The sequence below is a fragment of the Azotobacter bryophylli genome, from assembly GCF_042643485.1.
GTDB classification, from domain to species: domain Bacteria; phylum Pseudomonadota; class Gammaproteobacteria; order Pseudomonadales; family Pseudomonadaceae; genus Azotobacter; species Azotobacter bryophylli.
In genome coordinates, this window is record NZ_JBHRSJ010000009.1 from 1 (window position 1) to 42420 (window position 42420).

Here is a 42420-nt window from a genome sequence, read left to right on the forward strand (position 1 = left end):
GCGCCGAGGCCGGCCTGCGGCGCAGCTCGCCCGCCGGCCGGCGGGCCGCGCTGGTGCTGGCCGGCGGGCTCGCCCTGGTGCTGGCCTTGCTGTGCATCACCGAGCCCTTCGGCTACCTGGCGCAGGTGGTCTTCGTCCTGCTGCTGTGGAGCCTGGCCATGCTGGTGCGGCGCCTGCCGGGGCGCTTCCCCGTGCTGCTGCTGGTGATGCTGTCGGTGATCGTCTCCTGCCGCTACCTGTGGTGGCGCTACACCGCGACCCTGAACTGGAGCCACAGCCTCGACCTGATCTGCGGCCTGGTCCTGCTGGCGGCGGAGACCTACTCCTGGCTGATCCTGATGCTCGGCTACGCGCAGACCTGCTGGCCGCTCCACCGCCAGCCGGCACAGCTGCCGGCGGACCCGAGCCTGTGGCCGCGGGTCGATTTGCTGATCCCCACCTACAACGAGGATCTGGCGGTGGTGCGCAACACCGTGTACGCCGCCCTCGCCCTCGACTGGCCGGCGGACAAGCTGCGCATCTACCTCCTCGACGACGGTAAGCGCGAGAGCTTCCGCCGCTTCGCCGAGGAGGTCGGGGTCGGCTACCTGATCCGGCCGGACAACCGCCACGCCAAGGCCGGCAACCTCAACCACGCCCTCCGCCACATCGACAGCGAGCTGGTGGCGATCTTCGACTGCGACCACGTGCCGGTGCGCTCCTTCCTCCAGCTCACCGTCGGCTGGTTCCTGCTCGATCCCAAGCTGGCGCTGGTGCAGACCCCGCACCGCTTCTTCTCCCCGGACCCCTTCGAGCGCAACCTCGGCGTGTTCCGCCGCCGGCCCAACGAGGGCGAGTTGTTCTACGGCCTGGTGCAGGACGGCAACGACCTGTGGAACGCCGCCTTCTTCTGCGGTTCCTGCGCCGTGCTGCGCCGCGCCGCGCTGGATGCGATCGGCGGCTTCGCCGTGGAGACCGTCACCGAGGACGCCCACACCGCCCTGCGCCTGCACCGCCACGGCTGGAGCTCGGCCTACCTGCGCATCCCCCAGGCCGCCGGGCTGGCCACCGAGAGCCTGTCGGCGCACATCGCCCAGCGGGTGCGCTGGGCGCGCGGCATGGCGCAGATCTTCCGCATCGACAACCCGCTGTTCGGCCGCGGCCTGAACCTGTTCCAGCGGCTGTGCTACGCCAACGCCATGCTGCACTTCCTGGCCGGCCTGCCGCGCCTGGTGTTCCTCACCGCGCCGCTGGCCTTCCTGCTGCTGCACGCCTACATCATCTACGCGCCGGCGGCGATGATCGTGCTCCAGGTGCTGCCGCACATGGTCCACGCCAGCCTGGCCAACTCGCGGATGCAGGGCGCCTACCGGCACAGCTTCTGGGGCGAGGTGTACGAGACGGTGCTGGCCTGGTACATCGCCTGGCCGACCACCCTGGCGCTGATCGATCCGAGCAAGGGCAAGTTCAACGTCACCGTCAAGGGTGGGATGATGGCCAAGGACCAGTTCGACTGGCGCACCGCCTGGCCCTACCTGGCCCTCGCCGCGATCAACTTCCTCGGCCTCGGCTTCGCCGCCTGGCGCCTGGGTTACGGCCCCGCGAACGAGCGGGCCACGGTGCTGGTCAGCGCCCTGTGGGTGACCTACAACCTGCTGATCATCGGCGCCGCCGTGGCGGTGGCCGCCGAGGTGCGGCAGATCCGCCAGAACCACCGAGTGCCGGCGCGCCTGCCGGCGGCGCTGCGCCTGGCCGATGGCCGGCTGTTCAGCGGCGTGCTGCTCGACTATTCCAGCGGCGGCGCCGGCATCGAGCTGCCGCTGGAGCTCCAGCTCAAGGCGGAGACCCCGGTCTGGCTGCTGCTGCACCGCGGCACGCGCGAGTTCGCCTTCGCCGGCCGGCTGACCCACTGCCTCGGCCAGCACCTGGGCATCCGCTTCGACGAGCTGTCCCGGCAGCAGCAGATCGACCTGGTGCAGTGCACCTTCGCCCGCGCCGACGCCTGGCTCGACTGGTACCGGGAGCAGGACGAGGAGCGCCTGCTGGGCAACTTCCTCGACGTCCTGTCCCTGGGACTGCACGGCTACGTGCGCCTGGTCGAGCACGCCCCGCAGCCGATCCGCCCGCTGCTGGAGCGGCTGCTGCGGTCGCTGCGCTGGTGCGCCAGCTTCCTGCCCCGTGCGCCTCGCACCTCCAACCAACAATTCTCTTCGCGAGCCCTGCCCGTATGACCCTGTCGCTCAAGCCTTGGATGGCCGCCCTCGTTCTGTCCGCCGCGACCCAGGCCGCGCCGGCCGCCACCGTGAGGGCTCCGGCCGTTCCGGCGCCCTCGGCGCCCGTCGCCGTTCCCGCCGCGCCGGCCGCCGATCTGCCGCCGGTCTGGCAGCGCAGCCGGCGCCTGAGCGACCTGGGCTACGCCAGCGACGTGATGCTGCTGGGCATCCGCAACAGCCAGCAGATCGAGTTCGGCCTGCGCCGCGACCGGCTGGTCAGTGCCGCGCGCCTGAGCCTGGAGTTCACCCCGTCGCCATCGCTGATCCCGGGGCTGTCGCACCTGCGGGTCTACCTCAACGACCGCCTGATGGGCGTGCTCGGCGTCGACCACGACCGGCCCGGCCAGGCCCAGCGCGGCGAGCTGGCCCTCGACCCGCGCCTGCTCGGCGACTTCAACCGCCTGCGCCTGGAGTTCGTCGGGCACTACGCGGAAGCCTGCGAGGACCCGGCCAACAGCGCCCTGTGGCTGAGTGTCAGCCGCGACAGCGCGATCCTGCTCGACGAGCAGGCGCTCAGCCTGCCCGGCGACCTGGCGCACTTCCCGGCGCCGTTCTTCGACGGCCAGGACAACGCCGCCCTGGAGCTGCCGGTGGTGTTCGCCGGCGCGCCGGGGCTCGGCGAGCAGCGCGCCGCGGCAGTGCTCGCGTCCTACTTCGGCAGCCTGGCGGGCTGGCGCGGCGCGCGCTTCCCGGCGCTGTTCGACCGCCTGCCGGAGGCCGGCGACAAGCCGCCGCGGGCCGCCGTGGCGTTCGCCACCAATGACCGGCGCCCGACCTTCCTCGCCGACGCCGCGCGCTTCCCGGCGGTCGACGGGCCGGTGCTGGAGCTGATCGACCATCCGGACAACCCCTATACCAAGCTGCTCTTGGTGCGCGGCCGCGACGACGCCGACCTGCTGCGCGCGGTCGAGGCCCTGGCCCTCGGCGGCCCGCTGCTGCGCGGCAGCCGCGTGGCCGTCGGCGAGCTGCCGCCGCCGGCGCCGCGCCAGCCCTACGACGCGCCGAACTGGACGCCCACCGACCGCCCGGTGCGTTTCGCCGAGCTGCTCGACTACCCGCAGCAGCTGCAGGTCAGCGGCCTGCAGCCGCCGCCTGTCGGACTCGATATCAATCTGCCGCCGGACCTGTTCGTCTGGCGCAACCAGGGCATTCCCCTGCGTACCCAGTACCGCTACAGCGTGCCCGGCAACCCCGAGGATTCGCGGCTGAACATCCGCCTCAACGACCAGTTCCTGACCAGCCTGGAGCTGCGCGGCCGCGAGCAGCGCAGCGAGCTGGAGGAACTGCGTCTGGCGGTGCGCGGCGGCGACTCCGGCAGCGAGAGCAGCGACCTGCTGGTGCCTTCGCTGAAGGTCGGCGACCGCAACCGCCTGAGCTTTTCCTTCGATTTCGCCAGCGTCTCGGCCAGTGCCCAGCGCGACCGCTGCCTGACCAACCTGCCGGTGGCGATGCACGGCGCCATCGACGATAACTCGACCATCGACCTGTCCGGCTACCACCACTACATGGCCCTGCCCGACCTGCGCGCCTTCGCCCGCAGCGGCTTCCCCTTCAGCCGCATGGCCGACCTCTCCGAGACCCTGGTGCTGGTGCCGCGCGAGGCGCACGAGGAGCAGGTGGCGACCCTGCTCGAAACCCTCGGCGGGATCGGCGCGCAGATCGGCTATCCGGCCTTCGGCGTGCGCCTGACCGACGACTGGCAGGTGGCCGCGCAGACCGACGCCGATCTGCTGCTGCTCGGCGACTGGCCGCAGGCGCTGCGCGAGCGCGCCGACCTCGAGGTGAAGCTGGCGGCGCCCTACGACCGGTTGCTCGCCGGCCGGGCGGTGCGGGCGCAGCCCACCGGCCGGCAGCTCGAGGGCGGGGTCGCGCCGCAGGCGGCGGTGGAGATCGCCGCCGAGGCGCCGATCGCCGCGGTGGTGGGCATGCAGTCGCCGCAGCACGTCGGGCGCAGCATCGTCGCCCTGCTCGCCGCGCAGCCGGCCGACTACGCCCTGCTGCGCGGCGCCCTGGCCGACAGCGGCTCGCGCGAGGCGCTGGCCGGTTCGCTGGCGCTGATCCGCAGCAGCGGGGTGAGCAGCCAGTTCGTCGGCGAGCCGTATTACGTCGGCCAGCTGCCGTGGTGGCTGCTGCTCTGGTTCCACCTGACCGGCCATCCGGTGCTGATGGCCGCGGTGGCGGCGCTGACCATCGTGCTCGGCGCCGTGCTGGTCTGGGTCCTGCTGCGCGCCGTGGCGCGCCGCCGCCTGGAGAAGGCTTGAACATGGGACGCTGGCTCTGTGCCGTGCTGCTCGCCCTGACGATCCTGCCGGCGGGCGCCGCCGACTGCGCCTGGCCGGCCTGGCAGCGCTTCCGCGAGGCGCTGGTGAGCGCCGACGGACGGGTGATCGACCGCTCCTCGCCGCGCCAGGTCACCACCTCGGAAGGGCAGGCCTACGCGCTGTTCTTCGCTCTGGTGGCCGACGACCGCGACGGCTTCGCCCGCCTGCTGCGCTGGACCGAGAGCAACCTGGCCGGCGGCGACCTGCGCCGCCACCTGCCGGCCTGGCAGTGGGGCAGGGCCGACGACGGCCGCTGGCGGGTGCTGGACGACAACAACGCCAGCGACGCCGACCTGTGGCTGGCCTACAGCCTGCTCGAGGCCGGCCGTCTGTGGCGGCGGCCGGACTACGCCCGGCTCGGCCAGGACCTGCTCTGGCGCAGCGCGGCGCAGACCCTGCAGCCGTTGCCGGGGCTTGGCCTGATGCTGCTGCCGGGCGACCGCGGCTTCGTCTCCGAGGCCGGCTGGCGGCTCAACCCCAGCTACCTGCCGCCGCAGCTCCTGCAGCGCTTCGCCGACCTGGCGCCGGTCTGGGCCGAGCTGGCCGACAATACCGCCCGACTGCTGCGCGAGGGCGCGCCCAAGGGCCTGGCCCCCGACTGGCTGCTGTGGCGGCGCGGGCAGGGCTGGGCCGCCGATCCCGAGCACGGCAGCGAGGGCGACTACGACGCCATCCGCGTCTACCTGTGGCTGGGCATGCTGGCCGACGAGGCGCCCGGCCGCGCCGCGCTGCAGAAGCACTTCGCGCCCATGGTCGAGCTGGTCGCCGCCCGCGGCACGCCGCCGGAGCGCATCGACGCCGCCGACGGCCGCGCCGAAGGGCAGGGCCCGGTGGGCTTCTCCGCCGCCCTGCTGCCGCTGCTGGCGCGCCTGGAACCGGCCGCCCACGCCCTCCAGCGCGAGCGTCTGGTTCATCAGCCGGCGGCCGCGGACGCCTACTACGACCAGGTGCTGACCCTGTTCGGCGGCGGCTGGGACGACGGCCGCTTCCGCTTCGCCGGCGACGGTCGCCTGCTGCCGGCCTGGGAGTCGACATGCGCACGCTAGCCCCGCTGCTGCTCTGCGCGGCGCTGCTGCCGCCTGCCGCGGCGCAGCCGCGCGCCCTCTCGGCCGACGAGCAGCGCGCCTGGCTGCTCGGCCAGGTCCGTCTGGGCGAGGCGCTGGAGCGCGACGATCTGGTCGACGGCGCCCTCGAGCGCCTGCAGGAGCTGCAGAGCGACGATCCCGAGGCCGAGCTCGCCGCGGCGCGCCTGGCGATCCGCCGCGGCGACCTGGAAGCGGCGCGCCGCGACCTCGACGGACTGCTGCACCAGGCGCCCGAATCGCCCGCCGGACGGCAGGCGCGGGTGCTGCTCAGGCTGGCCGAACCGGAGGGCCGCCAGGCCCTGCAGGAGGCCCGCCTGCTGGCCGCCAGCGGGCGCCTGGCCGAGGCCCGCGCGGCTTACGACCGTCTCCTCGAAGGCCAGCCGCCGAGTCTCGAACTGGCGCTGGAGTACTGGCGCCTGCGCAGCCGCCAGGACGGCGAGCGTGCCCTGGCGGTGGAACGGCTCGGCGAGCTGGAGCGGCTCTACCCGGAGCACGCCGGCCTGCACCAGACCCTGGCCGATCTGCTGTTCGACGAAGGCCGCCCCGACGAGGCCCGGCGCCTGCTCCACGAACTGGCCGCGGACCCGCAGGCGAGCAAGGCCGCCTCGCAGCGCGAATACCAGTATCTCGCCGAGCAGCCGGCGAGCGCCGCCAGCGTCGCCGCCTGGCAGGAGTTCGTCCGGCGCTACCCGGATTCGCCGCTGCTGGCCGAGGCGCGGGCGACCCTCGACGCCCAGCGCCGGCTGATCGCCGACCCGGCCTGGCAGGCCGGCCAGCGCGGCCTGGCGCTGCTGGAGCAGGGCGATGCGCCGGGTGCCGAAGCCGAGCTGCGCCGCGCCCTGCGCGGCCGGCCGGAGGATGCCGGGCTGCACGGGGCGCTGGGTCTGGCGCTGGTGCGCCAGGGCCGTCACGGCGAAGCCCTGGGCGCTTTCGCCGAGGCGCACCGGCTGGAGCAGAACACCCGGCTGATCGACAAGTGGCGCGATCTCTACGATTCCACCCGCTACTGGGCGCTGCTGGAGCAGGCCGAATCGGCGCCGCCGGAGCAGGCCGCCTCGCTCTACCGTCTGGCCCGCCAGCTGCGCCCGCAGGGCCCCGAGGCGCTGGTCGGCCTGGCCGCTCTGGCGCAGGCCCGCGGGCAGGCGGCCGAGGCCGAGAGCCTGCTGCTGCAGGCCTATCGCCTGGAGCCGGGCAACCGCGCGACCCTGTGGGGCCTGTTCAAGCTGTACCGCAGCCAGTCGGCGGAGCGCGCGCTGGCCTTCCTGGACAGCCTGCCGCCCGACCAGCAGGCGCCCTTCGCCGACGCCCAGCGCGGGCTGCGCGGCGAGCGCCTGCAGGCCGAGGCCGAAGCCGCCGCCGCGCGCGGCGACCTGCGGCGCGTCGGCGAACTGCTGACGGCGGCGCGGCGCCTGACGCCGGACGATCCCTGGCTGGCCTACCGGCTGGCCGGCAACCTGCGCGAGCAGGGCCGGCCGGCCACGGCCGACGCGGTGTTCGCCGATCTGCTGGAGCGGCGGGGCGGCGACCCGCAGGCGCGCTATGCCCATGCCCTGTACCTTTCCTCCGGCGAGCGCGACGACGAGGCCCTGGCCAGCCTGGCGGCGTTGCCGCGCAGCGCCTGGGACGAAGGCATCGGGCAACTGGCCGCGCGCCTGCGCCACCGCCAGCTGCTGGCCCGCGCCGAGGCCCTGCGCGCCGCCGGGCAGGAGCCGGCCGCCATCGCCCTGCTCGAAGGGCAGGCCGAGATCGCCGACGACGATCTGCTGCGCCTGGCCGACTGGGCCCGGCAGCGCGACCAGCCGGGCGCGGCGCTGGAGTATTTCCAGCGGGTGCTGCAGCGCGATCCGCAGCAGCCGGAGGCGCGCCTCGGTCGCATCGAGAGCTGGATCGACCTCGGCTGGCTGGGGCCGGCCCGCCGCGAGCTGCTCCGCTCGCCGCCGGCGTTCGCCGCCGACCAGCGCAACGCCCGCCGCCGGCTGGCCAACGCCTGGGCCGCGGTGGGCGAGCCGGCGCGTGGCCGGGAGCTGTTCGAGCAGCTGCTGGCCGAGCCGGTCGCCGACGATCCGCTGCTGCTGCGCGACGCGGCGCGGCTGCAGGAGGGCCCGGCGCCGCAGCGCGCCCTCGACCTCTACGCCCGCGCCCTGCAGGCCACCGGCGCGCTGACCCCGGAGCAGGCGGCGCCGCGCGACGACCGCGCGCTGACCCGCGCCAGCCGGCCGCAGGAGGGCGACGACTGGCTCGCGCGCAGCCTGCGCGGCTCGGTCGATACCCTCTACCAGGCGCAGAACCCGACCCTGCGCGTGCAGCACGACTTCGGCTGGCGGAATGGTAAGGTAACCCCCGGGATATCCGACCTGAAGTTCGATACCACCATACTCCAGCTCGACCTGCCGCTGGCCAGCGGACGGGCCTTCCTGCGCGCAGAGGAAGTGCAGATGGACGCTGGCCGCTTCAAGACCGAGGATGATGGAACGCATACAGAGCGTTTCGGTACTTGTGATATCCGCAATACAGGCTTGAAGGACTGTCAGGGCACCCATCCGAGGGACAGTGGTACCACCGTGGCGGTCGGCTGGCAGAACGAGCGCTGGTCCGTCGATCTCGGCCACTCGCCTCTGGGTTTCACGGTCGGCAACTGGCTGGGCGGGGCCAGCTATTCCTGGGACTACGCCGGCCTGGGCTGGACGTTGACCGCCTCGCGCCGGCCACTGACCAACTCGCTCTTGTCCTACGCCGGCGCCGTCGACCCGCGCACCGGCACCCACTGGGGCGGGGTCACCGCCAGCGGCGCCAGCCTCGGCCTGAGCTACGACCACGGCGGCCGCCACGGCGTCTGGGCCGACTTCGGCCAGCACTGGCTGCGCGGGCTGAACGTCGCCGACAACCGGCGCACCCGGGTGATGAGCGGCTACTACTACAAGCTGGTCGACCGGGTCGACCAGCGCCTGCGCATCGGCACCAACGCCATGTTCTGGCACTTCGACAAGGACCTCGGCGACTACAGCCTCGGCCAGGGCGGCTACTACAGCCCGCAGCGCTGGTTCTCGGTGGGCCTGCCGGTTACCTATGCCTGGCGTAACGCCGACTGGTCGCTGCTGCTGGAAGGGGCGGTGAGCCGCTCGTGGTCGCACAGCAGCTCCAGCGAGTACTACCCGCTGAGCGGGCTGGTGACCGACCTGGCGGCACAGAGCGGGCTCGACCCGCAGGCCCTGGCCGCGGCCAACGTCCGCCAGGGGGGCAACGGCGGCACCCTCGGCTACCGCTTCGGCGGCAAGCTGGAGCGCCGCCTGAGCGATCACTGGGTGCTCGGCGGCGGCTTCGAGTGGCAGCACAGCCCGGACTACGCCCCCAGCCAGGCGCAGGTCTACCTGCGCTACACCTTCGAGCCCTGGCAGGGCGCCCTGCCGTCCGGCACCGACTCGCTGCAGGCCTACGGCGACTTCAAGTGAGGGAAGGGGCGTAAAATCTGCTAACAATGCCCGGGCGCGCCTCGAAGGCGCCTGGGTCATAATCGGCCGGATGGTTTCCGAGGAGTTTCGATGAGTCCTACCAGCAGCGCCCAGTCCGAAGGCGAAAAGATTCTCGTCGTCGACGACGATCCCCGTCTGCGCCGCCTGCTCGAGCGTTTCCTCGCCGAGCAGGGCTACCGCGTGCGCGCGGTGGAGAACGTCGAGCAGATGGACCGCATGCTCGGCCGCGAGCTGTTCAACCTGGTGGTGCTCGACCTGATGCTGCCCGGCGAGGACGGCCTGTCCGCCTGCCGTCGCCTGCGCGAAGGCGGCAACCAGGTGCCGATCATCATGCTCACCGCCAAGGGCGACGAGTCCAGCCGCATCCACGGCCTGGAGATGGGCGCCGACGACTACCTGGCCAAGCCGTTCAACCCGCGCGAGCTGCTGGCGCGGATCAAGGCGGTGCTGCGCCGCCAGGCGCCGCTGGTGCCCGGCGCGCCGGCCAGCGAGGACGAGGTGGTGACCTTCGGCGACTACCAGCTGTCCCTGGCCACCCGCGAGCTGAAGAAGGGCGACCAGGTGCACATGCTGACCACCGGCGAGTTCGCCGTGCTCAAGGCGCTGGTGCAGCACGCCCGCGAGCCGCTGACCCGCGACAAGCTGATGAACCTGGCCCGCGGCCGCGAGTGGGACGCCCTGGAGCGCTCCATCGACGTGCAGATCTCCCGCCTGCGCCGGATGATCGAGCCGGACCCGTCCAAGCCGCGCTACATCCAGACGGTCTGGGGCGTCGGCTACGTCTTCGTGCCGGACGGCGTCAAGGCGTAGGCTGGCGCGTTCCTCTCCATCCTCCGACAGGGCGACGCTCCCGGCTGGGCGCCGCCGATCCCGTGACTGCCTGGTTCCATCGATGAAAACCCCGGTCTGGTTCCCGCAAAGCTTCTTCGCCCGCACCCTGTGGATGGTGCTGATCGTGGTGCTGTTCTCCAAGGTGCTGACCGTGGTCTACCTGATGATGAACGAGGACCTCCTGGTCGACCGCCAGTACAGCCACGGCGCGGCGCTGACCCTGCGCGCCTACTGGGCGGCGTCCCCCGAGGACCGCCCGCGCATCGCCACGGCGGCTGAGCTGCAGACGGTGACCCAGGAAGGCGTGCCGCCGACCGAGTACCACTGGCCCTACAGCGAGATCTTCCAGCGCCAGATGCAGGAGGAGCTGGGGCCGGACACCCAGGTACGGGTGCGTGGGCAGCCCACCCCGGCGCTCTGGGTGATGGCACCGAGCCTCGGGGCGGACTGGATCCGCGTGCCCATGTACCCGCACCCGCTGCGCGGCCAGCGGATCTGGAACGTGCTCGGCTGGTTCCTCGGCATCGGCCTCCTGTCCACCGCGGCTTCCTGGATCTTCGTCCGCCTCCTGAGCGCTCCGCTCAAGCAGCTGGTGTCCGCCGCCCGGCAGATCGGCCAGGGCCGCAGCGTGCGCCTGCCGGTCAGCGACAGCCCGAGCGAGATGACCGAGCTGTACCGCGCCTTCAACCAGATGTCCGAGGACGTCGAGCAGGCCGGCCGCGAGCGCGAGCTGATGCTCGCCGGCGTGTCCCACGACCTGCGCACGCCACTGACCCGGCTGCGCCTTTCCCTGGAACTGCTCGGCGGCGACTCCGAACTGACCGAGGACATGGTCCGCGACATCGAGGACATGGACGCCATCCTCGACCAGTTCCTCGCCTTCATCCGCGACGGCCGCGACGAGCCGCTGGAGACCCTCGACCTCGGCGAGCTGGTGCGCGAGGTGGCGGCGCCGTTCAACCAGGGCGGGCAGAGCGTGCGCCTGTGCCTGAAGCCGATCCCGCCGTTCCCCCTGCGCCGGGTATCGATCAAGCGCCTCTTGGCCAACCTGATCCAGAACGCCCTGCGCCACGGCGGCGAGCAGGTCGAGGTGGCCGCCTACGTGGCCGGCGACCACAGCGCGCCCTACGTGGTCCTCAGCGTGCTGGACCGCGGCCCCGGCATCGACGCGGCGGAAATGGGCGAGATCTTCAATCCCTTCATCCGTGGCGACCGCGCCCGCGGCGGCAAGGGCACCGGCCTGGGTCTGGCCATCGTCAAGCGCATCGCCGCCCAGCACGGCGGCAGCGTCGAGCTGCGCAACCGCCCCGGCGGCGGCCTGGAGGCGCGGGTGCGCCTGCCCCTCGGACTGATGCTGCCGCGCGACGCGGACTGATCGGCGCTCGGCGGTAGGGCAAAGTCCCAAGAGATGTGGCGTTTTGCCGCATACCAAGGTGCTATGGCTACTTGCCACTGTTAGCCCCTTCAGTAGACTGCGCGCGTCATCTCCCGCAGGGAACGCGCATGTTCAGATCGATCCTCACAGCTTCCGCCGCCTGCTGTCTTCTCGCCAGCGGAGCCGCCCGCGCCGAGGCGCCGGCCGAGGCCGTGGCGTTGGCCGATCCCCTGCTGTCATCGCCTCCCGCGGAGGCTTCGAACGCTTCGGCGGACGAGGCGCGCGGCGTGCTGCGCGCCCGTGACCAGGCCATGCTGTCCGGCGAGCTGGCCGGGCGCATCCTGGAGATGCCCTTCGCCGAGGGGCAGTCCTTCGACAAGGGCGACGTGCTGGTGCGTTTCGACTGCAGCGCCTACCAGGCCCAGCTGCGCGCCGCCGAGGCGGGAACGCGCGCCGCCGGCGAGGAGCTGGCGCACAACCGCCAGCTGGCCTCCTACAACTCGGTGGGCCGTTTCGAGGTGGCGCTGGCCGAGGCGCGGCACGCCGAGGCCCAGGCCCAGGCCCAGGTCCATCAGGTGCAGGTCAAGCGCTGCACGCTGAACGCGCCCTTCGCCGGGCGGGTGGTGGCGCGCAAGGTCCAGCCCCATGAGAGCGTCGCGGCCGGCACGCCGCTGCTGGAGGTGGTGGACAACCGCAGCCTGGAGATCCACCTGCTGATCCCCTCGCGCTGGCTGAGCCGTTTCCGGCCCGGCGACGCCTTCACCTTCACCCCCGACGAGACCGGTCAGCCGCTGCGTGCCGAGGTCAAGCGGCTCGGTGCGCGGATCGACGAGGGCAGCCAGATGCTGCTGCTGATCGGCAGCCTGCCGGCCGATGCCCAGGGCCTGCTGGCCGGCATGAGCGGCACGGCGTGCTTCTCGGCCAAGCCATGAACGCCCCTGCCGCCCAGGCCGAGCAGATCTTCGCCCAGTTCCTCCTGCTCGAGCGTCAGGCCCGGGCGGCAGCGGACAGCGGGCAACTGGCCTACGCCCTGGTCAACGACGGCCAGGCGCTGTTCGGCTTCCGTCATGCCGCGCTGCTGATCGCCGGTCGGGTGCGCGCGCTCAGCGGCGTCAGCCAGGTGGAGCCCAACGCGCCCTTCGTGGCCTTCGTCGAGCGTGCCGCGGCGCAATTGCTGGCCCAGGGACGGCAGGCGGATGCCGGGGTGGTGGTCCCCTCCTGGCTGGACGCCCAGACCCAGGCCGACTGGCGCGAGCTGTCCGCCGCCGAAGCCTTCTGGCTGCCCTTCAAGGACCGCCGCGACGAGGTCTTCGGCGGTCTCTGGCTGGCTCGCGAGCGGGCCTGGAGTCCGGCCGAGCAGGCGCTGCTGGCCCAGCTCGGCGACACCTACGCCCACGCCTGGCTGGCCTTGCAGCCGCGCCAACCGTGGCGTCTGCGCTGGCCGCGCCGCCGCCTGCTGGCGCTGGGGGCGGCGCTGTCGCTCGGCCTGCTGCTGCCGGTGCGCCAATCGGTGCTGGCGCCGGCCGAGGTCGTGCCGCTCGGCGGCCGGGTGGTGGCCGCGCCGCTGGACGGGGTGGTCGGCGAATTCCTGGTCAAGCCCAACCAGCCGGTGCGCGCCGGCGACCTGCTGCTGCGTTTCGACGACACCACCCTCAGGGCGCAGGCCGACGTCGCCGAGCGGGCGCTGGGCGTGGCCGAGGCGGAACTCAAGGCCAATGCCCAGCGCGCTTTCGCCGACGCCGAGTCGAGCGCACGCCTGGATCTGCTGGCCGCGCGGGTCGAGCAGAAGCGCGCCGAGCGGGATTACGCCCGCGATCTGCTGGCGCGCAGCGAGTTGCGCGCCGAGCGCGACGGTATCGCGGTGTTCGCCGACGCCGAGCGCTGGACCGGCAAGCCGGTGCAGACCGGCGAGCGCCTGCTGGAGCTCGCCGATCCGGCTCAGGCCGAGCTGCGCATTGAGCTGCCGGTGGGCGACGCCATCGATCTGGCGCCGGGCGCCGAAGTCGCCCTGTTCCTCGACAGCGACCCGCTGCACCGCCACGAGGCCCGTCTGGAGCGCCAGGCCTACGAGGCCGAGACCTCGGCCGCCGGCCAACTGGCCTACCGGCTGGATGCCTCTTTCGCCGCGGCGGCGCCGCGCATCGGCCTGCGCGGCACCGCCAAGCTGTACGGCGAGCGGGTGCCGCTGGGGCTGTTCCTGCTGCGCCGGCCGCTGGCCGCCCTGCGTCAGAGCGTGGGCCTGTAGATGATGCTGCCGCCCCTGCGCCCCGACCTGCAGCTCTCGTCCGCCGCCCCGGCAGCGGACGGCGCACCGCAGTGGACCCTGGCCGACCCCCTGCGCGGCCGCTATTTCAAACTGGGCGCCGATGCCATCCGCCTGCTGCGCCACTGGGCGCTGGGCGAGACGGCGCAGGTGCTGACGGCGGCCAACGCCGAGCCGGGCGCGCCGCTGGACGAGGCCATGCTGGAAGAACTGCTGCGCTTCCTGCGCGGCCACGACCTGATCGTCGGCCTGGACGCCGAGCAGCGCGCCGGCTATGCCCGCAAGGTCGCCGCCCAGCGCCAGGGGCCGCTGCAGCGCCTGCTGCACCATTACCTGTTCTTCCGCATTCCCCTGTGGCGGCCCGACCCTTTCCTCGAGCGCACCTGGCCCTGGCTGGAGCGCCACGGTCCGCGCCTGCTGCGCTACGGCCTGCCGGCGGTGGGCGGGCTCGGGCTGCTGCTGGCGGCCCGCGACTGGGAGCGCTTCGTCGCCACCTTCCCGCACCTGTTCAGCCTGGGCGGGCTGCTGGCCTTCGGCGCCGCGCTGCTGTTCGCCAAGCTCTGCCACGAGTTCGGCCACGCCTACATGGCCAAGCGCGCCGGCTGCCGTGTGCAGAGCATGGGGCTGGCCTTCATGGTCCTGCTGCCGCTGTTCTACACCGACGTCAGCGACGCCTGGCGGGTGAACGATCGCCGTTCGCGGCTCCTGATCGGCGCCGGCGGCGTGCTCGCCGAGCTGCTGCTGGCCTGCCTTGCGCTGCTGGCCTGGTCGCTGCTGCCCGACGGCCCGGCGCGCAGCGCGGCCTTCTTGCTGGCCAGCGCCACCTGGATCACCACCCTGCTGATCAACCTCAACCCCTTCATGCGTTTCGACGGCTACTTCCTGCTCAGCGACCTGTGGGGGGTGGACAATCTCCAGGCGCGGGCCTTCGCCCTCTGTCGCTGGCGTCTGCGCGAGGCGCTGTTCGGCTTCGCCGAACCGATGCCCGAGCCCTGGCCGGCCGGCCTGCGCCGGCGCCTGCTGCTGTGGGGCTACGGTGCCTGGCTGTGGCGCGCCGTGCTGTTCTTCGGCATCGCCCTGACCGTCTACCACCTGTTCTTCAAGCTGCTGGGCCTCTTCCTGATGCTGGTCGAGCTGACCTGGTTCATCGGCCTGCCGGTGTTCCACGAAGGGCGCGAATGGTGGCGCCGCCGCCAGGAGGCGCAGCGCGGCCGTAGCCTGGTCAGCGGCGCCTTGCTGTGCGCCGGACTGGCGCTGCTGGCGCTGCCCTGGCGCGGCGGCGTGGAGCTGCCGGCGGTGCTCGAGGCGTCCCGCGCCACGGCCCTGCACGCGCCGCTGCCGGCGCGCCTCAAGCGCCTGCACGTGACGGACGGCCAGACGGTGGAGCTGGGCGCCCTGCTGATCGAGCTGGAGTCGCCCGATCTGGACGCGAAACAGACCATCGCCCGCCGCGAGATCGAGCTGCTGCAGCTGCAATTGCGCCGCCAGGCCGGACGCAGCGAGACGGTGGCCGACGTCGGCGTGCTCGAACAGCGCCTGGCCGAGGCGCTGGCCGAATACCGCGGCCTGGCCGCCCAGCGCCAGCGCCTGCAACTGCGCGCCGCGCAGGCCGGCACGGTGCGCGATCTGGCGCGGGATCTGACCCCCGGCCGCTGGCTGGCGCCGCAGACGGTGCTGCTGCGGGTGGTCGAGCCCGGCCTGCGCCTGCGCGGCTATCTGGAGGAGGCGGCGCTGTGGCGGGTCGAGGCCGGAGCCGAGGGGCGCTTCGTTGCCGACGACCCGACCCGGGCGGCACTGCCGGTGCGGCTTGCCGAGGTGGATGCCACCGGCGCCGCCCACCTGGAGCTGGAGGCCCTCGCCTCGGACCGGGGCGGCCCCATCGCCGTGCGCCGCGATGAGCAGCAGCGGGCCGTGCCCGTGCAGGGGCAGTACGGCGTCAGGCTGGAATTGCGGGATGCCTTCCCCGCACCGGTCCGTCCCCTGCGTGGGGTGGTGGTGCTGGAAGGCGAGGGAGAGTCGTTGCTGGGGCTCGTCGGGAGACGGCTGGCGGCGCTGGGAATCCGCGAGAGCGGCTTCTGAGCCGCAGTGCCTGCCGCGACGAGGCGGCAGGCGGTGGTGAGGCGCTCAGGGGCGAGACGGAAAGATGCCCTCGGTGGCGATGCACAGGGTCATGCCGAGCTGCGGTGGCAGGGTCGACACGGGCTGATTGCCGCCGGCCAGGGTGGCGGTGAGCCCGCCCAGGGCGACCTGGGTGCCGCCGGTGCCGGCCGGAGCGTAGGTCGGCACCTGGGTCGTGCTCGAGCGATCTCCGGTGTTGGTGACCGCCAGGAGACTGCCGGCGGAGGGGATCTTCTGGGTGCCGTTGGCCTGCAGAGCGTTGAGGGTCACGTTGAGGTTGCTGGCAGGCAGGTTGTTGGCGCCCAGGGCGACCGACTCGGAGCCGCGCTGCTGGCCCAGGGTCACGGGCGAGAGGCCTGCAGCCTGGCCGACGTTCACCACCGAGCGCCCCTGGAGGTTGGGCAGGGCGAAGGTCGTTTGGCCATCCCCGCCGTAGGTGGTGCCCAGCAGCGCGAAAAGCGCCGAGTTCTGGGAGATCGACAGCAGTGCGCCGTTCGCCGGAGCGTAGCCCCGCGGGCAGAAGTTGGAGGCGAAGGTGCAGACCTCGCCGATATAGGGTTCGGAGCCGCAGGCGTGGGCGCTACCCGAGGCCGCCAGGGCCAGCAGGGCCGCGGCTGTTTTGAGCTTGGTGTCGATGATCATGTGTCCGTTACTCGTTTTCGTTTTTGCAGTCCGCGCCTCACCGGTGCCCGGCAGTGGGCGCCGGGGGAGACGCGGGAGCTCCATGGATGAGCCGGCGCCCGAGGCGTCGGCGCGCGCATTCAAGAGGAGGGCCCGGGTGAAGGCAAGGAATGCGATGCAGGTAGTGCGAAAAATGCCAAGCACATCGAGTACTTGAATAGTGGCGATTTAACATTAAAGAACGTATGGTTATTGGTGGCTCCGTGGGCCTGCAGCAGGCACCCACCGTTAACCGAACCGCTTTCGCGCATTGACAAGGAGAACAAGAATGGAGTGGCTGAAGCGCATCATCGGCACTTCCCGGCGTACCCCCACCAGCATCCGCGTGCCGCAGACATCCGGCGCCCTGATCCGTGCGCTCGAACCGCGCATGATGTTCGACGGAGCCGCCGTCGCTACCACCGTGGATGCGGCCCAGACCGCCGACGCGACCCAGACCGATGCGAGCGCTTCGGACCCGACCACCGACCAGGCCTCCGCTCCTTCCGCAACGCAACCGGATGGCTCGGGCGTGGTGGCCACAGGGCCGCAGGTGGTGTTCATCGACAGCCGGCTGGACGGCTACCAAGAGCTGCTCGGCGCCATCCAGGGCGATGTGGAAGTGGTGGTGCTGGACGGTAGCGGCAATGCCCTGGAGCAGATGGCGCAATGGGCGGAAAGCCACCAGGGCTATTCGGCGATTCACCTCGTCGGCCACGGCAGCAGCGGCTCGCTGCAACTGGGCGACCTGTGGCTGCAGGAAGGCACGATCGCCGAACAGCAGCCCCTGCTCGCCCAGCTGGGCGCCGCGCTGAGCACGGACGGCGACATCCTGCTCTACGGCTGCGACGTGGCGGCCGGCAGCCAGGGTGCCAGTTTCGTCGATGCCCTGGCCGCAGCCACCGGCGCCGACGTCGCCGCCTCGACCGATGCCACCGGCAGCGCCTCGCGCGGTGGCGACTGGGAGCTGGAATACCGGAGCGGCAATGTCGAGGCACCGCTGGTCCTGGATACGCAGCAACTGGTCGGCGCGGACATCCTCCTGACGCTGCCGAGCAACGGGATCAAGGACCTGACCGAGTTGACCTCGACCGACAGCTTCTTTCCCGGCTTCACGCTGGTCACGAGCGATCCCCTGCTGGGTGATCCCGGTGATAACACCCTCGCCGTCAATGGCGTCTACCTGGACTCCATGCCGGGCGATTTGTCTGGCTATTTCTCCGTGAGTGCCGATGGCTCGAACCTCGGCAGCTTCGACCTGACCGGCATCCACTTTGCCAAGTACACCAATGACGGCAATTTCACCTTCACGGTGACCGGCTACAAGCCGGGTGGCGGCGAAGTGACGACCACTTTCACGACTTTCAGTGGCTCCAACTCCTTCTCTGCGGGAACTTACACCAATTTCACCGGTATCACCGGCTTCAGAATCCAGATCGACGGCGATTTTCTCAATCCCAGCAACGTTACCTTCGACAGCTTCACTGTTGCCAACGTCGCGGCTCCGGACGTAGCCCCCAGTCTCGTCGCTACCAGTAGCAACCCCACCTTCACCGAGAAGGGCAGCGCGGTCGATCTGTTCAGCGGCGTTTCGGCCCTCACCAACGACAGCGGTCAGACCTTTACCGGCATGACCCTGACGGTGGCCAACCTCGGCAACGGGACGAGCGAGAAGCTCAATATCGCCGGCACCGATATCCCCCTCGTAGTAAGCAACGGCTCCATTGCCGGCATCGGCTCCTACGACATCTCCCAGACCGGGAACACCGTCAACATCACCCTGTCCGGCTTGAGTCTCAGCGAGACCCAGATGAGCGCGCTGATCGACGGCATGACCTACCGCAATGCCAGCAACGATCCGACGGGCGCCAGCCGTGTGGTGACCATCACGAGCCTCACCGATAGCGGCTACAACAACAGCCACACGGTCACGACCGCCAGCTCCACCGTGTCCATCGCCCCGGTCAACGACGCGCCGAGCCTGAGCGTGCCGTCGAGCATCCATGTGACCGAGGACGTCGCCAGTCCGCTCACCGGCCTCTCCTTCGGCGATGCGGATGCCGGCGGCGGCAGCGTCACCGTCGTCCTGTCGGAGGCCAGCGGTCTCGGCACCCTGGCCGCGGTCAGCGGCGGCGGTGTCACGGTGAGCGGCTCCGGCAGCGCCTCCCTGTCCCTGAGCGGAAGCATCGCGGCCCTCAACGCCTTCGTCGCCGCCGGCAATGTCACCTACACCACCGCCAGCAATGCCACCGCCGATGCGACCCTGCTGGTCAGCATCGACGACGGCGGCAATACGGGTTCCGGCGGGGCCAAGTCTGCCAACACCCAGATTGCCCTGCAGGTCGATGCCGTCAACGACGCCCCCAGCGTGACCGTGTCGGGCTCCCAGACGGTCGTCGAGGATATTCCCACGCCCCTGGGCGGCATCGTCTTCAGCGACGTGGACGCCGGCAGTGGCAACGTCACCGTCATCCTGTCGGAAGTCGACGATCTCGGCTCCCTGGCTGCGGTCAGCGGCGGCAATGTCACGGTGAGCGGCTCCGGCAGCACCCAGCTGACCCTGAGCGGGAGCATCGCCGACCTCAACGCCTTCATCGCCGCCGGCAATGTGAGCTACACCACCGCCAGCAATGCCACCCTCGATGTGAGGCTGCTGGTCAGCATCGACGACGGCGGCAATACGGGCTCCGGCGGGGCCAAGGTCACCAACAGGATGGTTTACCTGCAGGTCGTTGCCGTCAACGACCCGCCCGCCTTGATCGCAACCGGCGGCACGCCCACCTACACCGAGAACGGCAGTGCGGTGGACCTGTTCAGCGGCGTCGGTGTAGGCGCCGGCGACTCCGGCCAAGCCATCACCGGACTGACCCTGACGGTCGCCAACCTGGCAGACGGCTCCCAGGAAATCCTCACCATCGAGGGCACGGACATCCCGCTGATCGACGGCTTCTCCACCACGACCGCCGTTACCGGGATGACCGCGAGCGTCAGCCTCGTCGGCGGCACGGCGACCGTGACGCTGAGCAAGGCGAGTGGCCTCTCGGCGTCGAGCACGTACGACCTGGTGAACGGCATCACGTACCGCAACGAAAGCGACGCTCCCAGTACGGCGACCCCCCGCGTAGTGACCCTGACCAGCATCACCGACAACGGCGGCACCGCCAATGGTGGCATCGATACTGCCGCCCTCTCGATAGCGGCCACGGTGACCGTGGCGGCGACGAACGATGCGCCGACCCTGTCGGCCGGCGCCTTCTCCCTGAGCGGCACCGACGAGGACCATGCCTCGAATGGCACCGCCGTTTCTGCGCTGCTGAGCGGTCTTGGCTACGGCGATGGGGACGGGCCCGGACAAAGCGGTATCGCCATCAGCGGGGCGACGGGCAACGGCATCTGGCAGTATTCCACCGACGGCAGCACCTGGACCGACCTCGGCACGGTGTCCGCCAGCAGCGCGCTGCTGCTGTCCGCCAGCAGCCAGCTGCGCTACGTGCCGGACGGCAGGAACGGCGAAACCGCGACCCTGAGCCTCCGTGCCTGGGACCAGACCAGCGGGACGGCTTCGGCCACCGGCGTCCGCAGCTTTGCCGATACTGCCAGCAACGGCGGCAGCACCGCCTTCTCGTCCTCGACCGCCACCGCGAGCCTGCTGGTGAGCTCGGTCAACGATGCGCCGTCGATCATTACCGCCTCGGTCTGGATGAGCCCGACGAACGAGGATACTCCGACCGCCTCGCTCAGCATCTCCGCCCTGTTGGGAGCCTTGAATAGGACCGACGTGGACAACGGTGCGCTGTCGGGGGTCGCGATCACCTCCGCCACCTCCAATGGCAACTGGCAGTACAGCAACGACGGTGGTGCGAGCTGGGCCGATTTCGGCAGCGTCAGCGACAGCGCGGCGCTCCTGCTCGACAGCTCGGCCCTCATCCGCTATCAGCCCGATGGCATCCATGGCGAGACCGCCAGCTTCGCCCTCAAGGCCTGGGACCAGAGCAGCGGCACGGCTTCCACCAACGCCGTTCGTTCGACCGGCGACACGACCTCGGGCAGTGCCTATTCGAGCGCCTATTCGAGCGCGACGATACCCTTCACCCTCGTGGTCACCGAGGTCGCGGACGCAACGGTGGTGACTACCAGCGGCGGTTCGGCGACCTTCATCGAGGCCGACGGCGCTGGGTCGATCCCCGTGGCCATCGACCCGGGCCTCACCCTGAGCGATCCGGACAGCGCCACCCTGGCCAGCGCCACGGTGACCATCAGCGGAAACTTCTACTCCGGGCAGGACCTGCTGTCCTTCGTTAACGATGGCAGCACCATGGGCAACATCGTGGCGAGCTACGATGCCGGCACCGGCACGCTGACCCTGACTTCGGCCGGCGCCAGCGCCAGCCTCGGCCAATGGCAGGCCGCCCTGCGCGCCGTCAGCTACGGCAACAGCTCGGAGACGCCGAATACCGCCACGCGCGTCATCGCCTTCTCGGTCAACGACGGTGGTGGCGTCTCCAGCAACTCGGCGACCCGGCTGGTCGGCGTGGTCGACACCAACGACACGCCGAGCCTGAGCATGCCGTCGAGCATCCGCGTGACCGAGGACGTTGCCAGTCCGCTCACCGGCCTCTCCTTCGGCGATACGGACGCCGGCGGCGGCAGCGTCACCGTCGTCCTGTCGGAGGCCAGCGGTCTTGGCACCCTGGCCGCGGTCAGCGGCGGCAATGTCACGGTGAGCGGCTCCGGCAGCGCCTCCCTGACCCTGAGCGGAAGCATCGCGGACCTCAACGCCTTCGTTGCCGCCGGCAATGTCACCTACACCACCGCCAGCAATGCCTCCGCCGATGCGAGCCTGCTGGTCAGCATCGACGACGGTGGCAATACGGGTTCCGGTGGGGCCAAGCTCGCCAGCACCCAGATTGTCCTGCAGGTCGATGCCGTCAACGACGCCCCCGGCGTGACCGTGCCGGTCTCCCAGACGGTCGTCGAGGATGTGCCCTCGCCCCTGAGCGGCATCGTCTTCGACGACGTGGACGCCGGCAGTGGCAGCGTCACCGCGACCCTCTCGGTCTCCAGCGGCACGTTGGCCGCCAGTGGCGGCGGCACCGTCACGGTAGCCGGCAGCGGCACCGCGCTTCTGACCCTGAACGGCACGCTGGCCGACCTCAATGCGTTCATCGCCGGCAACGGCGTGAGCTTCACCACGGCGAGCGACTCCACCGCCAGCGTCACGCTGAGCGTGACCCTGGACGACGGCGGCAACAGCGGGGCGGGCGGCAACCGGAGCGCAGTGGCGACAACCACCCTGATGGTCAGCGCGGTCAACGATGCGCCGGTCAACGGCATGCCGGGCGCCCAGGCGGTCGATCAGGATTCCGCTCTGGTGTTCGGCACCGCCTACGGCAACGCCATCACGGTCAGCGACGTGGACGCCGCCGGCGGCAGCCTCCGGGTCACGCTGACCGCCGGCAGCGGCCTGCTCACGCTCGCGGGAACCTCCGGGCTCAGCTTCCTCTACGGCGATGGCTCGAACGACGCCAGCATGACCTTCGAGGGCAGCCTGACCGACATCAACCAGGCCCTCGACGGCCTGCGCTTCACGCCCACTCCCGGTTACAACGGCCCGGCCAGTCTGCAGATCGTCAGCGACGACCAGGGGCTGAGCGGCAGCGGCGGGGCCCAGAGCGACACCGACAGCATCGCCATCACCGTCAACAGCGTGAGCCCGCTGGTCACCGGCGTGAGCGCGAGCAGCCCCGATGGCGGCTACAAGGTCGGCGACCTGCTGCTGCTCACCGTCACCTTCGATCAGTCGGTGATCGTGGACACCAGCGGCGGCACGCCGAGCCTGCTGCTGGAAACCGGCGCCACGGACCGCAGCGCCAGCTATCTCTCCGGCTCGGGAAGCAACACCCTGACCTTCGCCTACACCGTGCAGGCGGGGGACGTCAGCGCCGATCTGGACTACGCCTCGACCGGGGCCTTCGCCCTGAACGGCGCGACCATCCGCAACGTCAGCAGCGACGACGCCATCCTGGCCCTGCCGGCGCCGGGCGGGCTCGACTCCATCGCCGGCCAGCGCGCTCTTGTGATCGACGGCAACGCCCCGACGGTCACCGGCGTCGCCGTCCCGTCCGACGCCACCTACGTGGCGGGGCAGAATCTCGACTTCGTCGTCGATCTGTCCGAGGCGGTGGTCGTCGATACCGCGGGCGGCACCCCGCGGCTGGCCGTGGACATCGGCGGGACGACGCGCTACGCCGAGTACGTCTCGGGTTCGGGGAGCAGCGCCCTGGTGTTCCGCTACCAGGTGCAGACCGGCGACCACGACGGCGACGGCATCGCTGTGGGCAGTGTCATCGAGCCGAACGGCGGCAGCCTCCGCGACGGCATCGGCAATGCCTTGCAGCCGGCGCTGAACGGGGTGGCCGACAGCGCCGGGGTGCAGGTGGATGCCGTCGCGCCGACCGTCAGCGCCATCGTGCGCGAGAGCGCCAACCCGACCAGCGCCGGCAGCCTGAGCTACCGGGTGACCTTCGACGAAGCCGTCAGCGGCGTCGATGCCGGCGACTTCGTGCTGGCCACGACCGGCAGCGCCCACGCCACCGTGAGCTCGGTGGTCCAGCTCGATCCGCGCACCTACCGGGTGGTCCTGGATGGGGTGAGCGGGGAGGGGAGCCTGACCCTGCAACTGGCCGGCGCCGGCAGCGGGATCGTCGACCAGGTCGGCAACGCCCTGCTGGCGGGGGCCAGCGGCGAGTCCTATACGCGGATGGCACTGACCGGCGACCCGCAGTTCCGGATCACCACGCTGGGCAGTTCGGTCGCGCTGGGGGAAAGCCGGCCGTCGCTCGGCCCGGTATCGCCGAATCCGGATCATGGCGTCTCGCCGTTGTCGATTCCGCCATTGTTGCAGCCCGAGCGTCTGGGCGGCTTGCCACCTCTGGCCAGTCTGTTCGGTGAGGGCGGCATGCCGCCCGGCTTCATCGCCGGGCTGTTCGGCCGCGGTATGGACGGTTCGGGCACGGGGCAGGGCTTCGATACCAGCGGCCTGGCGGCGCTGTTCGCGGACTACCGGATGACGGACGGCCCGGAGACGCTCCTCGACGACGTCCCGGGGGATGCCGCGGGCTCCGGCGCTCCCAGCCTGGGCCAGCAATTGCATGAGCTGCAGGAGAACCAGCGGCGCCGGCTCGGCGAACTGGCCCGTGCGCTGCGGCAGATGAGGGGGGCTTAGCCACCGATTCGACTGCCAGCACCTTTTATATCCACATCCTTAAATAACGAAAAAAGTGCCGTAACAAGGGGGCGGCGCAGGATGCAATTACGTCAGAAAGTGTTAGGCATCTCCGTACTGGCCTTGGCCATCAGTGGATGCGCGGTCAACACCCAGCCGATCGACCGTCTGGCCAGCGAGCAGCGGGCGAAGAGCGACCTGCAGATCATGTTCAAGGACCAGGAGCCGCTCAGCGGCCCGCTGACGCTGCACACGGCCATGGCCCGCGCGGTGAAGTACAACCTCGAGGCGCGCCTGAAGGTGATGGAGGAGGCCATGGCCTACCGCCAGATGGACCTGGCCCGCCTCGACATGCTGCCGCGCATGGCCCTCCAGGCCGGCTATGCCGGTCGCAGCAACGTCAGCGCCTCCAGCAGCCGCAGCATCCTGACCGGCAACCAGTCGCTGGAGCCCTCGACCTCCCAGGACCGCAATCGCGAGATCGGCGACCTGACCATGGTCTGGAACGTGCTGGACTTCGGCGTCAGCTACGTCAGCGCCAAGCAGCAGGCCGACCAGCGGCTGATCATCAAGGAACGCCGGCGCAAGGTCGTCCACACCATCATTCAGGACGTGCGCTCGGCCTACTGGCGCGCGCTGACCGCCGAGCGTCTGCTCAAGCGGATCGACACCCTGATGGCGCGGGTCCAGTCCGCCCAGGACAACAGCCGGCAGATGGGCCAGGAGCGGGTCGGCGACGTGGTGCAGACGCTGGGCTACCAGCGTGCGCTGATCGAGGCCACCCGCCAGCTGAAGGAGCAGCGGCGAGCGCTGTCTCTGGCCAAGACCGAGCTGGCGACCCTGATCAATCTGCCCCTGGGCAGCGATTTCAGCCTGACCGACGACAGCTCGTACCGGGTGCCGGAGCTCAAGGTGGATCTGGGCCGGCTGGAGCAGGAGGCCCTGACCAGCCGCCCCGAGCTGCGCGAGCAGGATTACCAGGCGCGCATCAGCGCGGCGGAAACCCGCAAGGCCATGCTACGCATGCTGCCGGGCCTGGAGCTGAACGCCGGCGCGCACTACGACAGCAACTCCTTCCTGAGCAACCAGAGCTGGGCGGACTACGGGGCCAAGATCACCTGGAACCTGTTCGAAGTGCTCAAGGCGCCGGCGGCGATCAATCTGGCCAAGACCGGCGAGCAGGTGGCGGCGGCGCGCCGGCAGGCGATGTCGATCGCCGTGCTGGCCCAGTTGCACGTGGCCAACGCCAACTACCACGAGGCGCGCCAGCGCTTCCAGACCAGCCAGGAACTGGCCGGGATCGACGAGCAGATCGTCGAGCAGCTGCGCAACCGCTATCAGGCCGACGGGCTCGGCGAGCTGGCGCTGATCCAGGGGGAGCTGAACGTGCTGCACGCCGAGCTGGAGCGCGATCTGGCCTATGCCGACCTGCGTAACGCCTATGGTCAGATCTTCGCCAGCGCGGGGCTCGATCCGCTGCCGTCGGAGCTGCCGTCGGGGCGGTTGAACGACATCGCTAGCGCCCTGGCGGGCAGCGAGGCGCGCTGGCAGGAAGGCGACATCGGTCGGCAGAGCCTCTGACCGCGCCTTCGCTCCGGGCCGCAGCCGCCTCCGCCGGGGCTGCGGCCGTCCCGATCAGGTTGCGGTCGGGCCGGCCAGGCGCTTTCTCGCTGCCGCGGCCACGGCCAGCAGCTTCCGGTCGTCCGGGCGATGCGCCAGCAGACTCTCGGCGGCCCGCAGGATCAGCGGCGGGCTGTCCTGGCCGAGGGCGGTGGCCAGGGCCCGCTCCAGCCAGACAACGCCGACCCCGGCCGCATCCCCCCGGCGCGACAGGCATTCGCCCTTGAGTCGCTGCAACTCCGCCACCGCATAGTGGCCGGCGTACCGTTCGGACACTTCCAATCCGCGCTCGATCACCTCCAGTCCGCCGTCGAGCCGGTCGGCGCGCCACAGGGCGTCGGCGCTCACCGCCTGGAAGAAGATCGCCGAGCCGCCCATCACCGGGCTGACCGCTGCGCAGATCTCGAGGAGCGGGGCGATGGCCCGCGCGTCGCCGCGGGCCGCCTGCGACCAGCCGAGCAGGGCGGAGCAGGCCAGCTCCCATAGGGCGATGCCGTGTCGCCGGGCGATCTCCAGCCCCTCCCGGGCGCAGCCTTCGACATAGGCCGCATCGCCGCTGGCCTGACCGAGCAGGGCGGCGAGGGACAGGGACTGGCTCAGCACGTAGGCCGAATCCAGGCTGCGCGCCCGCCTCAAGGCCTGTCCGCTGACCTCGAAGGCCTCCGCAAACCGGCCGCAGAACCACAGCGACAAGGCCAGGAAGGAAAGGCCGTTGGCCCGGGCGTCCTCGCCGAAGCGCAGCGGCTTCATGGCCGCCAGGGGCAGCTGGCCGGCCTGGCGCAGGGCGGCTGCCGCTTCGTGGAAGCGGCCCATGGAGTGGAGGCTGTTGCCCAGCGCGTAGTAGCCGTGGGCGAGCAGGTCGGGATCGTCCGCCTGCTGCGCCAGGTGGATCAGCTTGCGCGCGATCCGCTCGCTCTTCGGGAAGCCGTGCCAGGAGCTGGAGCCCAGCCAGAGTCCCCAATGGGCCGGGAACAGCTGGGGATCGTCGCCCAGGGGTTCGGCCAGTTGCATGGCCCTGTCGAAGTTGCCGCGGCAGGTCTGGGCGCCGTTGCCATCGAGGATCGCCAGCGGCGCGGCCATGGCCATGCGCAACTGCAGCTCTTCGCTCGCCTCGGCCGCCTCGTCGAGCAGCGCCAAGCCGTGCCGGTAGTGCTCGAGCGCCTCGCGATAGGCCGAGCGCAGGGCAGCTTGTCGCCCGGCCGCCAGCAGGTGGCCGCGGGCCGCTTGGGGCTGTCCGGCGCGCTCGCAGTGCCAGGCGAGGCGGGCCGGGTCCTCGACCGCCACTTCCGGGTGCAGGCGCAACAGGCTCGCCAGGATGCGTCCGTGCGCCCATCGCTGACGGCTGCGCGGCATCGACTGGTAAGCCGCCTCGCGCAGCAGCGCATGGCGGAACTGCAATTCCTGTCCGTCGGCCGCGACGATCAGGCGCTGCTGGCGCAGGGGCAGCAATAGCGCCGCCAGGGTGGCGGGCTCCAGCTCGGCGGCTGCGGCCAGCAGTTCGGCGCTGAAGCTGCCGTCGAAGGCCGCGGCCAGCTGCGCCACCGGCTTGGCCTGCCCCAGGCCGTCGATATGGGCCGTCATCAGCTCGCGCAGGCTGAAGGGCAGCGCCGGCGAGGCGTTCCCGCCGTCGCGCGAGGCGAGCACGGCGCGGGTCATCTCTTCGATGAACAGCGGCACCCCGGCGCAGATGCCGGTGATCTGCTTCACCCTCGGCGCATCCGGCAGGTCCTGCCCGAGCAGGCGGCCGGCCAGGGCGGCGCTGGCCTCGTCCGACAGGGCCTGCAGGTGCAGGTGCGCGACCCCGGCGGTGGCGTCCCAGGTCGGGTTCAGGGCATCGCGGGTGCCGATCAGCAGCAGGCGGGCGGGGAGGGGGTGTTGGATCAGGCGGCCCAGCAGTTCGCGCGTCATGGGGTCTGCCCAGTGGACGTCGTCCACGCAGATGACCCCGCCCGGCGGAACCTGGCTCTGCAGCAAATCCAGCAGCTGCTCGCGGATGTCGTGGGCCGAGGCCGGGGCGCTGCGGGAGGCGTCGAGCAACTGGTGCAGACGCTCGAACGCCGCCTTCCCCGCTTCGTCCTTCGGCGTCGGCAGGCGTTGCAGCCAATGGAGGAATGGATGCAGCGGAGTCATCGCCGATTCCTGCCGGCAGGTCAGACTCACCCCGGGCAGGGCGAGGCTCTGGCGGAAGAAGCGCAGCAGTCTCGACTTGCCGATCCCTGCCTCGCCGCTGACCAGCACGCCGAGGCCTTCCCCCGAGCAGGCCTTCCGCCAGAGCTCAGTCAGGCTCCGCAGCTCGTCGGTCCGGCCCAGGGGCGGTTCGGAGTCGGCCGGTGGCGGTCCGTAATGGCCGGCCACCAGCCAGACCGGGGAGGGCTCGCTGCCGCCCGAGAGGCGGATGGGGCCCAGCGGGCGCATGTCGAAGTGCTCGACCGGGAGCCGTTCGGCGGTTGCCTGGGTGACGAGGATCTGCCCCGGCAGGCCGAGATCCGCCAGCCCCAGTGCCGGGCGGGTCAGGCGCCCGCCGATGTCCGGCACGTCGTCCTCGGGCAGGCTCAGCGTCTCGCCGCTATGCAGGGCGCAGACGATGCCGGCCGGTGCGCCGGCGATCCGCTGACAGTCGAGCGCGGCCAGCAGTGCCCGGCGCGCCGCGCCCTCCATGGCCTGCGGGTAGCCGAAGTAGGCCAGCAGATCGTCGGTGGCCGTCCGGCGGACCAGGGCGCCGGCTTCGCCCAGCAGCCGAAGGCAGCGGCTGGTGGGTTCCTGCAATGCCAGCCAGTCGTCGGGGTCGGTGCTGTCGGGGCCGCACAGCCGGCAGCAGAGCACCGTCATCCAGCGCCGTTCGGGCGCCGGCGGCAGCTCCGGCGTCTGCAGCAGGGCCAGGGTCGCGCTGCCGGGCTCGGCATCCAGCTCCTCGGCGAGCGCGGCGCGGCATCGGGCCAGCGCGTTCTGCGCTTCCTGGCGATGGCCATAGCCGATCAGCAGGCCGATCAGTCGCTGCCAGGCACTCTCGTTCCAAGGTTCCTCGCGGGTCAGGCGGCGGCTGTAGGCCAGTGCGCGGGTCTGATCGCCGTGACGGGAAAAGCCTTCGGCAAGTCGTTCGTACAGGCGACAGGCCTTCTGTCGATAGTGTTCGCGGCAGTCCTGCACCCATCGGTCGCAGGCGTTCCCGGAATCGCTCTGCACTCCCTCGATGAAGCCGCTGCCATACAGCCCGACCGTGCTTTCCAGCCATTCCAGCAGTTCGAGGCCGTCGCTTGATGGCTGCCCGGCAGCGTCCAGCATGGCCAGGTGCTCGCCGAATATCCGCGCATCCACCCGGAGCTCGCCGCCGACGTGCAGGCAGATGTGATCGCGTCCGCTTTCCAGGGCCTGGGCGAAGATCTCCCGCAGCTCGAACAGGCAGCGTTTGAGCCGTCGCCGGCCGACCGTCGCCGCTTCCTCCGGCCACAACCATTCGGCCAGCCAGTCCCGGCTATGTCGCTGCCCGGCGTTGAGTGCCAGCCAGGCCAGCAGGATGCGCGATTTCTGGTATTTCAGGGCGCGGACGACTCCAGCGCGCTCGATCCGCAAGCTGCCCAGCAGGTGGATGCGGATCGGCGGGCGGGATGCACAGGCGTCTTCAGGCATGGGGGCTGCTTTCCATGAGCGGGGCTTGTCCTTGGGGATGGCGCATCTCCACGTTCGGCGGAGTCGATGCATTGCCGAGCGTAATAGGACCATCGTCAACAGGGGAACGTTCGGGGAACGCGAGCCTGATATCAAGTTGCCGTTTGGCCATGTATCAGACCCGCTCACCTCCAAGGGGAGGACGAACGTCGCCCCACGACGGTTTTGGCCCGTGGGCGTGGGCAGGCGTCTGACGGATAGGGAATGCTGAGGGTTGTCGGAAGTGGGAAAGATTCTCGTGGCAGTAAGGAGGCCGGGAGTCGGTGACAGGCGAATCCGTTGCCCGCTCGGGAACGGATGCCAAGTCAACGGGGCTGCCTCATCGAGCGAGCTTTTTCGGGTGTCCAGCCGGCGGGAGCCGGCTGCCGGAATCGGCCGGGGCGGCGCGCCCGGCGGGGGAGGGGCGGGGCATGGCTGAGGTCGGATTGCTGTGGGGAATGCTCTGCCTGCTGCTGTTGATCCTCACCCTGTCGGTCCTGGGACTGGTCGTGCAGAGCCTGCGAATCCACAGTCTCAAGGAGCGGATCGCTGGCAACATGGCGTGTCTGTGCCGACAGCGGGACAGGATCCTCGACCTGGCGCACAGCAACCGCGAGCTGCACGCGGTGCTGCGCGGGAAGACGCTGCGCATCGAGCAGCTGGAGCGGCAACTGATCCTGCAGAAGTGCCCGGCGGACTGAGCCGCCGCCGGCAGCCGATCGTCCTGGCGTTCAGCCCTTGCCCTTGGTCCGGGTCAGGCCGTGCTCGGCGTTCTTTTCCAGGTACTGGATGATGATGCTGGCGACGTCCTTGCCGGTGGTGGTCTCGATGCCTTCCAGGCCCGGGGAGGAGTTCACCTCCATCACCAGGGGCCCGCGGTTGGAGCGCAGGATATCGACCCCGGCGACGTTCAGGCCCATCACCTTGGCCGCGCGGATCGCCGTCATGCGCTCTTCCGGGGATATCTTGATCAGGCTGGCGGTACCGCCGCGATGCAGGTTGGAGCGGAATTCGCCGGGTTTGGCCTGACGCTTCATCGCCGCGATGACCTTCTCGCCGACCACGAAGCAGCGGATGTCGGCGCCGCCGGCTTCCTGGATGTATTCCTGGACCATGATGTTCTGCTCCAGTCCCATGAAGGCCTCGATCACCGATTCGGCGGCCTTGTGCGTCTCGCAGAGCACCACCCCTATGCCCTGGGTGCCTTCCAGCAGCTTGATCACCAGGGGCGCGCCGCCGACCATCTCGATCAGGTCGGGGATATCGTCCGGCGAGTGGGCGAAGCCGGTCACCGGCAGGCCCAGGCCGCGCCGCGAAAGCAGTTGCAGCGAGCGCAGCTTGTCCCGCGAGCGGCTGATCGCCACCGACTCGTTGAGCGGGAACACTCCCATCATCTCGAACTGGCGCAGCACGGCGCAGCCGTAGAAGGTCACCGAAGCGCCGATGCGCGGGATCACCGCATCGAACTCCTCCAGCGGGCGACCTCGGTAGTGGATCTGCGGCTTGTGGCTGGCGATGTTCATGTAGGCGCGCAGGGTGTCGATTACGGACACCTGATGCCCCCGCTGCTCGCCGGCTTCCACCAGTCGGCGGGTCGAGTACAGGCGAGGGTTGCGTGACAGCACAGCGATTTTCATTGGACACCGGAGAGGGAGGGAAGCAGGGGTTTGTCTTGCACGTAGGTGAGCGCCGGATTCACGACCAGCTGGGCCTGGATCAGGGCCTTCGAACCCAGCAGCACGCGATAGCGCATGGCCTTGCGGCAGGTTAAGGTGAACTCTACCGGCCAGGCGCGATCGCCGAGCACTAGCCGGGTCAGGATCACGTAGCGGGTCTGGGCCTGGCCGTTGGAGCTCTTGATGGTCTTGACCGCCACCAGCGGGGCCTCGCAGCGGCGATGGCGGAGTTGCACCAGGGTGCCGAGATGGGCGGTGAAACGCACCCAGGGCCGGCCGTCGCGCTCGAACTGCACGATTTCCGTGGCGTGCAGGGTCGAGGTGCTGGCGCCGGTATCGATTTTCGCCCGCAGGCCGGCAACGCCGAGATCCGGCAGGTCGATCCATTCGCGCAGGCCGATCACTGACTGATGGTCGAAGGTTTTCAAGGCAACTCCAAGCGTTGGCGGGCATTCTAATCGGCATGGTCGACGGCCGCATCTGCGGACGCAGACCGTGATTATGTATTCAAGGGGCTTGAATGGGAGGCCGCACCGAAGATCCATGAGTGATAAAGAAGACGATAAAGTCCGTCTGGACAAGTGGCTGTGGGCGGCCCGCTTCTACAAGACCCGGGCCCTGGCCAAGGCGGCGATCGAGGGCGGCAAGGTGCATTGCCGAGGGGAACGCTGCAAGCCGTCGAAGGAGCCTAAGATCGGCGAGGAGCTGACGGTCCGCTGCGGCTTCGACGAGCGCACGGTGGTCGTCCGCGCCCTGTCCGCCGTGCGCCGGGGTGCGCCCGAAGCGCAGGGGCTGTACGAGGAAACCGCCGAGAGCATCGAGCGCCGCGAGCAGGCGGCGGCGATGCGCAAGGCCGGGGCGCTGGGGCTGGATACCGATGGCCGGCCGAGCAAGAAGCAGCGTCGTCAGCTGCATGATTTCCGGGAAAGGCACGACTGGTGAGGGGCATGGCGACGATTGGCAGCCTCTATTTGGCCCCGTGAGCCGGTTCCGGCTTGGTTGAGGCCGGCCTGGTGCATAAAATGACCAACTTTCGCCTTCTCCCTGACGAGTCCGCATGCACGATTTCACCCAGCGTTTTCTGTTCGACGATACCGATGTCCGCGGCGAGCTGGCCGACCTGCAAGGCAGCTATGCCGAGGTGCTGGCCAAGCATCCCTACCCGGAGCCGGTCGCCCAGCTGCTCGGCGAGATGCTCACGGCCGCTTCGCTGCTGATCGGCACCCTCAAGTTCGATGGTCTGCTGATCCTGCAGGCGCGCTCCTCCGGGGCCGTACCGCTGCTGATGGTGGAGTGCTCCAGCGAGCGCGAGGTGCGCGGCATCGCCCGCTACCACGCCGAGCAGATTCCGGCCGGCGCCGGCTTGCGCGAGCTGATGCCGGAGGGCGTGCTGGCCATGACCGTCGACCCGGCCCAGGGCCGGCGCTACCAGGGGATCGTGGCGCTGGACGGCGCCACCCTGGCGCAATGCCTGTCCAATTATTTCGCCAGTTCTGAACAGCTGCCCACGCGCTTCTGGTTGAACGCCGATGGTCGCCGCGCCCGCGGCCTGCTGCTGCAGCAGCTACCGGCCGATCGCCTGAAGGATCCCGAGGCCCGGGCGGCCAGCTGGGAGCACCTGATCACCCTGGCCGACACCCTGACTGCCGAGGAGCTGCTCGGGCTGGACAACGAAACCCTGCTGCACCGTCTCTACCATCAGGAGGCCGTGCGCCTGTTCGAGCCGTATCCGCTGCATTTTCGCTGCAGCTGCTCGCGCGAGCGTTCGGCCAATGCCCTGACTAGCCTGGGGCAGGAAGATGCCCAGCGGCTGCTCGAAGAGCAGGGCGGAACCGTGGTCGTCGACTGCCAGTTCTGCAACCAGCGCTATGTCTTCGATGCCTCCGATATCGCCCAGCTGTTCGCTGGCGGAGGCATCGAGGGACCCTCCGCGACGCGCCATTAACAACAAACGAAGCGCCGCGGTGAACCTTGTCAATCGCAAAGGTTCCTACTGTAGTCGTAAACTTTCTGGCATAATCGCCGCACTTTTTTATCTTCTCTCTGTAGCTAACAGGATGTCTGGCTACAAAACGTATGGAGGTTCGGCCTCTGGCCGAGGTGGACGCACATGACGCAAGCCAAACAAGCCGTGTATACCGATATCAGCACCGCTCAACTCGTTGAAGAAGCCATCCGCCGGGGAGAGGGTGAGTTGGCCGCCAACGGTTCGCTGGTGGTTCGGACTGGCCATCGCACCGGCCGTTCGCCGGCTGACCGTTTCATCGTCGAAGAGCCGGGCACCCAGCATCACATCGCTTGGGGCTCGATCAACCGTCCGTTCCCCATCGATAAGTTCGATGCCCTCTGGGCCCGCGTCGAAGCCTACGTGGCCGAGCGCGAGAGCTTCGTTTCCCATGTCCATGTAGGTGCCGATCCGGACCACTACCTGGCGGTCAAGATGACCACCGAAACCGCCTGGCACAACCTGTTCGGCCGTTGCCTGTTCATCAATCCCGAGAAGTTCAACCCGGCCGGCAAGAGCGAGTGGCGCATCATCAACGCGCCCTTCTTCCAGTGCGTGCCGGAGCGTGACGGCACCAACTCCGACGGCTGCGTCATCATCAACTTCGCCGACAAGAAGGTGCTGCTGGCTGGCATGCAGTATGCCGGCGAGATGAAGAAGGCCATGTTCTCCGTGCAGAACTACCTGCTGCCGGAACAGGACGTGCTGCCGATGCACTGTGCCGCCAACATGGGCGAAGACGGCGACGTGACCCTGTTCTTCGGTCTGTCCGGCACCGGCAAGACCACTCTGTCCGCCGATCCGAGCCGCTACCTGATCGGCGACGACGAGCACGGCTGGGGCGTGGGCACCGTGTTCAACATCGAGGGCGGTTGCTACGCCAAATGCATCGACCTGTCCGAGAAGAACGAGCCGGTGATCTGGAAGGCCATTCAGTTCGGCGCCGTTCTGGAGAACGTCGTGCTCCACGAGCATAGCCGCGAGCCCGACTACGCCGACAGCAGCCTGACCCAGAACACCCGTGCCGCCTATCCGCGCGAACTCATCGAGAAGCGCGTCGACGCCAACCGTGCCGGCGAGCCGAACGCGGTGATCTTCCTGACCTGCGATCTGACCGGCGTGCTGCCGCCCGTGTCGATCCTCAACAACGAGCAGGCCGCCTACCACTTCCTGTCCGGCTACACCGCGCTGGTCGGTTCCACCGAGATGGGCAGCGGCAGCGGCATCAAGTCGACCTTCTCCACCTGCTTCGGTGCGCCGTTCTTCCCGCGCCCGGCCGGCGAATACGCCGAGCTGCTGATCAAGCGCATCAACGGCTTCGGCTCCAAGGTCTATCTGGTCAACACCGGCTGGACCGGCGGCGGCTACGGCGTCGGCAAGCGCTTCAACATCCCGACCACCCGTGCGGTGATCGCCGCAATCCAGAGCGGCGCGCTGGTCGGTGTCGAGACCGAGCACCTGCCGATCATCAACCTGGACGTGCCGAAGGCCGTCGCCGGCGTCGAGACCGAGCTGCTCAACCCGCGCAACACCTGGACCGACAAGAACGCCTACGACGATGCGGCCAGGACTCTGGCGCAGAAGTTCATCGACAATTTCAAGAAATTCGACGTCTCCGACGCCATCCGCAACGCCGGCCCGCAGCTCTAAGGCCGATCGCGAGAAAAAGCCGCCTGCGGGCGGCTTTTTCATGGGCGCCCGTTTCTCCTTGGTCGGCGGCCGAGCCTGTTATTCTCTGCGCCGTGTCGATGTAAGAGTGTGAAGGCATGGAGCAGGACGCTTTACACCTCTGGGGTTATCTGCTGGGACTGATCCAGTTGCTGGGAGCGGTCGCGGCGCTGCATGCCGTGCTGACCGTGCGCACTGCCCAGGGCGCCATCGCCTGGGCGATCTCGCTGCTGTTCATGCCTTACCTCACCCTGTTGCCCTATCTGGTGTTCGGCCGCAGCCGTTTCGATGCCTATATCCAGGCGCGGCGCCAGGCCGACCAGCAGATGCATCGGGCGATGGCCAAGCTGGACTGGCGGCCCTGGGTCGAGGAGGCCCAGGCGGCCCGCGAGAGCGACGTCGGGCGGAGCCTGCGGTTGCTAGCCAGGCTGGCGCAGCAGCCGCCGCTGGCGAACAACCAGGTGCGTCTGCTGATCGACGGCGAGGCCACTTTCTCCGCCATCTTCGAAGCCATCGCCGCCGCCCGGAAAGTGGTTCTGGTGCAATTCTTCATCGTCCACGACGACCAGCTCGGGCGTCGCTTGCAGGAGCTGTTGCTGGAGCGGGCGGCCGCTGGCGTGCCGGTGTTCTTCCTCTATGATCGCGTCGGCTGCCACGCCCTGCCGCGCCGCTACGTGCAGCGCCTGCGCGAGGGTGGGGTGGCGGTGCAGGCCTTCTCCGCCTCGGTGCGCAGCGGCATGCTCAGTCGCTTCCAGCTGAACTTCCGCAACCACCGCAAGCTGGTGGTAGTCGATGGTCTGCGCGGCTTCGTCGGCGGACTGAACGTGGGCGACGAATACCTCGGGCAGAATCCGCGGCTGTCGCCTTGGCGCGATACCCACATGGAACTGCGCGGGCCGGTACTGGCCTGCCTGCAGGAGTCCTTCGCCCAGGACTGGTACTGGGCCTGCCGGGAACTTCCGCCGCTGCTGCTGGCGGATGAATATCCGGCGGGCGGCGTGCTCTGCCAGGTGGTCAGCAGCGGTCCGGCCGATCCTCAGGAGACGGGGTCGTTGCTGTTCGTCGCGGCGATCAATGCGGCGCGCCGGCGGATCTGGCTGACCAGTCCCTACTTCGTGCCCGACGAAGCGGTGTTCGCCGCCCTGCGACTGGCCGTGATGCGCGGGGTGGAGGTGCGTCTCCTGCTGCCGGCGCGGCCCGATCACCGGGTGGTCTATGCCGCTTCCAGTCTGTACGCCCGCGAGGCTCTTGCTGCCGGCGTGCGGGTATTCCGCTATCAGCCGGGTTTTCTGCACCAGAAGGTGCTGTTGATCGACGACGACACGGCTGCGGTGGGCAGCGCGAATCTGGACAACCGATCCTTCCGACTGAACTTCGAGCTGACGGTGTTCACCATCGATACGGCATTCGCCGCCGAGGTGGAGCGCATGCTGCTGAACGATTTCAGCCATTCCCGCGAGATGGATATCGACGATGTCAGTCGCGCCCATCAGCTCAAGCGACTGGGCATGCGCGTCGCGCGCCTGATTTCGCCGATCCTCTGAGTCCGGGCGCGCCGAGGAGCGTACAAGCGCCTGTACGCTATGTTTGCGGATTCGATTGCACTTCGATCATGGGGGCGGTTCGAGCTGGGCGTGCCCGCCGTAAGGAACTTCGCAGCGCCTCAGTGATGGTGGTGCCGGCGATGATGGCGACGATGCTCGTAGCGATAATCGTCATCGTAATAGCGGTCTTCGTAATAACGACGGTGGCGGCGATTGCGATCGTCATGGCGATCGTCGTCGCCCACGGCGTTACCTATCATGCTGCCGGCACCGCCGCCGAGGGCAGCGCCGAGCAGGCCGCCACTGCGCCCGCCCATCCGCTGTCCGACCGCGTTGCCGCCGGCGGCGCCGAGCGCGCCGCCGATGGCGGCTTCGGTACGGCTGTGGTTGCCGGCGCCGAGGGCGCCGCCCGCCGCACCGCCGACCCCGGCGCCGATGGTGGCGCCGGTGGAGCCGCCGAGAGATCCGCCGACCACCGATCCCAGAACACCGCCCAATGCGCCGCCCACGGCGGCCTTGGTCTCGCCGGCGACTGCAGTGACGCTAGCGCTGGCCAGGCCGAGTGACAGCAGCATGATCGATGCGAACTTCATAGCATGGAAACCCCATCTGGCTGAGACGGTCGCGATCGTCGCGCTTGTTCGATCAGTTGGCAAGCAATTTCGGTGAACTTGCGAGAAAATTACAGAGTTTGTAACTACTTGTTTTTATTGGTGAACTTGTCGAAAGAGGAAGCGGTCGAAGGCGCTCGGACCACTGTTTTTACTGCGGATTGGATCGGATTCATCACCTTTTCCCGAGCCTGCTCCAAGGTAGGTCAGGGATGCCTTGGGCCGGTTCGTCCGTTGCATCGGGCCCTCCGTTTGAAACGCAAGAGGCCGGCATTGCCGGCCTCTTCGGGCTACCGAGTTCGGGGGAAGGCGGCTGCGGCTCAGCAGTTGCCTTTCTTGGCCTGTCCCGGCGGGCAGAAGCCGCCGCCATGGCTGTGACGACGGTAGCCGCCATCGTAGCGCCGATCGTCGTAGTAGCGATCGTCGCGGTCATAGCGGTCGTAGTAGCGACGGCGTCGGTCGTCGCGTCGATCATCGTCACCTATGGAGTTGCCCAGCAGGCTGCCCGCGCCGCCACCGACCGCCGCACCGATCAGGCCGCCGGTGCTACCGCCCATCTGTCGGCCGACCGCGTTGCCGCCGGCCGCGCCGAGCGCGCCGCCGATGGCCCCTTCGGTACGGCTGTGCTTGCCGGCACCCAGAGCGCCGCCCGCCGCGCCGCCGACGCCGGCCCCGATCGTGGAGCCCGTGGCGCCGCCGAGAGATCCGCCGACCACCGATCCAACAACACCGCCCAGTGCACCGCCCACGGCAGCCTTGGTGTCGCCGGCGACTGCGGTGACGCTAGCGCTGGCCAGGCCGAATGACAGCAGCATGATCGATGCGAACTTCATAGCGTGGAAAACCTCAGTAGGATGTGACGGCGGCGATCGTCTCGCTTGATGGGCATAACTTGCAAGTATTTTTCGCGAAAATTGTCGATCCGGTAATTATTTTATTTTTCCGCCATTTTTCAGGAACTTAGGTCGGGCGAAGCGGGTCGAAGCTGGTTAATCCTCCCGCTCAGCCATCTGGCTGCCACGATTCTCTTTCTTCCCTCGTGGTTGGGCGATCTCGTGAACATTCCTGCCCCCCTCTGGTCAGCTTTTTCGTCGGCTGGATCCAAATCCGTCGCGAGTGTCGTTTTGCCGTCCCGTGCCGCCGCCGGCAGCGCTCACCCTAGATCAATCGAGGAGGATCAACCATGAGTCTGTTCTCGTTCGTCAAAGATGCTGGAGCCAAGCTGTGGGACACCCTGTCCGGGAACGAGGCCAAAGCGGCCGAATCGCTGAAGGAGCATGTGGCCAAGGTCGGCCTCGGCAATCCGAACATCCAGTTGCAGGTGGAGGGCGATAAGGTCGTCGCCTCCGGCGAGGTCGCCAGCCAGGAGGAGAAGGAGAAGATCCTGCTGGCGCTCGGCAATGTCGCCGGCATCGGCCAGGTCGAGGACAACATCACCGTGGCCCAGACGGCTACGGCCGCTCCGGTCGCGGCTGCCCGCTTCGTCACCGTGAAGTCGGGCGATACCCTCAGCTCCATCGCCAAGGCCGAATATGGTGATGCCAATGCCTACATGAAGATCTTCGAGGCCAACAAGCCGATGCTCGGCGATCCGAACAAGATCTATCCCGGCCAGGTGCTGCGCATTCCTCAATGACCCGGGTGCTAGCTCGTAGGGTAGGTCAGCCAAGTCCTTCGAGCAGTTCCCGATAGGTTTCCATGGCCTCGAATTCGGCCGTGTCCCTGGGCGGCTGGCGGCTGTCCGGCCGGCGCACCCCCAGTAGGTGGGCGATCCCGTAGCGGCAGGCACTGCGCAGGATCGGCAGGCTGTCGTCGATGAACAGGGTGCGCGCCGGGTCGAAGGGGAAGTCCTGCTGCAGGGCGAACCAGAATTGCTGGTCCTCCTTGGGAAATCCATAGTCGTGGGAACTGATCAGGCGGTCGAACCAGGGCGCCAGCTCGACCTTCTCCAGCTTCAGCGACAGCGAATCGCGATGCGCGTTGGTGATCAGCGCCACGCGCTTGCCGGTCTGGCGCAGGGCTGCTAGGAAGCGGTCGGCGTCCGGTTTCAGTGCGATCAGGTGGGCGACTTCGCGCTTGAGCGCGCTGACCGACAGCTTCAGCTCCGTGCTCCAGAAGTCCAGGCAGTACCAAGTCAGCTTGCCAGCATGGGCCTCGAACAGCGGCTGCAGCTCCAGGTCGGCCATGGCGCGGCTGATGCCATGGTGCTCGGCGTAGCGCCGGGGCAGGTACTCCAGCCAGAAATGATTGTCGAAGTGCAGGTCGAGCAGGGTGCCGTCCATGTCGAGCAGGACGGTATCGATTTCGCTCCAGGGCGGCGCGGGCATGGCGGTCACTGATCCGTGAGTGGCTTCGGGGCGCTTGGTCGTTCGCTGTGCAGGGCTATCTCCGGCGGGGAACGGTGTCCAAGTCGGGTTATGATAAACAGCTACGTGGTTCGGGACGAATGCCGGCCGAGCCCGCTCCGGTCAGGTCGAGGAATGCCCATGCGTCAAAAACCCACTGTGCTCGCCCGAGAAATCGTCGCATCCAGCCGTCTGTTCCGCGTCGAGGAAGTCCAGCTGCGCTTCGCCAACGGCGTCGAGCGCACCTACGAGCGGCTGGTGAACCGGGGCAGCGGCTACGGGGCGGTCATGGTCGTCGCCCTGGTCGACAGCGAGCACGCGCTGCTGGTGGAGGAGTACTGCGTCGGTACCGACAACTATCAGGTTTCCCTGCCCAAGGGACTGATCGAGCCGGGCGAGGACGTGCTGCTGGCGGCCAACCGGGAGCTGAAGGAGGAGGCCGGCTTCGGCGCTCGCCAGCTCGAGCACGTCACCGAGCTGACCCTGTCGCCTGGCTACATGACCCAGAAGATTCAGGTGGTGCTGGCCAGCGACCTCTATCCGGAGAGCCTGCCCGGCGACGAGCCCGAGCCGCTGCGGGTTGATCGCATCAATCTGCGCGAGCTGTCCAGTCTGGTGCAGCAGGAGCAGTTCAGCGAGGGGCGGGCCCTCGCCGCGCTGTACCTGGTGCGCGACCTGCTGATCCAGCGCGGGGCGTTCGCGTTGTGAAGGACGCCTGGCGGCAGCCGCTGATCGAGCTGGTGCGCCAGGCCGGGGCCGCCATCCTGTCTTACTGGCGGATGGATATCGAAGTGGCCACCAAGGCCGACGCCACGCCGGTGACCGCCGCCGACATGGCAGCGCACCGGCTCCTGTGCGATGGGCTCCGGGCGCTGGAGCCCGCGATTCCGGTGCTGTCCGAGGAAGACTGCGGGATTCCCCTGGCCGAGCGGGCCGCCTGGCAACGCTGGTGGCTGGTCGATCCGCTGGATGGCACCAAGGAGTTCATCGCCGGCAGCGAGGAATTCACCGTCAACGTGGCGCTGGTCGAGCATGGGCGGGTGCTGTTCGGCGTGGTCGGCGTGCCGGTGACCGGGCGCTGCGATGTCGGCGGGTCGCCCGAGCCCATCCGGGTGCGCGAGACTTCGGCAGAGACGTTCACCGTGCTGGCCAGTCGGCGGCACAGCAGTCCGGCCCAGGAACGTCTGCTGACCGGGTTGGAGCGGCATTTCGCGAGCCTGCGCCTGAGCGCTGTCGGCAGTTCGCTGAAGTTCTGCCTGCTCGCCGAGGGCAAGGCCGATTTCTACCCGCGTCTGGCCGCGACTTCCCAGTGGGACACCGCGGCGGCTCAGGGCGTGCTGGAAGGGGCCGGTGGCGAATTGCTGGACCTGCACGGCGTACCGCTGCGCTACCCGCCGACGGAGGATTTCCTCAACGGCCCGTTCCTCGCCCTGCCGCGCGCCGCCGCCTGGCGCGCCGAGGTGTTGCAGCTGGTGCGGGAGCTCTGAGGCGCGCTGCGCCTCAGTCCAGCATGTCGCTGAAGCGTTCGTCCTTCTTGAAGCGGATCGCCTGACGGAAACCCGGCACCTTGATCCCCTCCGAGCTCAGCTCGATGGCGTGATCGTCGATCATGCCCTGGCCGAAGTGGTAGAGAATGTCGAACTGTCCCTTGAGGGCCTGCTCGTCGTAGCGGCGGGCGGCTTCGCGGGTGGCCTCGCGGCGGGCGCAGTAGTCGGCGAAGGCGGCTTCGCCGTGGCGCTTGCGCAGCATCTTCTCGGTGACCTGCGGCGACAGCAGCACGCCGGTGGCGTTGTTGCCGCCGAAGCCCTTGGAGTTGATGAAGCAGACCTCCAGGTCGTCGCGGCGCACGTCGCGCATGGACAGGCTCAGGTGCTCGTCGTGGATGTCGTCGGCGAAGCGGTCGACGGTCTTGATGCCGGGCAGCAGGCTGTACTTGAAGGTGCCGAGGGCGGAGATCAGCTGGTCGCCGCTGGCAGTGGCCAGGGAGTGGCCGACGAAGGCCTTGACCGCGGCGATCGGCCAGTCGGCGATGCCGAAGGCTCCGGCGACGCGATCCAGCAGTTCGGACTCGGTGACGCGGTTGGCCGGCGTGCTGGAGCCGTGGGCATGGACGAAGCTGCGACGGCGCACGCCTTCTTCGCCGACCAGCTGCTCCGCGCTGGCCACCGCCTTGGCCAGGGTCAGGTAGTTGCCCGGGCCGGGGGCGGAGATGGACTTCTTGAAGCCGTCGGCGTTGACGAACACGTCCGGCACGGAGCCGTGGATGTCGGCGCCCAGCTCCAGGGCCAGGGCATCGTCCATCAGCACCACGTACTGCGCCGACTCGGCCAGGGTGAAGCCGCAGTTCTCGCCGAACGGCCGGCTGGCGCGGCGGAAGTCCACGTCGTCGCGGCCTTCGATGTGGCGCAGGCCTTCCTCGGTGGCCAGGGCGCTCATGGCCGCGTAGCCTTCGACGATTTCCGGGGTGATGGGGGCCTCGGCGTTGCCGACGACGACCACCCGGGCCTGGCCGGAAGTGATGACGTCGATACCTTTCTGCAGGTTGTAGAGGAAGGTGGCGCAGGCGCCGGTGATGCTGCCGGTGATGCCGACGCTGCCCAGCACGTAGGCGTTGATGAAGTCGGTGGGCATGCTGTTGAAGCCCAGCGGCAGCTGCTTGGCGGAGATGCGGTGGCCCTTCAGGCGCGACTGCAGCAGACCGCCGTAACCGTTCTCGTCCAACTGGCTCATGATGCTGCTGGAGAACACCGCCACTTCGTCGGGCTGCACGTGGTCGAGGATGGTCTGCCAGTCGATGCCGACGGAACGCAGGGCGTCGGTGGCGGCCACCACCGACAGCTGCAGGCCGCGCGGGTGGAAGCGGGAGTTGTAGAGCTCGCCGGGCTCGAAGCCGGTGGGCAGCTGGCCGGCGGATTTCACCGCCATCTCGCGGTAGCTGTCGACCTTGAATTCGCAGCTGTCGTGCAGAGTCACGCGCACCTGATTGCCATCCAGCTCCTCCACCTGCCAGTTGGCCGGCAGCGGCTCGGGCAGCTGCTTGCGCTGGGTGGTGAAGGTCAGCGGGGTCTCGGCGTTGACGGTCAGGCTCTTGTGCCAGTGGGCGGCGTCGACGTCGAAGTACTGGCGCTCGATGCGGCGGATCAGGGTAGATTCGAGGATCTGCTGGCCGTAGCGGCGTTCGATCTCGGCCTTGCTCAGGGTTTCGCCGTCGGCGCTGCGGTAATCGCCGTCGACCACGCTGACCAGCTTCATCATCACCGCCAGGCCGGTGAGGGTCTCCTGGCGCGCCTCGGGATCGAGCGACTCGATGACGGTACGACGGAAACCGTGATGGAAGGAGCTGCGTCCGGCCGAGTTATAACCACCAAAACCAACGATGACAGGTAAGCGAGACATAACTCGAAAAACTCCTCACGCAAGGGGACTGCCAGCTCCGGGGCCGCGGTGCCGGCGAAAACCGCTGGTCCGCCGCACGGCTCGAAAGGCGGGCTCACTGGACCGCCGGGGTCGAAACGGAGATTGGAATGCCTAATTGACGTGATCGACGACTTTCGAGTCACCATTCACGTCGGCGTCATGTTCTTGTGCTCCCTCTCCGGTACCGGACAGGAGCAGGGGCGGATCTTAATCGATCGTCGCGCGGATTGCAGAACCGGCCGCCGCATGGTGCGGCGGCCGGTCGCTGTCGGCGCGCCTTAGAGGCCGG

At 69.3% G+C, this 42420-nt stretch carries 27 protein-coding genes; 19 read left to right on the top strand and 8 right to left on the bottom strand.

The window, feature by feature from the left end; genetic code table 11:
- The 9 genes from bcsA to ACFOJE_RS05115 all read left to right on the top strand — a co-directional run.
- The coding region (bcsA, locus tag ACFOJE_RS05075; protein WP_377813199.1) for a UDP-forming cellulose synthase catalytic subunit at positions 1-2210 on the top strand (2210 nt) is incomplete at its 5' end.
- A complete protein-coding gene (gene bcsB / locus ACFOJE_RS05080; RefSeq protein WP_377813200.1) occupies positions 2207-4513 on the top strand; it encodes a cellulose biosynthesis cyclic di-GMP-binding regulatory protein BcsB in 2307 nt (768 codons plus the stop codon). The genes bcsA and bcsB, both read left to right, overlap by 4 nt.
- Positions 4514-4515: 2 nt before the next feature.
- Positions 4516-5619 carry a cellulose synthase complex periplasmic endoglucanase BcsZ gene (gene bcsZ / locus ACFOJE_RS05085; RefSeq protein WP_377813201.1) on the top strand — a complete coding sequence of 368 codons (1104 nt, stop codon included), beginning with the start codon at positions 4516-4518 and terminating at the stop codon, positions 5617-5619.
- Positions 5607-9107 carry a cellulose synthase complex outer membrane protein BcsC gene (bcsC, locus tag ACFOJE_RS05090; RefSeq protein WP_377813202.1) on the top strand — a complete coding sequence of 1167 codons (3501 nt, stop codon included), beginning with the start codon at positions 5607-5609 and terminating at the stop codon, positions 9105-9107. The genes bcsZ and bcsC overlap by 13 nt, the downstream gene beginning before the upstream one ends.
- A 90-nt stretch (positions 9108-9197) precedes the next feature.
- The gene (gene ompR / locus ACFOJE_RS05095) at positions 9198-9938 is read left to right on the top strand and encodes an osmolarity response regulator transcription factor OmpR (protein ID WP_377813203.1); all 741 of its coding nucleotides are present in this window, start codon (positions 9198-9200) and stop codon (positions 9936-9938) included.
- 82 nt (positions 9939-10020) lie between these two features.
- Positions 10021-11334 (top strand): ATP-binding protein, encoded by a 1314-nt coding sequence (locus tag ACFOJE_RS05100; RefSeq protein WP_377813204.1) that lies wholly within the window; start codon positions 10021-10023, stop codon positions 11332-11334.
- 128 nt (positions 11335-11462) lie between these two features.
- Complete coding sequence (locus tag ACFOJE_RS05105) at positions 11463-12266, top strand: efflux RND transporter periplasmic adaptor subunit (protein ID WP_377813205.1); 804 nt, start codon at positions 11463-11465, stop codon at positions 12264-12266.
- The gene (locus ACFOJE_RS05110; RefSeq protein ID WP_377813206.1) at positions 12263-13579 is read left to right on the top strand and encodes an efflux RND transporter periplasmic adaptor subunit; all 1317 of its coding nucleotides are present in this window, start codon (positions 12263-12265) and stop codon (positions 13577-13579) included. Before ACFOJE_RS05105 ends, ACFOJE_RS05110 begins: the two co-directional genes overlap by 4 nt.
- Complete coding sequence (locus tag ACFOJE_RS05115) at positions 13580-15676, top strand: site-2 protease family protein (RefSeq protein WP_377813207.1); 2097 nt, start codon at positions 13580-13582, stop codon at positions 15674-15676.
- 45 nt (positions 15677-15721) lie between these two features.
- On the opposite strand, the gene ACFOJE_RS05120 is transcribed toward ACFOJE_RS05115, so the two are convergent.
- Positions 15722-16357, bottom strand: coding sequence for a phage tail protein (locus tag ACFOJE_RS05120; protein ID WP_377813208.1), 636 nt, complete (start codon positions 16355-16357; stop codon positions 15722-15724).
- A 307-nt stretch (positions 16358-16664) separates the two neighbouring features.
- On the opposite strand from ACFOJE_RS05120, the gene ACFOJE_RS05125 reads away from it, so the two are divergent.
- Both ACFOJE_RS05125 and ACFOJE_RS05130 read left to right on the top strand, forming a co-directional pair.
- Positions 16665-23600 (top strand): DUF4347 domain-containing protein, encoded by a 6936-nt coding sequence (locus tag ACFOJE_RS05125; protein WP_377813209.1) that lies wholly within the window; start codon positions 16665-16667, stop codon positions 23598-23600.
- 99 nt (positions 23601-23699) lie between these two features.
- On the top strand, positions 23700-25181 hold the full coding sequence (locus ACFOJE_RS05130) for a TolC family protein (RefSeq protein ID WP_377813233.1): 1482 nt from the start codon (positions 23700-23702) through the stop codon (positions 25179-25181).
- Between the two features lie 54 nt (positions 25182-25235).
- Here ACFOJE_RS05130 and ACFOJE_RS05135 read toward each other — a convergent pair whose 3' ends face one another.
- Entirely contained in the window at positions 25236-28847 is a 3612-nt protein-coding gene (locus ACFOJE_RS05135; RefSeq protein WP_377813210.1) for an AAA family ATPase, read from the bottom strand.
- 449 nt (positions 28848-29296) lie between these two features.
- Here ACFOJE_RS05135 and ACFOJE_RS05140 point away from each other — a divergent pair, with 449 nt between their 5' ends.
- Positions 29297-29566, top strand: a complete 270-nt coding sequence (locus ACFOJE_RS05140; RefSeq protein WP_377813211.1) for a hypothetical protein — start codon at positions 29297-29299, stop codon at positions 29564-29566.
- A gap of 30 nt (positions 29567-29596) precedes the next feature.
- On the opposite strand, the gene rimK is transcribed toward ACFOJE_RS05140, so the two are convergent.
- Positions 29597-30502 carry a 30S ribosomal protein S6--L-glutamate ligase gene (gene rimK / locus ACFOJE_RS05145; RefSeq protein WP_377813212.1) on the bottom strand — a complete coding sequence of 302 codons (906 nt, stop codon included), beginning with the start codon at positions 30500-30502 and terminating at the stop codon, positions 29597-29599.
- On the bottom strand, positions 30499-30969 hold the full coding sequence (rimB, locus tag ACFOJE_RS05150; protein ID WP_377813213.1) for a retropepsin-like aspartic endopeptidase RimB: 471 nt from the start codon (positions 30967-30969) through the stop codon (positions 30499-30501). The genes rimK and rimB overlap by 4 nt, the downstream gene beginning before the upstream one ends.
- Positions 30970-31084: 115 nt before the next feature.
- On the opposite strand from rimB, the gene hslR reads away from it, so the two are divergent.
- The 4 genes from hslR to cls all read left to right on the top strand — a co-directional run bounded on the left by hslR (position 31085) and on the right by cls (position 35758).
- The gene (gene hslR / locus ACFOJE_RS05155) at positions 31085-31483 is read left to right on the top strand and encodes a ribosome-associated heat shock protein Hsp15 (RefSeq protein ID WP_377813214.1); all 399 of its coding nucleotides are present in this window, start codon (positions 31085-31087) and stop codon (positions 31481-31483) included.
- Positions 31484-31598: 115 nt separating this feature from the next.
- Entirely contained in the window at positions 31599-32486 is an 888-nt protein-coding gene (hslO, locus tag ACFOJE_RS05160; protein WP_377813215.1) for an Hsp33 family molecular chaperone HslO, read from the top strand.
- Between the two features lie 165 nt (positions 32487-32651).
- A complete protein-coding gene (locus ACFOJE_RS05165; protein WP_377813216.1) occupies positions 32652-34196 on the top strand; it encodes a phosphoenolpyruvate carboxykinase in 1545 nt (514 codons plus the stop codon).
- Between the two features lie 116 nt (positions 34197-34312).
- Positions 34313-35758 carry a cardiolipin synthase gene (gene cls, locus ACFOJE_RS05170; RefSeq protein ID WP_377813217.1) on the top strand — a complete coding sequence of 482 codons (1446 nt, stop codon included), beginning with the start codon at positions 34313-34315 and terminating at the stop codon, positions 35756-35758.
- Between the two features lie 119 nt (positions 35759-35877).
- On the opposite strand, the gene ACFOJE_RS05175 is transcribed toward cls, so the two are convergent.
- Entirely contained in the window at positions 35878-36351 is a 474-nt protein-coding gene (locus tag ACFOJE_RS05175) for a hypothetical protein (protein ID WP_377813218.1), read from the bottom strand.
- A gap of 338 nt (positions 36352-36689) precedes the next feature.
- The gene (locus ACFOJE_RS05180) at positions 36690-37202 is read right to left on the bottom strand and encodes a hypothetical protein (protein ID WP_377813219.1); all 513 of its coding nucleotides are present in this window, start codon (positions 37200-37202) and stop codon (positions 36690-36692) included.
- Between the two features lie 350 nt (positions 37203-37552).
- Between ACFOJE_RS05180 and lysM the strand changes: the two genes are divergently transcribed.
- The gene (gene lysM / locus ACFOJE_RS05185) at positions 37553-38005 is read left to right on the top strand and encodes a peptidoglycan-binding protein LysM (protein WP_377813220.1); all 453 of its coding nucleotides are present in this window, start codon (positions 37553-37555) and stop codon (positions 38003-38005) included.
- A gap of 25 nt (positions 38006-38030) precedes the next feature.
- Here the strand turns inward: lysM and yrfG are convergent, their stop codons facing one another.
- On the bottom strand, positions 38031-38696 hold the full coding sequence (gene yrfG / locus ACFOJE_RS05190) for a GMP/IMP nucleotidase (RefSeq protein WP_377813221.1): 666 nt from the start codon (positions 38694-38696) through the stop codon (positions 38031-38033).
- 159 nt (positions 38697-38855) lie between these two features.
- Here yrfG and nudE point away from each other — a divergent pair, with 159 nt between their 5' ends.
- Together nudE and cysQ are read left to right on the top strand one after the other, a co-directional pair.
- Complete coding sequence (gene nudE, locus ACFOJE_RS05195; protein WP_377813222.1) at positions 38856-39422, top strand: ADP compounds hydrolase NudE; 567 nt, start codon at positions 38856-38858, stop codon at positions 39420-39422.
- Positions 39419-40201 (top strand): 3'(2'),5'-bisphosphate nucleotidase CysQ, encoded by a 783-nt coding sequence (cysQ, locus tag ACFOJE_RS05200; RefSeq protein ID WP_377813223.1) that lies wholly within the window; start codon positions 39419-39421, stop codon positions 40199-40201. Before nudE ends, cysQ begins: the two co-directional genes overlap by 4 nt.
- A gap of 13 nt (positions 40202-40214) precedes the next feature.
- On the opposite strand, the gene ACFOJE_RS05205 is transcribed toward cysQ, so the two are convergent.
- Complete coding sequence (locus tag ACFOJE_RS05205; protein ID WP_377813224.1) at positions 40215-42110, bottom strand: beta-ketoacyl synthase; 1896 nt, start codon at positions 42108-42110, stop codon at positions 40215-40217.
- Positions 42111-42420 lie beyond the last annotated feature (310 nt).

Coding starts and splice junctions, on each gene's coding strand:
- cls (WP_377813217.1), top strand. CDS start 34,313: ATGGAGCAGGACGCTTTACACCTCTGGGGTTATCTGCTGGGACTGATC.
- ACFOJE_RS05140 (WP_377813211.1), top strand. CDS start 29,297: ATGGCTGAGGTCGGATTGCTGTGGGGAATGCTCTGCCTGCTGCTGTTG.
- rimK (WP_377813212.1), bottom strand. CDS start 30,502: ATGAAAATCGCTGTGCTGTCACGCAACCCTCGCCTGTACTCGACCCGC.
- ACFOJE_RS05175 (WP_377813218.1), bottom strand. CDS start 36,351: ATGAAGTTCGCATCGATCATGCTGCTGTCACTCGGCCTGGCCAGCGCT.
- hslO (WP_377813215.1), top strand. CDS start 31,599: ATGCACGATTTCACCCAGCGTTTTCTGTTCGACGATACCGATGTCCGC.
- ACFOJE_RS05135 (WP_377813210.1), bottom strand. CDS start 28,847: ATGCCTGAAGACGCCTGTGCATCCCGCCCGCCGATCCGCATCCACCTG.
- hslR (WP_377813214.1), top strand. CDS start 31,085: ATGAGTGATAAAGAAGACGATAAAGTCCGTCTGGACAAGTGGCTGTGG.
- ACFOJE_RS05110 (WP_377813206.1), top strand. CDS start 12,263: ATGAACGCCCCTGCCGCCCAGGCCGAGCAGATCTTCGCCCAGTTCCTC.
- ACFOJE_RS05105 (WP_377813205.1), top strand. CDS start 11,463: ATGTTCAGATCGATCCTCACAGCTTCCGCCGCCTGCTGTCTTCTCGCC.
- ACFOJE_RS05125 (WP_377813209.1), top strand. CDS start 16,665: ATGGAGTGGCTGAAGCGCATCATCGGCACTTCCCGGCGTACCCCCACC.
- ACFOJE_RS05180 (WP_377813219.1), bottom strand. CDS start 37,202: ATGAAGTTCGCATCGATCATGCTGCTGTCATTCGGCCTGGCCAGCGCT.
- ompR (WP_377813203.1), top strand. CDS start 9,198: ATGAGTCCTACCAGCAGCGCCCAGTCCGAAGGCGAAAAGATTCTCGTC.
- lysM (WP_377813220.1), top strand. CDS start 37,553: ATGAGTCTGTTCTCGTTCGTCAAAGATGCTGGAGCCAAGCTGTGGGAC.
- bcsZ (WP_377813201.1), top strand. CDS start 4,516: ATGGGACGCTGGCTCTGTGCCGTGCTGCTCGCCCTGACGATCCTGCCG.
- bcsB (WP_377813200.1), top strand. CDS start 2,207: ATGACCCTGTCGCTCAAGCCTTGGATGGCCGCCCTCGTTCTGTCCGCC.
- ACFOJE_RS05165 (WP_377813216.1), top strand. CDS start 32,652: ATGACGCAAGCCAAACAAGCCGTGTATACCGATATCAGCACCGCTCAA.
- ACFOJE_RS05205 (WP_377813224.1), bottom strand. CDS start 42,110: ATGTCTCGCTTACCTGTCATCGTTGGTTTTGGTGGTTATAACTCGGCC.
- ACFOJE_RS05100 (WP_377813204.1), top strand. CDS start 10,021: ATGAAAACCCCGGTCTGGTTCCCGCAAAGCTTCTTCGCCCGCACCCTG.
- nudE (WP_377813222.1), top strand. CDS start 38,856: ATGCGTCAAAAACCCACTGTGCTCGCCCGAGAAATCGTCGCATCCAGC.
- ACFOJE_RS05115 (WP_377813207.1), top strand. CDS start 13,580: ATGATGCTGCCGCCCCTGCGCCCCGACCTGCAGCTCTCGTCCGCCGCC.
- bcsC (WP_377813202.1), top strand. CDS start 5,607: ATGCGCACGCTAGCCCCGCTGCTGCTCTGCGCGGCGCTGCTGCCGCCT.
- yrfG (WP_377813221.1), bottom strand. CDS start 38,696: ATGCCCGCGCCGCCCTGGAGCGAAATCGATACCGTCCTGCTCGACATG.
- ACFOJE_RS05120 (WP_377813208.1), bottom strand. CDS start 16,357: ATGATCATCGACACCAAGCTCAAAACAGCCGCGGCCCTGCTGGCCCTG.